At 73.7% G+C, this 53,801-nt stretch carries 48 protein-coding genes and 1 pseudogene (1 of these 49 only partly in view); 30 read left to right on the plus strand and 19 right to left on the minus strand.

Features of this window, described 5'->3' with window-relative positions; translation table 11 throughout:
- Window positions 1-302, minus strand: the 5' portion of a protein-coding gene (locus tag ABT026_RS08225; protein ID WP_351113281.1) for a TetR/AcrR family transcriptional regulator. It extends 328 nt beyond the left edge of the window; the window shows 302 of its 630 coding nt (coding positions 1-302); the start codon lies at window positions 300-302; its stop codon lies off the left edge, out of view.
- A 190-nt stretch (window positions 303-492) separates the two neighbouring features.
- Here ABT026_RS08225 and ABT026_RS08230 point away from each other — a divergent pair, with 190 nt between their 5' ends.
- Window positions 493-2,031: an MDR family MFS transporter gene (locus ABT026_RS08230; RefSeq protein ID WP_351113282.1), complete on the plus strand. Its 1,539-nt coding sequence runs from the start codon at window positions 493-495 to the stop codon at window positions 2,029-2,031.
- An 84-nt stretch (window positions 2,032-2,115) separates the two neighbouring features.
- Here ABT026_RS08230 and ABT026_RS08235 read toward each other — a convergent pair whose 3' ends face one another.
- A complete protein-coding gene (locus ABT026_RS08235) occupies window positions 2,116-2,892 on the minus strand; it encodes an SDR family NAD(P)-dependent oxidoreductase (RefSeq protein ID WP_502967921.1) in 777 nt (258 codons plus the stop codon).
- A gap of 384 nt (window positions 2,893-3,276) precedes the next feature.
- On the opposite strand from ABT026_RS08235, the gene ABT026_RS08240 reads away from it, so the two are divergent.
- Window positions 3,277-5,403, plus strand: a complete 2,127-nt coding sequence (locus tag ABT026_RS08240; RefSeq protein WP_351113284.1) for a SpoIIE family protein phosphatase — start codon at window positions 3,277-3,279, stop codon at window positions 5,401-5,403.
- 21 nt (window positions 5,404-5,424) lie between these two features.
- On the opposite strand, the gene ABT026_RS08245 is transcribed toward ABT026_RS08240, so the two are convergent.
- Entirely contained in the window at window positions 5,425-6,102 is a 678-nt protein-coding gene (locus ABT026_RS08245) for a TetR/AcrR family transcriptional regulator (RefSeq protein ID WP_351113285.1), read from the minus strand.
- Window positions 6,103-6,331: 229 nt separating this feature from the next.
- Here ABT026_RS08245 and ABT026_RS08250 point away from each other — a divergent pair, with 229 nt between their 5' ends.
- Complete coding sequence (locus ABT026_RS08250) at window positions 6,332-7,285, plus strand: zinc-binding dehydrogenase (RefSeq protein WP_351113286.1); 954 nt, start codon at window positions 6,332-6,334, stop codon at window positions 7,283-7,285.
- Between the two features lie 115 nt (window positions 7,286-7,400).
- Here ABT026_RS08250 and ABT026_RS08255 read toward each other — a convergent pair whose 3' ends face one another.
- Both ABT026_RS08255 and ABT026_RS08260 read right to left on the minus strand, forming a co-directional pair.
- Window positions 7,401-8,450 (minus strand): YncE family protein, encoded by a 1,050-nt coding sequence (locus tag ABT026_RS08255; RefSeq protein ID WP_351113287.1) that lies wholly within the window; start codon window positions 8,448-8,450, stop codon window positions 7,401-7,403.
- 78 nt (window positions 8,451-8,528) lie between these two features.
- Window positions 8,529-10,550, minus strand: coding sequence for a carbohydrate-binding protein (locus tag ABT026_RS08260; RefSeq protein ID WP_351113288.1), 2,022 nt, complete (start codon window positions 10,548-10,550; stop codon window positions 8,529-8,531).
- 286 nt (window positions 10,551-10,836) lie between these two features.
- Here ABT026_RS08260 and ABT026_RS08265 point away from each other — a divergent pair, with 286 nt between their 5' ends.
- A complete protein-coding gene (locus ABT026_RS08265; protein WP_351113289.1) occupies window positions 10,837-11,232 on the plus strand; it encodes a DUF7144 family membrane protein in 396 nt (131 codons plus the stop codon).
- A gap of 42 nt (window positions 11,233-11,274) precedes the next feature.
- On the opposite strand, the gene ABT026_RS08270 is transcribed toward ABT026_RS08265, so the two are convergent.
- Complete coding sequence (locus ABT026_RS08270) at window positions 11,275-11,547, minus strand: GlsB/YeaQ/YmgE family stress response membrane protein (RefSeq protein ID WP_351113290.1); 273 nt, start codon at window positions 11,545-11,547, stop codon at window positions 11,275-11,277.
- Between the two features lie 92 nt (window positions 11,548-11,639).
- Here ABT026_RS08270 and ABT026_RS08275 point away from each other — a divergent pair, with 92 nt between their 5' ends.
- From ABT026_RS08275 to mnhG, 7 genes are all read left to right on the plus strand, one after another.
- Entirely contained in the window at window positions 11,640-12,548 is a 909-nt protein-coding gene (locus ABT026_RS08275; protein WP_351113291.1) for a PfkB family carbohydrate kinase, read from the plus strand.
- A 235-nt stretch (window positions 12,549-12,783) separates the two neighbouring features.
- Window positions 12,784-15,747 carry a Na+/H+ antiporter subunit A gene (locus ABT026_RS08280; protein WP_351113292.1) on the plus strand — a complete coding sequence of 988 codons (2,964 nt, stop codon included), beginning with the start codon at window positions 12,784-12,786 and terminating at the stop codon, window positions 15,745-15,747.
- Window positions 15,744-16,175: a Na(+)/H(+) antiporter subunit C gene (locus tag ABT026_RS08285; protein WP_351113293.1), complete on the plus strand. Its 432-nt coding sequence runs from the start codon at window positions 15,744-15,746 to the stop codon at window positions 16,173-16,175. The genes ABT026_RS08280 and ABT026_RS08285 overlap by 4 nt, the downstream gene beginning before the upstream one ends.
- Window positions 16,172-17,692, plus strand: coding sequence for a Na+/H+ antiporter subunit D (locus ABT026_RS08290; RefSeq protein ID WP_351113294.1), 1,521 nt, complete (start codon window positions 16,172-16,174; stop codon window positions 17,690-17,692). The genes ABT026_RS08285 and ABT026_RS08290 overlap by 4 nt, the downstream gene beginning before the upstream one ends.
- Window positions 17,689-18,261 carry a Na+/H+ antiporter subunit E gene (locus tag ABT026_RS08295; RefSeq protein ID WP_351113295.1) on the plus strand — a complete coding sequence of 191 codons (573 nt, stop codon included), beginning with the start codon at window positions 17,689-17,691 and terminating at the stop codon, window positions 18,259-18,261. Before ABT026_RS08290 ends, ABT026_RS08295 begins: the two co-directional genes overlap by 4 nt.
- A complete protein-coding gene (locus ABT026_RS08300) occupies window positions 18,258-18,524 on the plus strand; it encodes an MrpF/PhaF family protein (RefSeq protein ID WP_351113296.1) in 267 nt (88 codons plus the stop codon). Before ABT026_RS08295 ends, ABT026_RS08300 begins: the two co-directional genes overlap by 4 nt.
- Window positions 18,521-18,883: a monovalent cation/H(+) antiporter subunit G gene (gene mnhG, locus ABT026_RS08305; protein WP_351113297.1), complete on the plus strand. Its 363-nt coding sequence runs from the start codon at window positions 18,521-18,523 to the stop codon at window positions 18,881-18,883. The genes ABT026_RS08300 and mnhG overlap by 4 nt, the downstream gene beginning before the upstream one ends.
- Window positions 18,884-19,020: 137 nt before the next feature.
- On the opposite strand, the gene ABT026_RS08310 is transcribed toward mnhG, so the two are convergent.
- Window positions 19,021-19,248 (minus strand): twin-arginine translocase TatA/TatE family subunit, encoded by a 228-nt coding sequence (locus tag ABT026_RS08310; RefSeq protein WP_351113298.1) that lies wholly within the window; start codon window positions 19,246-19,248, stop codon window positions 19,021-19,023.
- Between the two features lie 121 nt (window positions 19,249-19,369).
- A complete protein-coding gene (locus ABT026_RS08315; RefSeq protein ID WP_351113299.1) occupies window positions 19,370-19,786 on the minus strand; it encodes a VOC family protein in 417 nt (138 codons plus the stop codon).
- A gap of 179 nt (window positions 19,787-19,965) precedes the next feature.
- Here ABT026_RS08315 and ABT026_RS08320 point away from each other — a divergent pair, with 179 nt between their 5' ends.
- A complete protein-coding gene (locus ABT026_RS08320; RefSeq protein ID WP_351113300.1) occupies window positions 19,966-20,724 on the plus strand; it encodes an SDR family NAD(P)-dependent oxidoreductase in 759 nt (252 codons plus the stop codon).
- Between the two features lie 78 nt (window positions 20,725-20,802).
- Here ABT026_RS08320 and ABT026_RS08325 read toward each other — a convergent pair whose 3' ends face one another.
- The 3 genes from ABT026_RS08325 to ABT026_RS08335 form a co-directional block, all read right to left on the minus strand.
- A complete protein-coding gene (locus ABT026_RS08325) occupies window positions 20,803-21,780 on the minus strand; it encodes an MBL fold metallo-hydrolase (RefSeq protein ID WP_351113301.1) in 978 nt (325 codons plus the stop codon).
- 97 nt (window positions 21,781-21,877) lie between these two features.
- Window positions 21,878-22,231 carry a hypothetical protein gene (locus tag ABT026_RS08330; RefSeq protein WP_351113302.1) on the minus strand — a complete coding sequence of 118 codons (354 nt, stop codon included), beginning with the start codon at window positions 22,229-22,231 and terminating at the stop codon, window positions 21,878-21,880.
- A 91-nt stretch (window positions 22,232-22,322) separates the two neighbouring features.
- A complete protein-coding gene (locus ABT026_RS08335) occupies window positions 22,323-22,925 on the minus strand; it encodes a DUF2087 domain-containing protein (protein WP_351113303.1) in 603 nt (200 codons plus the stop codon).
- Window positions 22,926-23,168: 243 nt separating this feature from the next.
- Here ABT026_RS08335 and ABT026_RS08340 point away from each other — a divergent pair, with 243 nt between their 5' ends.
- The 4 genes from ABT026_RS08340 (at window position 23,169) to ABT026_RS08355 (ending at window position 28,847) form a co-directional block, all read left to right on the plus strand.
- The gene (locus ABT026_RS08340) at window positions 23,169-24,005 is read left to right on the plus strand and encodes an SAM-dependent methyltransferase (protein ID WP_351113304.1); all 837 of its coding nucleotides are present in this window, start codon (window positions 23,169-23,171) and stop codon (window positions 24,003-24,005) included.
- Between the two features lie 568 nt (window positions 24,006-24,573).
- Complete coding sequence (locus ABT026_RS08345; protein ID WP_351113305.1) at window positions 24,574-27,114, plus strand: sensor histidine kinase; 2,541 nt, start codon at window positions 24,574-24,576, stop codon at window positions 27,112-27,114.
- Window positions 27,115-27,181: 67 nt separating this feature from the next.
- The gene (locus ABT026_RS08350) at window positions 27,182-27,910 is read left to right on the plus strand and encodes a response regulator (RefSeq protein ID WP_351113307.1); all 729 of its coding nucleotides are present in this window, start codon (window positions 27,182-27,184) and stop codon (window positions 27,908-27,910) included.
- Between the two features lie 172 nt (window positions 27,911-28,082).
- Complete coding sequence (locus ABT026_RS08355) at window positions 28,083-28,847, plus strand: FadR/GntR family transcriptional regulator (RefSeq protein WP_351113308.1); 765 nt, start codon at window positions 28,083-28,085, stop codon at window positions 28,845-28,847.
- Between the two features lie 52 nt (window positions 28,848-28,899).
- Here the strand turns inward: ABT026_RS08355 and ABT026_RS08360 are convergent, their stop codons facing one another.
- Window positions 28,900-30,576 carry an L-lactate permease gene (locus tag ABT026_RS08360; protein ID WP_351113309.1) on the minus strand — a complete coding sequence of 559 codons (1,677 nt, stop codon included), beginning with the start codon at window positions 30,574-30,576 and terminating at the stop codon, window positions 28,900-28,902.
- A 159-nt stretch (window positions 30,577-30,735) separates the two neighbouring features.
- Here ABT026_RS08360 and ABT026_RS08365 point away from each other — a divergent pair, with 159 nt between their 5' ends.
- The 3 genes from ABT026_RS08365 to ABT026_RS08375 are packed head-to-tail and all read left to right on the plus strand — an operon-like array spanning window position 30,736 to window position 33,739.
- Entirely contained in the window at window positions 30,736-31,509 is a 774-nt protein-coding gene (locus tag ABT026_RS08365) for a (Fe-S)-binding protein (protein WP_351113311.1), read from the plus strand.
- Window positions 31,506-33,107, plus strand: a complete 1,602-nt coding sequence (locus ABT026_RS08370; RefSeq protein WP_351113312.1) for a lactate utilization protein B — start codon at window positions 31,506-31,508, stop codon at window positions 33,105-33,107. The genes ABT026_RS08365 and ABT026_RS08370 overlap by 4 nt, the downstream gene beginning before the upstream one ends.
- Window positions 33,104-33,739 (plus strand): LutC/YkgG family protein, encoded by a 636-nt coding sequence (locus tag ABT026_RS08375; RefSeq protein ID WP_351113313.1) that lies wholly within the window; start codon window positions 33,104-33,106, stop codon window positions 33,737-33,739. The genes ABT026_RS08370 and ABT026_RS08375 overlap by 4 nt, the downstream gene beginning before the upstream one ends.
- A gap of 112 nt (window positions 33,740-33,851) precedes the next feature.
- Here ABT026_RS08375 and ABT026_RS08380 read toward each other — a convergent pair whose 3' ends face one another.
- Window positions 33,852-35,309, minus strand: a complete 1,458-nt coding sequence (locus ABT026_RS08380) for an aminotransferase class I/II-fold pyridoxal phosphate-dependent enzyme (RefSeq protein ID WP_351113314.1) — start codon at window positions 35,307-35,309, stop codon at window positions 33,852-33,854.
- Between the two features lie 199 nt (window positions 35,310-35,508).
- Between ABT026_RS08380 and ABT026_RS08385 the strand changes: the two genes are divergently transcribed.
- The 7 genes and pseudogenes from ABT026_RS08385 (at window position 35,509) to ABT026_RS08415 (ending at window position 42,054) form a co-directional block, all read left to right on the plus strand.
- Entirely contained in the window at window positions 35,509-36,615 is a 1,107-nt protein-coding gene (locus ABT026_RS08385) for a glutamate--cysteine ligase 2 (RefSeq protein ID WP_351113315.1), read from the plus strand.
- An 889-nt stretch (window positions 36,616-37,504) separates the two neighbouring features.
- Window positions 37,505-38,380, plus strand: a complete 876-nt coding sequence (locus ABT026_RS08390; protein WP_351113317.1) for a hypothetical protein — start codon at window positions 37,505-37,507, stop codon at window positions 38,378-38,380.
- Window positions 38,381-38,554: 174 nt separating this feature from the next.
- Window positions 38,555-38,950 carry a cell division protein SepF gene (locus ABT026_RS08395; protein WP_351113318.1) on the plus strand — a complete coding sequence of 132 codons (396 nt, stop codon included), beginning with the start codon at window positions 38,555-38,557 and terminating at the stop codon, window positions 38,948-38,950.
- Window positions 38,951-39,070: 120 nt separating this feature from the next.
- On the plus strand, window positions 39,071-40,282 hold the full coding sequence (locus ABT026_RS08400; protein ID WP_351113319.1) for an AAA family ATPase: 1,212 nt from the start codon (window positions 39,071-39,073) through the stop codon (window positions 40,280-40,282).
- Window positions 40,279-40,611 carry a nucleotide pyrophosphohydrolase gene (locus ABT026_RS08405; protein WP_351113321.1) on the plus strand — a complete coding sequence of 111 codons (333 nt, stop codon included), beginning with the start codon at window positions 40,279-40,281 and terminating at the stop codon, window positions 40,609-40,611. Before ABT026_RS08400 ends, ABT026_RS08405 begins: the two co-directional genes overlap by 4 nt.
- A gap of 220 nt (window positions 40,612-40,831) precedes the next feature.
- Window positions 40,832-41,296, plus strand: a pseudogene (locus ABT026_RS08410) (DUF6099 family protein); the annotation flags it as partial.
- Between the two features lie 164 nt (window positions 41,297-41,460).
- Window positions 41,461-42,054 carry a TetR family transcriptional regulator gene (locus ABT026_RS08415; protein ID WP_351113323.1) on the plus strand — a complete coding sequence of 198 codons (594 nt, stop codon included), beginning with the start codon at window positions 41,461-41,463 and terminating at the stop codon, window positions 42,052-42,054.
- Window positions 42,055-42,277: 223 nt separating this feature from the next.
- On the opposite strand, the gene ABT026_RS08420 is transcribed toward ABT026_RS08415, so the two are convergent.
- Window positions 42,278-43,315, minus strand: a complete 1,038-nt coding sequence (locus ABT026_RS08420; protein ID WP_351113324.1) for an SMP-30/gluconolactonase/LRE family protein — start codon at window positions 43,313-43,315, stop codon at window positions 42,278-42,280.
- A 221-nt stretch (window positions 43,316-43,536) separates the two neighbouring features.
- On the opposite strand from ABT026_RS08420, the gene ABT026_RS08425 reads away from it, so the two are divergent.
- Window positions 43,537-45,357, plus strand: coding sequence for a flavin-containing monooxygenase (locus tag ABT026_RS08425; protein WP_351113325.1), 1,821 nt, complete (start codon window positions 43,537-43,539; stop codon window positions 45,355-45,357).
- Window positions 45,358-45,372: 15 nt separating this feature from the next.
- Here the strand turns inward: ABT026_RS08425 and ABT026_RS08430 are convergent, their stop codons facing one another.
- Entirely contained in the window at window positions 45,373-45,765 is a 393-nt protein-coding gene (locus ABT026_RS08430; protein WP_351113326.1) for a VOC family protein, read from the minus strand.
- Window positions 45,766-45,848: 83 nt separating this feature from the next.
- Here ABT026_RS08430 and ABT026_RS08435 point away from each other — a divergent pair, with 83 nt between their 5' ends.
- On the plus strand, window positions 45,849-46,817 hold the full coding sequence (locus ABT026_RS08435) for a helix-turn-helix transcriptional regulator (RefSeq protein ID WP_351113327.1): 969 nt from the start codon (window positions 45,849-45,851) through the stop codon (window positions 46,815-46,817).
- Window positions 46,818-47,002: 185 nt separating this feature from the next.
- Here the strand turns inward: ABT026_RS08435 and ABT026_RS08440 are convergent, their stop codons facing one another.
- The 3 genes from ABT026_RS08440 to ABT026_RS08450 form a co-directional block, all read right to left on the minus strand.
- A complete protein-coding gene (locus tag ABT026_RS08440) occupies window positions 47,003-48,433 on the minus strand; it encodes an amino acid permease (RefSeq protein WP_351113328.1) in 1,431 nt (476 codons plus the stop codon).
- Window positions 48,434-48,651: 218 nt separating this feature from the next.
- On the minus strand, window positions 48,652-49,662 hold the full coding sequence (argF, locus tag ABT026_RS08445) for an ornithine carbamoyltransferase (RefSeq protein ID WP_351113329.1): 1,011 nt from the start codon (window positions 49,660-49,662) through the stop codon (window positions 48,652-48,654).
- Window positions 49,663-49,747: 85 nt separating this feature from the next.
- The gene (locus tag ABT026_RS08450; RefSeq protein WP_351113330.1) at window positions 49,748-50,968 is read right to left on the minus strand and encodes an arginine deiminase; all 1,221 of its coding nucleotides are present in this window, start codon (window positions 50,966-50,968) and stop codon (window positions 49,748-49,750) included.
- 219 nt (window positions 50,969-51,187) lie between these two features.
- On the opposite strand from ABT026_RS08450, the gene ABT026_RS08455 reads away from it, so the two are divergent.
- Window positions 51,188-52,162 carry a helix-turn-helix domain-containing protein gene (locus ABT026_RS08455; RefSeq protein ID WP_351113331.1) on the plus strand — a complete coding sequence of 325 codons (975 nt, stop codon included), beginning with the start codon at window positions 51,188-51,190 and terminating at the stop codon, window positions 52,160-52,162.
- Window positions 52,163-52,259: 97 nt separating this feature from the next.
- Window positions 52,260-53,075 carry a PaaX family transcriptional regulator gene (locus ABT026_RS08460; protein ID WP_351113332.1) on the plus strand — a complete coding sequence of 272 codons (816 nt, stop codon included), beginning with the start codon at window positions 52,260-52,262 and terminating at the stop codon, window positions 53,073-53,075.
- A 101-nt stretch (window positions 53,076-53,176) separates the two neighbouring features.
- Here ABT026_RS08460 and ABT026_RS08465 read toward each other — a convergent pair whose 3' ends face one another.
- Window positions 53,177-53,644: a hypothetical protein gene (locus ABT026_RS08465; RefSeq protein WP_351113333.1), complete on the minus strand. Its 468-nt coding sequence runs from the start codon at window positions 53,642-53,644 to the stop codon at window positions 53,177-53,179.
- Window positions 53,645-53,801 lie beyond the last annotated feature (157 nt).

The following is a 53,801-nucleotide window of genomic DNA, read 5'->3' on the forward strand; positions in this document are numbered from 1 at the left end:
GTCCGCAGGGCCGTCCAGGGGGACTCCTGCGCGGGCCGTTCCGCGACCGCGCGCAACAGGGCGGCGGCCTGCTGCTCCTCCCCCCAGAGGACGGCGTCCTCCTTGGTGGCGAAGTAGTTGGAGAACGTGCGGCGCGAGACCCCGGCCTCGTCGGCGATCGCCTCGACCGTCACGTGGTCCAGTCCGTGCTCCACCGTCAGCCGCAGCGCGGCCCGGTGCACCGCCTCACGGGTCGCGGCCTTCTTGCGTTCGCGCAGGCCGGGAGGGCTGTCCGGGACGGCGCTGCGATCGGTGGTGTCCATCGTCGGCAATGGTAAGGCCATGGCAAGAAAAATGCCCAGTGGGAAAACTTGCACAGTGTGCATGTATCGTGGGGGTATCTCGCCCCTTCTCTGAGGGCATTCCTTTTCTTCTGCTCCTGCTCCGGAGGACTTCTTGAGCGCGCCCGTCGCCGATCCCACAGCCGCTGCCCCGCCTGCGGGTCCCGCCCCGATGGACCACAAGTCCATCCTGAAGGCGATGAGCGGCCTTCTGATGCTGCTGTTCGTGGTGATGATCAGCAGCACGATCGTCTCCGTGGCCCTGCCGCAGATCATCGGCGCCCTGAAGGGCACCCAGTCGCAGTACACCTGGGTGGTCACCGCCACGCTGCTGACCTCGACCGCGTCCACGCCGATCTGGGGCAAGCTCGCCGACCTGTTCAGCAAGAAGGCGCTGCTGCTGATCTCGATCTGCATCTTCTTCGTCGCCTCGCTCGGCGCCGGTTTCTCGCAGAACACCGGCACCCTGATCGCCTTCCGCGCCGTGCAGGGCCTGGGCATGGGCGCGCTGCAGATCCTGGTCCAGGTGATCATCGCCGCGATGATCAGCCCGAAGGAGCGCGGCCGGTACAACGGCTACCTCGGTGGCGTGATGGCCGTCGCGACGGTCGGCGGCCCGCTGCTCGGCGGCGCCATCGCGGACGCCTCCTGGCTCGGCTGGCGCTGGTGCTTCTTCTTCGCGCTGCCCTTCACCGCGATCGCCTTCCTCGTCCTGTCCCGCACCCTGCACCTGCCGGCGGTGAAGCGCAGCGGAGACAAGCCGAAGGTCGACTACCTGGGCGCCACCCTGATCGCCGTCGGCGTCAGCGTGCTGCTGCTGTGGGTCACCTTCGTCGACAACGAGTTCGACTGGATCTCCTGGCAGACCGGCGCCATGGTCGGCGGCGCGGTCGTCCTCCTCGGCCTGGCCGTGCTGGTCGAGTCGAAGGTCGCCGAGCCCGTCGTGCCGCTGAAGGTCGTCAAGCGGCGTGACCCGGCACTGGCGATCATCGCGAGCCTCGCGGTGGGCGTGGCCATGTTCGGCGGCGCCGTCTTCCTCGGCCAGTACTGGCAGATCGGCCGCGGCTACACCCCGACCGAGGCCGGTCTGATGACCATCCCGATGATGGCGGGCGTCCTGCTCTCCTCGACGATCGCCGGCCGCCTGGTCTCCAAGAGCGGCAAGGTCAAGCCGTTCATCGTGGCCGGCACCGTCATCCTCACGCTGGGCTTCCTGAGCCTGTCGATGATCGACGCCCAGACGCCGCTGTGGCACGTCTTCGCGGGCATGTTCCTGATCGGTACGGGCGTCGGCATGTCGATGCAGAACCTGGTCCTGGTGCTGCAGAACACCGTGCCCCTCGCGGAGCTCGGCGCGGCCAGTGGAGCGATCACCTTCTTCCGCTCGCTCGGCGGCACCATCGGCGTCTCCGTGCTGGGCGCGGTGCTCGCCAACAGCGTGGCCACGAAGATCACCGCGGGTCTGGCGAAGATGGGCGTCGACACCTCGGGCGGCGGCTCGCAGGCCGGCGGCAACCTCGACCTGGCCAGCATGCCCGCGCCGATCCGCGAGCTCGTCCGCGCCGCCTACGGCGAGGCCACCGGTGAGATCTTCCAGATCGCGGCGGCGGTCGCGGTCATCGGCATCGTCGCGACCGTCTTCCTCACCTCCACCAAGCTGCGCGACAGCGTGGACCTGCCGGCCCAGGACACGGAGTCCGCGAAGGTCTGACCTTCCGCGTCCCTGACGCCCGTGGGGCCGCCTCCTTGCAAGGAGGCGGCCCCACGGGCGTTCGCGCCCCTCGCGGGAAGGTGCTCACAGCGCGGTGTAGCCGCCGTCCACCAGGTGGTAGCTGCCGGTGATGAAGGAGGCCCGGTCGGACAGCAGGAAGGCCACCAGTTCGGCGACCTCCTCGCTCCGGCCGAGACGGCCGATCGGGTGCAGGCCCACCAGCGCGTCACGCGCGGCCGGGTCCAGGTTCTCGAGCAGCGGGGTCTCGATGAAGGCGGGTCCCACGGAGTTGATCCGGATGTTCTTCGTGGCGTACTCGGCGGCGGCGCACTTGGTCAGGCCCAGCACCCCGTGCTTGGCGGCCACGTAGCCCGCGGAGCCCTGGAAGGCCACCGAGCCGAGGATCGAGGAGACGTTCACGATCGCGCCGCCGCCGGCCTGCTCCATCGCGGGGATCTGGTAGCGCATCGAGTAGAAGACGCCGTCCAGGTTGGTGCGCACCACCCGGTCCCAGTTCTCCAGCGCCTGCTCGCCGGTGGGCGCGCTGTCGCCGCCGATGCCGGCGTTGTTGACGCCCAGGTGGCAGCCGCCGAAGGTGTCGACGGTGAAGCGGACGGCGGCCTCGACGGAGGCGGCGTCGGAGACGTCCACGGTGAACGCGGCCGCCTCGGAGCCGCCGTTCCTCAGATCGGCGGCCGCCTGCTCGGCGCCCTCGGCGTTGTAGTCGGCGATCACGACCTTGGCGCCGCCCTCCGTGAGGCGGCGGGCGATGGCGAGGCCGATGCCGGAGGCCGCTCCGGTGACGAGGGCGGCGCGTCCGGCGAACTCGGTGGCGTAGTCGGTGCTCACAGTCGGGCTCACTTTCCTGGTGTGCGGCCGGCCCGTGGGGCCGCGGCCGGTCCGGGGGCGGGGGCCGTCCCGGACGATCTTGAGGGGAAGTGAAAAACATCCGCACGGGCACCGTAGACCGGCCCGGTCCGGCGGGCATGTCGGCGGCGGCCGGGTTCCCCCGTGCGCAGCTTCCGGCGCCAGGGCGCGGATGTGCCGCCGACGCCGGGGAAGGCCGTCGCCGGGCCGGAGGGCGCGGTCGCGCTCCCGCAGCGCCGGGTCGAGCGGCCGCTGCTACCGTTGATCTCGTGCAATACGGGCAAATGGGGTGATGTTCGCCCCGTCCGTTCGCCCCGGACGCCGGTGGAGAGGCCGCGGCCTCCCTGGCCGGTTCCGGGCGACTGCCAGGGGACACGCATGACAGACATCGGCACCGGGGCCTCCGCCCCGACGGTCACCGGGACGCTGGGGACCGCCCTGGCGACGGTCATGAGGGACACGGCCGCCTCGGTGGGCACGGTCCACCTGGCGTCCCCCGACGAGAGCGCCCTGAGACTCGTCGCCGTCGCCGGGGGGACCACCAGCCTCCTGCGTCCGTGGATGACGATCCCGCTGGACGCCTCGGCGCCGGCGGCGGACGCCTGGCGCCGGAAGGCCTTCGTCTGGCTGCCCGACCAGCAGGAGATGGCGCTGCGCTATCCCTCGATCGGCCTGATCATGCCCTACGACGTCATGCTGGCCGCGCTCCCGATCGTCGGCCACACCAAAACCTGGGGCGTGCTCTCGGTGCTCCTGCCGGTGACCCACGCCGGACACCTGACCCCGGCGGAACTGCGGTCGCTGCAGGACGCCTGCGGGCGTGTCGCGCGCGTCCTGGACGAACGCGAGGCCTCCGGCGCCGGCCTGCCGCCCTTCGACACGATCCACAAGGTCACGCCGCTCCGACGGGACGAACCCGCCCCCGAGGCCGCCCGGGCGGCGTACGACGCGCTGGAGCGGATCCCGGCCGGGGTCTGCGCCCTGGACCGTGACGGCCGGGTCGTCTACCTCAACCCGGCCGCCGCGCGGCTGCTGGAGATCGACGCCCACACCGCGCTGGGACACCGGCCCGACTCCATGCTTCCGTGGCTGCGGGACCCCGTCTACGAGGCGCAGTACCGCGCCTCCGTGGTCACCCGCCGGCCCGTCGGCTTCAACGTGACCACGCCGTCGGGGCGCCGCCTGGGCTTCCTGCTCTTCGCGCACGAGACCGGGACCGCCGTCCGCGTCATGGACGCCGACATGGCCGGTGAGCCGTCCCTGCCCCGGAGCGGGACCCGGGGGCAGCCGTCCGGCATAGAACCGGGCGACCTCTACCACCTGACCCATCTCTCGGCCGCGCTGGCCGAGGCGGCGTCGGCCGAGCACGTGATCCGGCTGGTGCGCGAACAGGTCGTCCCGGCCTTCGGGCCGGACGGCTTCGTCCTCGCCAAGGTCCAGGAGGGCCGGCTCACCGTCCTCGACACGGCCGGCCTGAACGAGGCCGGGAGCCGGAACCTGGAGGGGAAGCCGCTGACCGCGGACGAGCCCGTGATGCACGCCCTCGGCGACCACCGCCCCCGCTTCTACGCGTCGGTCGAGGAGCTCTGCCGCGACCTGCCCCCCTCCCGGCAGGTCCCGGACGGGATGGCCGCCTGGGCCCTGATGCCGCTGGTGTCCGACGGGCGGGGGATGGGCTGCCTGGTCCTCGGCTACCGCGAGCCCCACCTGTTCTCCACCGCCGAACGCAGCCTGCTGGTCTCGCTCGCCGGTCTCATCGCGCCCGCCCTGGACCGGACCCTGGTCTCCGACACCGAGCACCGGCTGGCCCTGGACCTGCAGTCCTCGCTGCTGCCCAGCCGGCTGCCCGAGGTGCCCGGTCTCACCTTCGCCGCCCGCTACCTGCCCAGCACCCGCGGGTCCGGGATCGGCGGCGACTTCTACGACGTGATCCGCTGGGGCGACGAGGGCGCCGCCGCGGCCACGGTCGGCGACGTGCAGGGACACGACACGGAGGCCGCCGCGCTGATGGGGCAGGTGCGCACGGCGGTCCGTGCCGTCGCCGGCGCCCCGCCGGGCGAGGTGATGCGGCGCGCCAACACCCTGCTGGCCAACCTGGAGGCGGAACGCTTCACGAGCTGCGCCTACGCCGAGTTCGACCTGCCCGCCCATCAGGTCCGCATGGTCACCGCGGGACACGTGCCGGCGCTGCTGCGGCGGCCCGACGGGGGCACCGGGACGGTGGAGCTGCCGCAGGGGCTGCTGCTCGGCGTGGAGAGCGACCACGTCTACCGGACCAGGACGCTCGGTTTCGACCCGGGATCGGTGCTGGCCCTGTACACGGACGGTCTGGTGGAGAAGCCCGGCACGGAGATCGACGCCTCGATCCAGGAGCTGGCGCGGTCGCTGGCCGAGGCCGACACCGGCGATCTGGACGGGACGGCGGAGAGCCTGCTGCGGCACGCGCACGCGTCGGGGCCGCGTTACGACGACATCGCCCTGCTGCTGATCCGCTGCGACGCCTGAGGCGCGACCCTCGGCCGGTCCTCAGCTCCCGTCGTCCCCGGCGCCCTCCAGCGCCGGCGGGACGGTGCGGCGCAGCAGACCGTGGACGATGTCCGCGTAGGGCTCCGCGCCGTCCTGGTCGACCCACAGCTCCACCGCAAGGCGCAGGGTGCCGTTGACGACGAGGGCGAGGGCCCGCACCTGCGCGGGGTCGGCGTGCGGACCGGTGCGCTCGGCGAGCAGGGGGACCATGACGCGCTCCGCCTCGTAGTGGAGATCCAGCCAGACCGTGCGGAGCCCGGGCTCCGCACGGGTCAGCCGGAGCAGGTCGCGCAGCCGGCCCATGTCCGGATCGGAGTCGGCCGGCGGCCACAGCGGCCCGGTGATCTCGTGCAGCGGGCGCTCGGCCGGCCAGGCGCGCAAGGTGGCGACGAACCGTTCCACGGCCACCGTGAGCAGCGGCCGCACGCACTCCTCCTTGCGCCCGAAGTAGCGGCTGAGGGTGCGGGTGGAGACGCCGACCGCGCGGCCGATGTCGTCCCAGGAGGTGGCTGCCAGGCCTCGCTCCACGAACAGCTGCACCGCCTCGTGCGCGATCTCCAGGCGGGTGGCCTCCTTGCGGCGCTCGGTCAGCGGAGGACGGCCCGGCCGCCGGGGGCCGCCGGTCGCGCCGGGTGAGCCGCCGGCCGCACCGGGGGAGTCGGTGGCGCTGTCCGCCATGCCTTGCCCTTCTCGCTGTTCGCGCAGGTGGATCCGGGTGTCGGGCCTGCCGTGACGAGGTTATCGCGCCGTCGCGGAGCGTCGGGAACGGTGCCGGGCGGAGGGCAGGCGATTTGTGTCTGACTCGGACTTGTTGTCTCGATCGGACAGAAAGGCGTAGCGTACGAGGAGCGACGGCGCATCGGTCGTCGCGTACCACCGCACCACTCGCAACAGGAGGGCCGGTCCGATGAAGGCCTGGCAGTTCACCGACACCCATCAGCCCCTCGTGCTCCACGAGGTCCCCGAGCCGAAGGCCGCCCCCGGGGAGGTCGTCCTCGAGGTCAGGGCGGCGGGCCTGTGCCACTCGGACGTCGGCCTCATGGAGGACGAGGGCTGGCTCGACCTGCTGGCCAAGCGCCCGATCACCCCGGGCCACGAGGTCGCCGGTGTGATCACCGAGGTCGGCGAGGGCGTCGAGGGCTGGAAGGCCGGCGACCGCGTCGGCGTCTGCCCGACCGTCGAGGGCCACGGCGCCGTCGGCTACGCCTTCGACGGCGGCTACGCGCCGAAGTGCGCCGTTCCGGCCGCCACGCTGGTCGCGCTGCCGGACCCGGTCTCGTTCGCGCAGGGCGCGGCCGGCACCGACTCCGGCATGACGGCCTACCACGCGATCGTCGCCAAGGGCGGCATCAAGAAGGGCGACAAGGTCGGTGTCATCGGCCTGGGCGGCCTCGGTCAGATCGGCGCCCGGATCGCGGTGCTGACGGGCTGCGAGGTCTATGCCGCCGAGCCCAACGAGCAGGTGTGGGAGCTCGGCCGGGAGATCGGCGTCAAGGAGATCGTCAAGGACGTCACCGAGCTCGCCGACAGGGAGCTCGACGTCATCGTCGACTACGCCGGATTCGGCACCACCACCGCCGGAGCGATCGAGGCGATCCGCCCGGGCGGCACCGTGGTCCAGGTGGGCATGGGCCGGCTGGAGTCGACCATCTCCACCAAGACGCTGATCCTCAAGTCCGTGATCCTGCGCGGCTCCTGCGGCGGCGACATGGACGCGGTCAAGGGCGTCTACGACCTGATGGCGACAGGAGAACTCGCCCCGCAGCTGGTTCCGATCACCTTCGACGAGATCTCCGACGGACTGGACCGGCTGGCCAAGGGCGGCGTCGTCGGCCGCCTGGTCGCGGTGTCGGGGGAGTGAACCGGGCCGGCCGCGGGTGACGGTCCGGCCGGACACGGGAGCGACGGAGCCCCGCAGCCGTGGGAGGGCGGTTGCGGGGATCCGTCGCGTGGACCGGCCGGCGGACGCGGCGGGATCAGTGACCGAGGTCGATCCGGTAGCCGAGGTCGAAGCCGTCGGCGCCGGCGCCCGACTTGTCGAGCACGTAGGCGGTGCCGTCGACGACCGTCACGTGGTTCGGGTTCTTCTGCGTCGGCAGGTCCTGCACCGCGCCCGTCCGCGGGTCGACGACCGAGACGGTGGCGGCGACGCGGTTGGCGACGACCAGCTTGCCGGTGCGCTCGTCGGTGGCCACGGAGAGCGCGCCCGCGCCGGTGGGGATGGTGGCCGTGACGGTGCTGGTGTTCAGGTTGACGACCGAGACGGTGCCGTCGGTCTGGTTGGTGGTGTAGGCGGTCCGGCCGTTGCGGGACAGGGAGACCGAGATCGCGCCGGCGCCGGCCGGGTGGAACTTCACGATCTCGTCCTTGTACGGGGAGAACTGCGCGATGCGCGGGTTGTTGAGGTCGCTCGCGTACACCTTGCCGGTGTTCTCGTCGAGGGCCAGGCCCATGAAGCCGGCGCCCTCGACGGCGATGCGCTTCTTCTCCTCGAAGGTGTCGGTGTCGAAGGCGACGACCTCGCCGCTGTTGTACGAGGTGGCCCAGGCCAGGTCGCGCTTCTCGTCCACCACGACCTCACGGGCGTGGCCCACGTTCGGCAGGGAGGCGAGGTGCTTGCCGGTCCGCTGGCTGTAGACGGCCACGCCGTTGTCGCGGGTGTTGGTGACCCAGACGGTGTTGTTCTCGTCGTCCACGTCGACGCCGTAGACGGCCTCGCGGGCGCCGGTCGTCGCGTCGACCACCGGCGGGGTGAAGGTGTCCAGGACCTCGAGGGTGTCGGGGTCGAGCTTCAGCAGGGCGGTCTGGGTGACCGGCGGACGGCCGGTGGACGCGGTCGCCCACAGGACGTCGTTCCGCTCGGAGTAGGCCGTCTGGTAGAGGCCCTTCCACACCGGGGCGGTGGTCTCGACGGTGGCCGGTGCCGGCGTGAACGGCGTGGCGGAGGCCGGGGCGGTGAGGGTGAGACCGGCGGCGGCCACGGCGACGGCGGCGGCGAGGCGGAGGCGGAGGCGTGCGGAGTTCATGAAGGGTCGATCTCCTGACGGAAGGGAGGGGCGCGTGGTGGGAGTGCCGTGCGCGGGGGAGCGGTCGTGGAACGGGGGTCAGCCGGCCGTGGGGGCCTCGGAGCCCTGGGCGGGGCCGGCCTGGGGACGGGAGCGACGCAGCACCAGGTAGCCGGCGGCCGCGGCGCCCGCCGCTCCGCCGACCACGCCGCCGGCCGTGGACCAGGCGATGGTGGTGTAGGAGACCGGGGAGGCGACGGTGGTGGTGGCCGCCGTCGCGGCGCCGGCCAGGGTCTCGGGCGCGGCGGTGGAGTCGATCGCGGCCGGGGCGGTGGCGCCCGCGGCGACGACGGTGAAGTCGACCTTCAGCGTGGTCGGCGGGTTCGGCGCGAGGAAGCGGAACCAGTGCTTGCCCACCGCGGTGTCGGCGGGGACCTCGACGTCGCCCTCGAAGGAGCCGTCCGCGTCGGTCTTCCACTGGCCGAGGATGCCGTCGTCGTCCAGCTTGATGGTGACGGTCTCGTTCTTCGGGAACTTCGTCACCTTGAAGTGGATGCTGCCGCCCGGCTGCACCTCGCTGGCGGTGATCTCGGCCTTGGCGCCGGAGGAGTTGGAGGCGGAGGCGGGAGCGCCGGTCGCGGCCGGGATCTCCTGCGTGCCGCCGCCGGCGGCGCCGCCGGAGCCGGTGGTGGAGCCGCCCGTGGTGGCGGACCCGGGCTCCGCGCCGTCGGTGACGGTGAAGTCGGCGCGCAGGCTGGTGGAGGGGTTGGGGGCGAGGAAGCGCAGCCAGTGGGCGCCCTTGGTGGTGCCCGCCGGGACGGTGACGCTGCCGGAGAAGGACCCGTCGGAGCCGATGGTCCACTGGCCGATGATGTCGGAGTCGTCCAGCTTGACGGTCAGGCGCCGGCCGGCCGGGAAGCCGCTGACGCGGAAGGAGACCTTGCCGCCCGCCTTGACGCTGGAGCCGGCGGTGATCGAGGCGGAGGCGCCGCTGCTGGTGCCGCCGGTGGTGGAGCCGGAGCCTCCGGTCGACCCGCCCGTGGAGCCGCCGGTCGAACCGCCGCCGCCCCCCGTGGACCCGCCGCTGCCGCCCGTGGAGCCACCCGTCGACCCGCCGGTGGAGCCGCCGGTGGACCCGCCCGAGCCGGAGCCGCCGCCGGTGGAGGTCACCGTGAAGTCGGCCCGCAGGCTGGTGGAGGGGTTCGGCGCCAGCACGCGCAGCCAGTGCGCGCCCTTGGCGGTGCCGGCGGGGACGGTGACGGTGCCGGAGAAGGTGCCGTCGGCCGCGACCGCGTCCTCCCACTGCTTGAGGATCGCGTCGTCGTCCAGCTTGACGGTGATCTTCTGGCCGGGGACGAAGCCCGAGAGGCTGAAGGACACCTTGCCGCCGGCGGCGACCGAGGAGCCCGCGGTGACGACCATCTTCGGGGCGGCGGGCGCGGGCCGGGTGACCGTCAGGGCGGAGCTCTTGACGCTGGTGCCGGTGGCCAGGAAGCGCAGCCAGTGCTCACCGGCCTCGGTGCCCTCGGGGACCGTGACGCTGCCGGAGAAGGAGCCGTCGGAGCCGGTCGTGAACTGGCCTATCAGGGAGGCGTCGTCGAGCTTGACGCTCAGCTTCGCGTCGGCCGGGAAGCCGGTCACGCGGAACGGCACGCTGTCGCCGGCCCGCACCGAGGAGGACAGGAGCTCGGCGGCCGGCGTCCGGACCCCGAACGTGACCGGGACGGAGGTGTTCGGGGCCAGGAAGTGCAGGGTGTGCGTGCCCTCGGCGGCGGTGGCCGGGACGGTGAGCGAGCCGGAGACGGAACCGTCGTCCCCGACGGTGAACTGACCGAGCACCGTCTGCTTGTCCAGCTTGACCGTCAGGGTCGCGCCGGCCGGGAAGTCCTCCACCGTGAACGGGAGTTGCGCGCCCGCCGTCACCGACGGGGAGCCCAGGGAGACCGAGGGGGCGGCGTCGGCGGTCGCCTGCGTGGTGAGGCCGAGGTCGCCGGTCGGGCCCGCGCCGAGCGCCGGGGAGGTCAGCGCGCCGATGGTGAGCGCCGCGCCGGCGGTGGCTGCGGCGAGCTTGCCCATGCGGCCGTGCGGACGGTGCGGGCGGTCGGCTCTGAAGGGAGGCATGGCTGCGGATGCTCCTGAAGGGGCGAAGGAACTGAAAACACCACGAAAGGGGTCGCACGCCCGGGAGAGGTGCCCCAGGGCGACGAGCTTAGGTTAGCCTAACCAAAGTCGTGATGTGAGGGGTGGGTGGCCGCCAATTCCCGCGCTCCGCACACGAGGCGACCGCAGTGTGGTGCGCTATCCGCCGGAGCGCCCGCCGTTAGCCCGTCCGCCGCTCCTGGAATGCCGCGCACCCCAGGGCGACGCAGGCTCGGCAGGAGCGGACGTCACGGCGGAGGGATCGGGTATGAACAGGCAGGCGGACCCCGGGAAGCAGCTGCTGGCGGCGAGCGGGACGACGTTCGCCGGCGTGCTGCTGGGCGTCTCGGGCACGGTGACGGTGCTTCAGGGCATCGCGGCGCTCGCCGGCGACGACGTGTACGGCCGGATCGGCTCCTACGTCTTCGAGTTCACCCTCACCGACTGGGGCGTCGTGCACCTGATCGTGGGCGCGCTCCTGCTGGTGACCGGTGTCGGGCTGCTGGGCGGCAAGGAGTGGGCGCGGGTGACCGGCCTGGTGCTCGCGGTGCTCAGCATCGTCGAGCAGTTCATGTTCCTGCCCTACGCGCCGGTGTGGTCGGTGCTGCTCGTCGCCCTGGACGTGTTCATCATCTGGTCGCTGGCCACCTACCGGCCGGCCTGAGGCGCCTGCCCCGCCCGGCATCGGCCCCGCTCGCGGCCGGCGTCAGCCCCTTTCGCGGGAGTGGCCGAAGAAGACGCGGTAGAGGACCAGCAGGACCAGCGCGCCGCCGACCGCCGACACCCAGGTCGCCGGGTCGTAGAAGTCCTGGTCGACCGGGCGGTCGAAGAACCGGGCGGACAGCCACCCGCCGAGGAACGCGCCGATCACACCGATGATCGTGGTGCCGATCAGCCCGCCCGGGTCGCGGCCCGGCATCAGGACCTTGGCGATCGCCCCGGCGACCAGCCCCAGCACCACCCACGCCACGACGCTCATGTCCGGCTTCCTCCGCGTTTCCGTCCCGTACGGCCTCACGGCCGTACGGGGTACCTGCCCAGCCGCGCGGCAGGTCACGCCAGGATGGGCGGATGGAGCGAACCAAGGACGACCTCGACGTACTGGTCCTCGGCGGCGCGGGCGTGGACACCATCGTGTACGTGCCCGAACTGCCCCTGCCCGACGCGGACAGCCGGCTGGTGGAGGGGGTGCTGGCACGGGCCGGGCACACCGGCGACTTCGTCGCGCTGGGCCTGAGCCGGCTCGGCCTGAGGGTCCACCACCTCGACGTGGTGGGCGACGACCCCGAGGGCGAGCTGGTGCGCGCCTTCCACCGTGAGCACGGCATCGCGCTCACCGCGCCGCACGCCCCGGCCGGTACCCGGCGGGCCGTCAACCTGGTGGGGCCGGACGGCCGCCGGGCCTCCCTCTACGACGGCAGCCGGGGCGGCGGGCGCTACCCCGAGGAGACGGTCGCCGCCCTGGCGGGGCGTGCCCGGCACGCGCACGTCTCCATCACCCAGCCCGCGGCCGACGCCCTGCCGGTGCTGCGGGAGGCGGGCGTCACCGTCTCCACCGACCTGCACGACTGGGACGGCGAGGCCGCCCACCATCTGCCGTTCGCGCTCGCCGCCGACGTGGTGTTCTGCTCGGCCGCCGCGCTTCCCGCCGACCCGCTGCCCACCATGCGCCGGATCGCCGAGCAGGGCAGGGCACGGGTGGTGGTGGTCACCGCCGGGGCGGACGGCGCGCTCCAGCTGGTCGACGGCACGGTCCGCCGGATCGCCCCGGCCGTCCCGCCCGCTCCGGTCGTCGACTCCAACGGCGCGGGGGACGCCTTCGCGGCGGGCTACCTGTACGGCTGGCTGCGCGGCGAGGACGCCGAGCGGTGCGGACGCCTCGGCGCGGTCGCCGGCGCCCACGCCTGCACGGTGCCGGCCACCGCCGCGGACGCGGTCGACGAGGCCACGCTGCTGCGCGCCGCCGCGATCGCGGGCTGAGCCGCGGGGCCGCACCCGGGCCGGGACCCCCGGCGGCACCGCCCGTCGCCGGGTCCCGCGGTGACGGGTCCTCCGTCGGGGGATCCTGCGGTGACGGGTGCTCCGCCGACGGGTCCTCCGGTGGGGGAGAGGGCTGGGCCATACAGGGCAGTGCGGCGGGCGGGGCGAGGTCAGGGCGTTAAGGCTGGGGCGATCAGGGAACCGGAGGCAACACTGCCCAGCGTCCGGAGGTCGCGTGCTCGTCGTCGTGCTCTCGCAGCTGGCGTGCGCCGCCGCGCTGCCCGCCGCCGCGCGGCGCATCGGCCGCGGGGTGTGGGCGGTCGCCGCCCTGGTGCTGGCCGGCTCGCTCGCCTGGCTGCTCACCCGCACGGCCTCCGTGCTGGACGGCACGACGTACACCGAGACCTACGCCTGGTCCCCGGCGCTCGGCCTGGAGATCGCGCTCCGCCTGGACCCGCTCTCCCTGATGATGGCCCTGGTGGTCACCGGCGTCGGCGTCGCCGTGATGACGTACGCCGCCTACTACCACCACCTCGGCCACGGCCGGGAGGCCGGACTGCTCCTGGCGTTCGCCGCGGTGATGCTGGGTCTGGTCCTCGCCGACCACCTGCTGCTGCTCTACGTCTTCTGGGAACTGACCTCCGTCGCCTCCTTCCTGCTGATCGCCGGACGACGGGAGGGCGGCGACCGGCAGCGGGCCGCCGAACAGGCCCTGCTGACCACCGTCGCCGCCGGTCTGGCCATGCTGCTCGGCCTGGTGATGCTCGGCCAGGCGGCGGGCACCTACCGGATCTCCGCCCTGCTCGCCGACCCGCCGCCCCCCGGCGCGACGGTGACCTGCGCCCTGGTCCTGATCCTGGTCGGCGCGTTCGCCAAGTCCGCCCAGTTCCCGCTGCACGCCTGGCTGCCCGCCGCGATGGCCGCGCCCACCTCGGTCAGCGCCTACCTGCACGCCGCCACCATGGTGAAGGCCGGCGTCTATCTCGTCGCCCGGCTGGCCCCCGGCTTCGCGGAGACCACCGCCTGGCGGCCCCTGGTCCTCACGGTCGGCCTGTACACCCTGGTGGTCGGCGCCTGGCGGGCGCTGCGCGAGACCGACATGAAGCGGCTGCTGGCCTACGGCACGGTCAGCGAACTCGGCATGATGATCGCCCTCTTCGGCATGGGCACCCGCACCGGCGCGGTCGCCGGGGCGGTGCTGCTGCTCTCCCACGCGCTGTTCAAGGGCGCGCTGTTCATGGTGGTCGGCATCGTCGACCACCAGACCGGGACCCGCGACCTGCGCGAGCTGTCCGGCCTGGGCCGGGCGCTGCCCGTCCTCGCGGGGGTGGCCCTGCTCGCCGGGGCGTCGATGGCCAAGCTGCCGCCGACGATCGGCTGGATCGCCCAGGACGGCGCCCTCGAGGCCCTGCTGCACGGCGAGATCACCGGCGACGCGTGGGCGACGGCCGCCCTGTGCCTGGGCTCGGTGTTCACCGTCACCTACACCGCCCGCTTCCTTCAGGGCGGCTTCGCGGCCAAGCGCGACCGCGGCCCCAGCGGTCCGGTGGAGGCGCCCCGGCCCCTCTTCCTCGCCCCGGCCGCCGCGCTGGCCCTGCTCGGGCTGGTGGCCGGCATCGGCTACCCGGCGGTCGACGCGCTGACCGCGCCGTACGCCGACCAGTACCCCGAGACCGGCAAGCCCTTCCACGCGGAGCTCTGGCACGGCTGGACCCTCGGCGTGTGGCTGGCGCTGCTGATCGTGGTGCTCGGCCTCGCCCTGCACGCCGCCCGCCGGCCGTTCTCCCGGCTGCTGCGCCGTCTTCCCCGGCTGCCCGACGCCGAGCGCTGCTACCGGCGCATCATGGTCGCCCTGCACCACGGCGCCGTCGTGTTCACCCGGTACACCCAGGTGGGCTCGCTCCCGCTCTACCTGACCGCCATCCTGCTCACCGTCGTCCTGCTCCCGTCGATCGCGGTGCTGCACGAGATGCCGCCGCTGCACGAGATCCGCGCCTGGTACACGCCGGCCGAACTGCCTCTGGCGCTCACCGTGCTGATCGCCGCCGCCGGCGCCGCGGTGATCAAGCACCGGCTCGCCGCCGTCCTGGTCACCGGCGCCGTCGGCTACGCCGTGGCCGGACTGTTCGTGGTGCAGGGCGCGCCCGACCTGGCGCTCACCCAGTTCCTGGTCGAGTCGCTCACCCTGGTCGTGGTGGTCCTGGTGCTGCGCCGGATGCCGTCCCGCTTCACCCCCGCCTCCAGCAGCGTGCTGGGACGCTGGAGCCGGGCCGCGGTCGCCGTCCTCGTCGGGGTGTTCGTCGCCGGGTTCGCGCTGACCGCCCCTCAGGGACGGCAGAACGCCGGACCGGCCGGCGAGTACCTGCGCAAGGTCGGCGAGACCGGCGGCAACAACGTCGTCAACGCGATCATCGTGGACTTCCGCGCCCTGGACACCATGGGCGAGATCGCCGTCCTGATGGTCACCGCCCTCGGCGTCATCAGCCTCATTCGGCTGGGCACCCGGCAGGACGAGAGCAGGCAGGACGAGACCGCGCGGCACGAGACCCCGCAGGACGGGACCGCCAAGGACGGCACCGTGCAGGACGGGGCCGCGGACGCCGGCGGGACCGGCCGGCGCACCGCGCCCGGCGAGCCCAAGGAGCCCTCCGACTTCCCCGCCGCCGCCCGCTGGGACGAGCCCCGCGAACACTGGCTGCCCGGCAGCACCGACCTCCTCGGCGCCGAACGCTCCGTGCTCATGGAGGTCGTCACCCGGCTGCTGTTCCCCTCCATCCTCGTCGTCTCGCTCTTCCTGCTGCTCTCCGGCCACTACCGGCCCGGCGGCGGGTTCGCGGGCGGCCTGGTCGCCGGGCAGGCGTACATCCTGCGGTACGTGGTCGCCGGGTCGGGCGACGTCGAGCGCGCCGTCCCGCTGCGCCCCGGCCACCTGATCGGCACCGGCCTCACCCTGGCCGCCGTCACCGGCCTCGCCCCGCTCGCCTTCGGGCAGCCCCTGCTGACGACCTCCCTGTGGACCTGGCACCTCCCGGTGCTCGGCCAGGTGAAGACCAGCAGCAGCCTCGTCTTCGACATCGGCGTCTACCTGCTGATCCTTGGAGTGATCCTGACCCTGCTCTCGGCCGCCGGCACCTCCCTGCGCGCCCCCGTGCCCCAGCTCGGCACCGGAACCGGCACGGCCGGCGGGAGGCGCCCGTGAGAAGCCTCGACCTCACCATGGCGCTGGTCGTCGGCGGCCTGTTCACGGCCGGCGTCCACCTGCTGCTGCAGCGCTCGCTGATGCGCGTCGTGCTCGGCATCATCCTGCTCGGCCACGGCGCCAACCTGCTGCTCCTGGAGGCCGGCGGGCCCCTCGGCGACCCGCCCGTCGTCACCGGCGGCGGCCGTGACGTCGACGTCAGCGCCTACTCCGACCCGCTGCCGCAGGCCATGGCGCTCACCGCGATCGTCATCACCTTCGGCGTCACCACCTTCCTGCTCGCCCTCTCCCACCGCTCCTGGCGGCTCACCGGCCACGACGAGGTGCAGGACGACCCGGAGGACCGGCGGATCGGCGACGTGGGGGAGCGCGCCGACGACGACCCCACGCCGCACCTGCCGGCCGACGACCGGGGTGACGCCGGATGATCCTCGCCCTGGTCGCCGTCCCCGTGCTGGTCCCGCTGCTCGCGGCCGGCCTCTCCCTGATCGTGTCCGCCAGCACCGACCGGCAGCGCACCGTCACCCTCACCGCGCTCGCCGTCGTCCTGGCCGACGCGATCGCGCTGCTCGTGATGGTCGAACGGGACGGCACCGTGGTGGTGGCCGCCGGGGACTGGGCGCCGCCGGTGGGCATCGTGCTGGTCGCCGACCTGCTCGCCACGATGCTGCTGGCGCTGGCCGTGCTGGTCGCCCTCGCGGTGCTGCTCTTCGCCGTCGGGCAGGACAACGCCGACCGCGGACCCGGCATCACCGTGCCCTACCACCCGTCCTACCTGGTGCTGGTGGCCGGCATCGCGCTGGCCTTCCTGGCGGGCGACCTGTTCAACCTGTTCGTCGCCTTCGAGATGCTGCTCTCCGCGTCCTACGTGCTGATCACCCTCGACGCGGGCGCCGGGCGGGTGCGGGCCGGCATGACGTACGTGATCACCAGCCTCACCTCGTCGCTGCTGTTCATCACCGCCCTCGGCCTGGTCTACTCGGCCGCCGGCACGGTCAACCTCGCCGACCTGGCCGTCCAGGCGGAACGGCTGCCGCCGGGGCTGCGCACCGCGCTGAGCCTGATGCTGCTGGTGGTCTTCGGCATCAAGGCAGCCGTGGTGCCGCTGCACTTCTGGCTGCCGGACAGCTATCCCACCGCGCCCGCCCCGATCACCGCCGTCTTCGCGGCCCTGCTCACCAAGGTCGGCGTGTACGCGATGGTGCGCACCGAGAGCCTGGTCTTCCCGCGGGACGGCGCCTGGTGGGTGGCGACCGTGCTGGCGGTGGCCACCATGTTCGTCGGCATCCTCGGCGCCGTCGCCCAGGACGACATCAACCGCCTGCTGTCCTTCACCCTGGTCAGCCACGTCGGCTTCATGATCTTCGGCCTGGCGCTCTCCGACGTCGCCGGACTCACCGGCACGATCCTGTACATCCTCCACCACATCACCGTGCAGGCCACCCTCTTCCTGGTGGCCGGCCTGATCGTCAACGCTGCCGGGACGGCCGAACTCTCCCGGATGGAACGCGGGGAGGGAGCCCGCCGGGTGCACCCCCTCACCGGGGTGCTCTTCCTGCTCGGCGCGCTCAGCATGGCCGGCGTGCCGCCGCTGTCCGGCTTCATCGCGAAGTTCGCGCTGCTGCGGGCCGCCGCCGCGCACGGCGGGGTCGCGGCCTGGCTGCTGGCCGGGGCGGCGCTGGTCACCAGCGTGCTCACCCTGTACGCCATGGTCCGGGTGTGGCGCGGGGCGTTCGCCCCCGGACAGGGCGACCCGCTCCCGCTGCGGGGCCGGCCCGGCATGATGCTGACCATGTCCGCGGCCGTCGCCATGGGCCTGACCGGACTCGGCCTCGCGGTGGCCGCGGGACCGCTGGCCGACCTGGGCGAGCGGGCCGCCACCGAACTGGTGGAGCCGGGCGGATACCGCACCGCCGTGCTGACCGGGGACGGTGACGGCCGGTGAACCGCTCCCTGCTGCGCCGACTGCCCGCGCTGCTGTGGCTGTGGGTGCTGTGGATCCTGCTCTGGTCCACGCCCAGCCCAATGGTGATCGTCGGCGGCCTGCTCGTCGCCCTGTCGGTGCTCGCCGTCTCGCGCTTCCCGGCGGTCTCCCGGCAGATGACGGTGCGCCCTTTGCGGCTGGTCGCCCTGTGCGGGCGGCTGGTCGCCAACCTCGTCGTCTCCGCCACCGCGGTCGCCTGGGCGGCTGTACGGCACGGGCCCCGGGTGCGGGCCGCGATCGTGGAGATGCCGCTCGACGCGGACAGCGACCTGCTGGTGACCCTCGCCACGCTCCTCACCAACGTCTCACCCGGCAGCCTGGTGCTGGAGATCGACCGCCGCCGCGGCGTGCTCTACGTCCACGTCCTGCTGGTCGCCGCCTCCGGTGAGGCCGACGTGGCCCGCCGCAAGCTGCTCGCCAACGAGCGCCGGCTGGTGGCCGCGCTGGGGCGCGACGGCCCGGACGCCGTGCCGCCGCCTCCACCGTCCTCGCCCCCGCCCACGTCCCCGTCCCGGAAGGACGACTCGTGACCGTCGTCTACTACGTCGTGTTCGCCCTGCTCGGCCTCTCGTCCCTGCTGACGGTGGTGCGGCTGGTGAAGGGGCCGGGGGTGCTGGACCGCATCGTCACCCTGGACGTGCTTGTCACCCTGTTCGCGGCCGGCATCGCCGCGGAGGCCGCGCGGCGCGAGGACGGCACGGGGCTGCCGGTGCTGCTCGCCGTCACCCTGCTGGCCTTCGTTGGCTCGGTCACCGCGGCGCACCTGGTGGAGAAGCGGGAGGGCATGCGGTGAGCGTCTTCCTGGACGTGGCCTCGGCGGTGCTGCTGATCGGCGGGGCGCTGTTCTGCCTGCTGGCCTCGGTCGGCGTGCTCCGCTTCCCCGACGCGGTGTGCCGGCTGCACGCCGCGGCCAAGGCCCAGACGCTGGGGCTGCTGATGATCCTGCTGGGCGCGGCGCTGCAGAACGCGCCCCGGTACGCGGTGCCGCTCGCCCTGGTGGCGTTGTTCCAGCTGCTCACCATCCCGGTGACCGGGCAGATCGTGGGCCGCACCACCTACCGCACGTCCTCGCTGGCCGAGGCCTCGCTCACCGAGGACGCGCTGGCCCGCCGGCTGCCGCCGGAGGAACGCCTCCCGAGCCCGGACGACTGACCGGCCGGCCGGGGCGGGTTCCGGGGGCGCCCGGTGCGGTCAGGCCCTCTCGCCGGGTGTGCCGGGTGTGCCGGGGCCCATCGGTGTGCGGTCGGGCCGCGGCGGTCCGGTGTGCGGCGCCGGCCGGGTGGCGGGCGTCAGGCTCCGGCGGTCGGGTTGCCCGGGGCCGCGGTGTCGCGGGAGACGACCTCGCCCTGGACGATCTTCGGCTCGCCGGGGGCGGGCGTGTCCTTCAGGGCACGCGACTCCGCCTTGAGGATGCGGGCCGACCTGCCCGCCGAACGGACCACGTCCGGCAGCCTCTTCGCCGCGAGGACGGCGGCGACGACGAGCAGGAGGAGGGCGAGCTCGCTCAGTCCGAACATGGGATCCCGTTCTGTGATCGGTGGGGCGGGCAGGGGACCGCGCCGTCGGAGAATGTACCCGGCGGGGTCTCCCTGCCTACGCCCCGTCCGCGTAACGGGGCCGCGTACCGGGGCGGCCCGCTCAGCCGAGGCCGTTGGCCTTGAGCCACTCAGGGTCGGGGGCGACCGGCTGGAGCACCTCGACCAGCAGCCCGTCGGGCCCGGCCACCTGGAACCGCCGCTGCCCCCACGGCTCGGTCACCAGGTCCATCACCACCTCGAGCCCGGCGGAGGCCAGCCGCCGGTGCTCCGCGTCCACGTCCTCCACCAGGAACGCCAGCAGCGCGCCGACGACCTCCCTGCCGCGGGCCGCCTTCGGCCACGACTCGTGGTCCGCGCGGACGAAGTCCAGGCTGTACTGAGGGTGCCGCGGGTGCTGGGTGTTCACGTACCAGCCGAGGTCGATGTTCACCGTGAACCCGAAGTGCTCGGCGAACCAGGCGGCGGCGGCCGCCGGATCCTTCGCGGCGTACGCGGTGCCCACCATCGTGACCTGCATCCGTGATCCCTTTCCTCGGTGACGGGCTGTCAGGCTAGGGCCTGGAGCGCGGCCACGGGGCGACTTCACGCAAAACCATGATCGATTGGCGTCGGCACCCGGTGCCGGGCGGTCCAGGCGGCCTGCGACCACGGCGCCCGGACGGGGCCGCGCCCGGGCGGTCCCACCGGCCTGCGAGCATGGCGCGCATGACAGGCACGACAGCATCCGCACCCCTGATCACCGTCGTCACCGGAGGCAGCCGCGGCATCGGCGCGGCGGTCTGCCGCCGCCTCGCCGCCGAGGGCCACGACCTGGTGATCGGCTACCGCTCCGACGCGGACGCCGCCGAACGCGTGGCGGCCGACGTCTCCGCGCTCGGCGTCCGGGCCGTCCCGGTCGCCGTCGACACCTCGGACGCGGCCTCGGTGGACCGGCTCTTCGACACCGCGGCACAGCGGCTCGGAACGGTCACCGGCCTGGTGAACAACGCGGGCGTCAGCGGCCCGCTGGGCCGGCTCGCCGACGCCGACCCGGAGGGCATGCGCGACGCGCTGGGCGTCAACGTCCTCGGCTACCTGCTCTGCGCCCGGCGTGCCGTCCGGGAGATGACCGCCGCGTCGGGCGGCGCGATCGTCAACATCTCCTCCGCCGCGGCGACCCTCGGCAGCCCCGGCGAGTACGTCCACTACGCGGCGGCCAAGGCGGCCGTGGACACGATGACGGTGGGGCTGGCCAAGGAGGTCGCCGCCGACGGCATCCGGGTCAACTGCGTCGCCCCGGGCACCGTGTGGACCGAGTTCCACGCCGACCCGCAACGCCCCGCGTGGATGGGCGAGACCACCCCGATGGGCCGCTCCGGGCAGCCGGAGGAGATCGCCGGGGCGGTGGCCTGGCTGATGTCGGACGACGCGTCGTACACGACGGGCGCGGTGCTGCGGGTGGCCGGCGGGCGGTAGGCCCACCGCCCCGCAGGGCACGGCGGCGCCCCGCAGGGCACGCACCGCCCCGCAGGGCACGCACCGCCCCGCGGGACCTCAGCGGCCGGACAGGTCCCAGGCCAGCTGGGCCACCTGCTGCATGACCGGCAGCATCCCCGGGTGGTCGCCGTCGTCCAGGTGGCGGTACTCGCTGCCGATGGTGATGACGAGCCGCTCGGGGAGGCCGAGTTCGGGGTAGTTGCCCTCGGCTATCACCCGGCGGGCGGCCTCGGCGGCGGGGACGCCCGCGGCGTGGAAGGCGTGCGCCCGCTCGGCGACGTACTCCAGGTAGCCGATGTGCACCTTGAGCCCGGCCGCGCTCAGCACCGGGCCGTGGCCCGGCACGAAGGTCCGCGCCCCGGTGGCCAGGAACCGTTCGCAGGAGGCGATCAGGTTGCCCAGCGGGCCCGCCCAGTGCGACGGGTGGTCGCCGGGCTGCGCGGCCGTGCTGCCGAACACCACGTCACCGGTGAACACCACGCCCTGCTCCGGCAGATGGACGAACAGGTCGCCGACCGTGTGCCCGGGCGGCAGCGAGGCGAGACGGACCGTGTGCCGGCCCACCGTCAGTTCGTGCTCGCCGGTGAACGTCTCGGTCACCGCGGGCAGTTCGGTCGCCGACCAGTCGAAGACCCCGAAGTGCTGCCGGACGTACGCGCCCCAGGGCGTCGCCGGGTCCACCGCCCCGGCCAGCGCGTGCAGTTGGTCCGGCGTGGGCTCCAGGCACAGGTGCGCCCGGGCCGCGTCGGTGGCGACGACCTGGGCCTCGGGCAGCACGCAGGCGCCCCACAGGTGGTCGCCGTTGGCGTGCGTGACGACCACCCGGTCGACGTCCGCCCCTGGGGGCAGCAGTTGACGGCTGGTGGCCAGGAACTCACCTGCCAGCCGCCGGTCGTAGGGGCTGTCGATCCACAGCGCGGAGTCCTCACCCACCAGCAGCCCGCAGTTGGCCAGGCCCCATCCGCGCCGCCCGGGCAGAAGGGCGTACAGCCCCGCGCCGAGTTCCGTCAGGGGCCCTCCGTGCGTGATCGTCATGCCACGCGATTATGCAGACGCCCAGGACTTCCACCACCGCGCCGGGCGGCGGTTGGCCGGAACTCGCCTCCCGCCCCACCCGCCCCACCGGCCTCCCTCAGGCCCCGCTGCCCACCCACCGCACCGCCGCCGCGACCCCGACCAACAGTGCAGGCGTCAGCCACCACCACCGCATCACCTCACGCACCGACGGCGCCAGCCACAGCGCCCCGACCGCGCCCGCCGAGAGGATGGCCAATACGCACCCCAGTTCGATCCCTCCGTGCGCCGCCTCGTCCCACGGCCCGTCCGGCCGCGTCACGAGGGCCAGCCAGAGGAAGAACCCGGCGACGAGGGTCAGCAGCACCACCGGCACGGCGAACAGCACCTGCAGGGCGGTCCGGTCGTCGTCGGGGTGATGGGGCCGGTCGTCGGCCGGGTGGTGGACGTGCGCGTCGTGCGTCGGCTCCATCGGCGGATCGCGTTCCTTGCCTGGTCGAGATGGTCGGTGAACCGGGCGTCGTCGGCCTGTGGGACCGCCGGGCCGTCGGGCTGCCGGCCCGTCAGTCGGAGAGCGCCGCCGGGGCGTCGTCGGCGCGGCGGCGGTAGACGCCGTCGTGGCGGTCGAGGTGGCCGAGGTCGACGAGGTAGCGGCGGAGGGTCACATGGTCGACGGGGGCGTCCTCGGCGCACCAGGCGGCGAGGCGCTCGTTCACCGCGCGTTCCGGGTAGGCGACGTCGACGTCGAAGGAACGCTCGGCGATGTGGCGCAGGACCTGCCGCTTGCGGTCCCAGCGGGCGGGCAGGCGCACCAGGCGCCCGTCGCGCACGAAGGTGCCCAGCAGGGACTCGGTCGCCGCGTCGCCCGTGCCGTGGTCGACGGCCGGGGCCGCCGGGCGGCGCGCGGCCTCGCGCAGCCGGGCGTACGCGACGGCGAGCCCCGCCGCCTCCTGCGCCAGCGCCCCGCCGTCCACCAGCCGCTGCACGGCCTGCACCGCGTCCTTCCGCCGGACCCCGGCGTCCTCCGCGGCCTCGGTGGCGGTTCGCGCCCCGAGCGCCACGGCGGCGAACACCTGGGCCCGGGTCGTGTCGGCGAGCAGGCGGACGAGATCGGGCGTGTCGGAGGCGTCGGCCGCCTCGGTCGCGTCGGAGGGTGCGGAGCTCATGACGGGTCCTTCCTGGCGGTCGCGGGCGGCGACCGCGACGGCGGGGGGGGGCGACGGTCCGTCCACGATGCCCCGCCGAGGGCGCCCGCCGCCTCCGGTTTTCGGCGGGGACGTCCGGCGCCGGGCCCGCAGCGGGCGCCCCCGGATCGCCGACCCTGCGGCGGTGGCGCCCCAACGCGCCTAGAATTCCTGCCGATTGATCACGTCACCGTTCACCGTTCCGCCCACCCCGGGGAGTCCGCCATGTCCGGAGCCGACAGCACGCCCACCACGTCCAGCACGCCCGACGTCCCCAGGATCGACACCAGCAAGCCCCACCCGGCCCGGATGTACGACTGGATGCTCGGGGGCAAGGACAACTACCCGGTCGACGAGGAACTGGCCCGGTACATGCTCACCATCGAGCCGAACCTGCCGCTGATGGCGAAGATGAACCGCGGCTTCATGCACCGCTCCACCCGCTGGCTGGCGGAGCAGGGCATCCGGCAGTACCTGGACATCGGCACCGGCATACCGACCGAGCCCAACCTGCACCAGATCGCCCAGCGGACGGCGCCCGAGAGCCGGGTGGTCTACTGCGACAACGACCCGATCGTCCTCGCCCACGCCGAGGCGCTGCTGCGCGGCACCCCCGAGGGCGCGGTCGAGTTCCTGCACGCGGACGCCCGGGAGATCGACGTCGTCCTGGAGAAGGCCGCCAAGGTGCTGGACTTCAGCCGGCCGGTCGCCATCTCGCTGATCGCGCTGCTCCACTTCGTGAGCGACGAGGACGGCGCCGTCCGGCTGATCGAGCGGGTCAAGGAGGCGCTGAGCCCGGGGAGTTACCTGGTGCTGTCGCACTTCACCACCGACTTTCACTCGGAGGAGCAGGTGCGCGAGGCCACCGCCACGGCAGGCGCCCGGGGCTACAACGCCAGCCCGCGCAGCCGAGAGCAGTTCACGCGGTTCTTCGACGGCCTGGAACTGATGGAGCCCGGCGTGGTGCTCGCCGAACAGTGGCACCCCGAGCTGGGCGAGCCGGTCCCGGGGCAGGGGGACACCATCAGTTCCTCCTACGCGGCGGTCGCCCGCCGCGCCTGATCCGGGGCCCGTACGGGATTCGTCCGATGTTCCCCCGGGACCCGTCGGCCACCCCTCGGAGCGGGCAGGGGGTCCGTTCTGCCCCGCCGGGATCCGTCAGGGCCCGCCCGGACCCCGTCCAGGCCACCGGCACCCGCCTGGTGTCGTCGTGCCGAGGCGCGGGCGCCCCCCGGGCGAGCCTGCGCGTCCCCGGGGTCCGTCGGTCATCCGCCGGGGCGGGCGGGTACGGGTCCGTCCCGACCTCCGGGGCCCGCCCGGACCCGCCCGGAGTGGTCCGGCTCCTCGGCACCCGTCCGAGATCGGTCCTAGCCCCCGGGCCGCTCCTGGATCCCCGGGCCGGGTCCCTGGACCCGCCTGGCCCGCGGCGCCCGCCTGGCCCGCGGCGCTGAGGCGGCCCCGGGCGGGCCCGCGGTGATGAGGCGGGCCCGGCGGCCCGCGGCGGCGTCCCGCCCCCCCCGCACCGTCACCCGCCCCCGCGCGGCCCCGCACCCCTCCCCGCCCTCGCCGGCCCGCAGCCTCCACACTGGAGGGGACGCGCTGTCGAGCGAGAAGCAGAGGGACCAGCCGCATGACCCCCGCCCGCGGACGACTCCGCATCTACCTGGGCGCCGCCCCCGGCGTGGGCAAGACCTGCGCCATGCTCGACGAGGCGCACCGCCGGGCGGAGCGCGGCACGGACTGCGTGGTCGCCGTCGTGGAACACCGGGACCGCCCCCGCACCGCGCAGCGGCTGGAAGGGCTGGAGACGGTGCCGCGCCGCCCGGACGGCGAGGTGGACGTCGCGGCCGTGCTGCGCCGGGCCCCCGCCGTCGCGCTGGTCGACGACCTGGCGCACACCAACGCCCCGGGCGGCCCGCGCTCGAAGCGGTGGCAGGACGTGGCCGAGCTCCTCGACGCGGGCATCGAGGTGATCACCACCGTCAACATCCAGCACCTGGAGTCCCTGGGCGACCTGGTGGAGTCGATCACCGGCGTGCGCGAGAGCGACACCGTGCCCGACGAGGTGGTGCGCCGCGCCGACCAGATCGAGCTGGTCGACATGTCGCCTCCCGCACTGCGCCGCCGTCTGGCCCACGGCAACGTGTATCCGCCGGACCGGATCGACGCCCGCGTCTCGCACTACTTCCGCCTCGGCAACCTCACCGCTCTGCGCGAGCTGGCGCTGCTGTGGGTGGCCGACCGCGTCGACGAGTACCTGACCCGCTACCGCAGCGAGCACCGGGTGTCCGCCGTGTGGGGCTCCCGCGAGCGCATCGTGGTCGGGCTGACCGGCGGGCCCGAGGGCCGCACCCTGATCCGGCGGGCCGCCCGGCTCGCCGAGAAGGGGGCCGGCGGCGAGGTGCTCGCCGTGCACATCGCCAGCCGCGACGGCCTGCCGGCCGCTCCGCCCCGGGAGCTCGCCCTCCAGCGGACCCTGGTCGAGGAACTGGGCGGCACCTTCCACCACGTCGTCGGCGAGGACGTCCCCGGCGCCCTGCTGGAGTTCGCCCGCGGGGTGAACGCCACCCAGATCGTGCTCGGCGTCTCCCGGCGCAAGGCCTGGCAGTACGTCCTGGGCCCCGGCGTCAGCTCGACGGTCGCCCGCGACTCCGGGACCGACATCGACGTCCACCTGGTCACCCACGCCGAGGCCGGCAAGGGCCGCGGCCTGCCGATGGCGCGCGGCAGCCGGCTCGGCCGGTCCCGGACGGTGGCCGGCTGGGTGACCGGCGTCGTGGGCCCGGGCCTGCTCACCCTCCTGCTGCTGGCCGTCGGCTCGGCAGGCCCCCTCGGGCTGGCCAACGAGATGCTGCTCTTCCTCGCCCTGACCGTCGCCGCCGCGCTGCTGGGCGGACTGCTGCCCGCGCTGGCGTCCGCGGCGGTCGGCACGGTGCTGCTCAACTGGTTCTTCACCCCGCCGGAGGGAACCCTCAGCATCTCCGAGCCGCACAACGTGCTCGCCCTCGCGGTCTTCGTGTCGGTCGCCGTCGCCGTCGCCTCCGCCGTCGACCTGGCCGCACGCCGCACCCAGCAGGCGGTACGGCTGCGCGCCGAGGCGGAGATCCTCTCCTACCTCGCGGGCAGCCTGCTGGGCGGCGGCAGCGGGCTCCAGGCACTCCTGGAACGGGTCCGGGAGACCTTCTCCCTCCAGTCGGCCGCCCTGCTGGAACGCGAGGAGACGGACGCCCGGTGGACCTGCGCCGGCAGCGTCGGACCGGGGCCGGTGGCGGTCCGTCCGGAGGACGCCGACGTCGAGGTGCCGGTGGGGGACCGGATGGCGCTGGCGCTGTCCGGCCGGGTGCTGCCCGCCGAGGACCGCCGCGTGCTCGCCGCCTTCGGCGCGCAGGCCGCCGTCGCCCTCCAGCACCAGCGGCTGCGGCGCGAGGCGGAACAGGCCCGCGAGCTCGCCGAGGGCAACCGGATCCGCACCGCGCTGCTGGCCGCCGTCAGCCACGACCTGCGCACCCCGCTCGCCGGGATCAAGGCGTCGGTCTCCTCGCTGCGGTCGGAGGACGTGGAGTGGTCCGAGGAGGACAGGGCCGAGCTGCTCGCCGCCATCGAGGACGGCGCCGACCGGCTGCACCAGCTGGTCGGCAACCTGCTCGACATGTCCCGGCTGCACACCGGCACCGTCGCCCCGCTGATCCGCGAGATCGACCTCGACGAGGTGGTGCCCAAGGCGCTCGCCGGGGTGCCGCACGAGCAGGTGGACCGGGTGGTGCTGGACGTGCCCGAGTCGCTGCCGATGGTCGCCGTCGACCCGGGGCTGCTGGAGCGGGTGGTCGCCAACGTGGTGGAGAACGCCGTCAAGTACAGCCCCGACCCCGCTCCCGTGCGGGTGTCGGCCAGCGCGCACGGCGACCGCGTGGAACTGCGGGTGGTGGACCGCGGGCCGGGCGTCCCCGACGAGACCAAGGAGCGGATGTTCGCGCCGTTCCAGCGGCTCGGGGACGCCCCGCGCGGCGTCGGGGTCGGGCTCGGTCTCGCCGTGGCCCGGGGCTTCGCCGAGGCGATGGGCGGGGCGCTCGCCGCCGAGGACACCCCCGGCGGCGGGCTGACCATGGTCCTCACCCTTCCGGCCGCACGCACGGGGGTGGCCGGGGGAGCGGCGGCCGGGGAGCGCGCGTAGTCTCCCGGAGGACCGGTGAGCAGCGCCGGGCCGGGCGACCGGAGCGAGACGGAGAGAGGCGACCGCGATGCCGCGCAGCACGGGGGAGGCGGCCCGCAGGGCCGGGCCGACCCGGGTACTGGTGGTCGACGACGAGCCGCAGATGGCGCGGGCGCTCGTCATCAACCTCAAGGCGCGCCAGTACGCGGTGGACGTCGCCGCCGACGGCGCGCAGGCGCTGCGGCTGGCCGCGGAACGCCACCCCGACGTGGTGCTCCTCGACCTGGGGCTGCCCGACATGGACGGCGTCGAGGTGCTGCGGGGCCTGCGCGGCTGGACCCGGGTCCCGGTGATCGTGCTGTCCGCGCGGCACAGCAGCGACGAGAAGGTGTCGGCGCTGGACGCCGGGGCCGACGACTACGTCACCAAGCCGTTCGGCATGGACGAGCTGATGGCGCGGGTGAGGGCCGCGGTGCGGCGCGCCGAGCCGGTCGGGGCGGAGGACGCCCCGGAGGAGGGCGTCGTCGAGGCCGGCGACTTCACCGTCGACCTGCGGGCCAAGAAGGTCAGCCGGGACGGCCGGGACGTGCGGCTCACCCCGACCGAGTGGCACCTGCTGGAGATCCTCATCGGCAGCTCCGGGCGCCTGGTGAGCCAGAAGCAGCTGCTCCAGGAGGTGTGGGGGCCGACGTACACCCGCGAGACCAACTACCTGCGCGTCTACATGGCCCAGCTGCGCCGCAAGCTCGAGCCGGACCCCTCGCACCCGCGGCACTTCATCACCGAACCGGGCATGGGGTACCGGTTCGAGTACTGATCCCGCGCGTACCGGCTGATCGGCACCAGCTGTTCGGCACCGGCTGTCCGTACCGGCCGTTCGATACCGGCCGTTTGGTCCTACCATTGCGTCTCTGTGACATATTGGGGACCGGCGGACCGCGACACCACGGGGTCCGGCCGCGGGGACGGTCCGAGAGGGAGTCAGCTACATGTCGGTCGAGTGGCAGCCGGTGCGGCAGGCCCGTACGCACGAACTGGTGCTGCAGAGCATCGAGGAGCGGGTGTTCACCGGCGACCTCAAGGCCGGCGACCGGCTGCCGCCCGAGCGGGAACTGGCGCCGGTGATGGGCGTCAGCCGCTCCGCCCTGCGTGAGGCGCTGCGGGTGCTGGAGACGATAGGCGTGCTGGTCGCCCAGCAGGGCCGGGGCCCGGACGCCGGCGCGCGGATCGTGCGCAACCCGGACGACGCGCTGGGCCGGCTGCTGCGGCTGCACTTCGCGCTCGGCAGCTACAGCCTGGAGGACGTCCTGGAGGCCCGGGTGACGCTGGAGCGCTCCAGCTTCCAGGCCTCCGCCGGGAACGCCTCGCCCGAGGAGCTCGCCGAGGCCGAGGACGTGCTCTCCCGGATGCGTGCACCGGGCATCGGCGTCGACGAGTACAACGAACTGGACACCCGGTTCCACGTCCTGTTCGCCCGGGCGTCGGGGAACCGGCTGACCTCCACCCTCACCTCCGCGGTGCGGGAGTCGGTGCGTCCGCTGATCCTGCGGGCGCTGGAGTCGACCGAGGACTGGCCGGCGACGGCCGACGCCCTCACCGCCGAGCACGCGGACCTGCTGCGGCTGGTGCGGTCCGGCGACGGCGCGGCCGCCGCCGACCTGGTGGAGCGGCACATCCGCGGCTTCCACGGCACCCTCGTCGACGAGAAGCCCGAGCAGCGGGCCGACGAGGACCCGGAGACCGGCGACGCCTGAGCGGCGGGCCGGGCCGGGCTCCGCGTCCCGGCCCGCCGCCGCGGCAGCCGGCCTAGGGCAGCATCCAGGCAAGCGCCGGAAGCGACTGCAGATACACCAGGACGCCCAGCACGGCCAGCATGGCGAGGCTGTATCCCGCGACCTTGCGCAGCAGTACCCGCTCCGAGCCCGGCATGGCCACCGCGGTGGCCGCGATCGTCAGGTTCTGCGGGCTGACCAGCTTGCCGACCACGCCGCCCGAGGTGTTCGCCGCCACCAGCAGCGTCGGGTCGATGCCGGCCGTCTTCCCCGCGGTCTGCTGCAACGTGGCGAACAGCGCGTTGGCGGAGGTGTCGGAGCCGGTCACCGCGGTGCCCAGCCAGCCCAGGATCGGCGAGAGCAGGGCGAAGATCGTGCCGACCGCCGCCAGCCAGGTGCCGATGGCGACCGTCTGGCCGGACTGGTTCATCACGTAGCTGAGCGCCAGCACGGTGGCCACCGTGGCGATGGCGACCCGCATGTTCCGCACGGTGCTCACGGCGGCCGCCAGGCCGGTGCGCGCGGTCATCGGGAAGCGGTCCCGGTCGGCGGCGCGGCTGTAGACCAGCACCACCAGCAGGCCGGTGAGGATCAGCAGGGTTCCGGGGTTGCCGAGCACGTCCAGCTTGTAGAGGGCGCTGCCCGACGGTGATCCGTCCGGCGCGACGAGCTCGCCGTACAGGCCGGGCCATTCGATCTCGAGCGCGAAGGTCCCGAGCCAGGCGGGTACGTCGAGCGCGCCCACCCGCAGCTTGGCGAGCGCGAAGACGGCGATGACCAGCAGGTACGGCAGCACGGCCAGGGTGACGCGGCGGGCGGTGAGCGGCTCGGCCTCGACCTGCGAGCGCTGGTCCTCGGGGGTCGCGGGCTTCCAGAACCGCAGCATCAGCACGGCGGCGCCGAAGCCGGCCAGGGCGGAGACCACGTCGGTCAGCTCGTAGGCGAAGTGCGAGGAGCACCAGTACTGCGCCACGGCGAAGACGGCGCCCGTGACCAGGGAGATCGGCCACAGCTGACGGGCGCCGCGGACGCCGTCGACCAGGAAGAGCAGCAGCGTCGGCACCACCAGCGCCAGCAGCGGCGTCTGGCGGCCCACCACCGAGGCGATCTCCTCCGGGGGTATCCCGGTCAGGTTGCCCGCCGTGGTGACCGGGATGGCCATGGCGCCGAAGGCCACCGGGGCCGTGTTGGCGATCAGGACGGTCACCGCCGCCTTCAGCGGCGGCAGACCGATCGCCATCAGCATCGCGGCGGTGATCGCGACCGGCGCGCCGAAGCCGGCCAGGGCCTCCAGCAGACCGCCGAAGCAGAAGGCGATCAGCATCGCCTGGATCCGCAGGTCCCCGCGGCCCACCGCGCTGAAGGAGCGCCGCAGGTCGTCGAACCGGCCGCTCTCCACGGTCAGTTGGTAGAACCAGATGGCGGCCACGACGATCAGCATCACGGGGAGCAGGCCGAAGAGCAGGCCCTGTCCGGCCGACAGGACGCTCAGTCCCACGGGCATCCCGTACCCCAGGACGGCCACCAGCAGGGCGGCCGCCAGCGCGCCGAGCGCGGACACCAGGGCCGACCGCTTGGCCGCCATCAGCAGGACGAAGAAGGTCGCCAGCGGCAACAGACCCAGCAGGGCGGTGGCGGCCAGGCTGTCCCCGACGGCGGTCACGTCGGGTGTGTAGGCGGCCAGTACGGCGGGTGGTGGCGCGATGGGCACGGGCTGTTCCTCCTCGGTACCGCGAAACGCCACCGGCTCGGTTCCGCCGCTGGCGGGCATCAGTACGACATCGAAAATGTCCTATGTCAATAAGGTCGGACCGCTTTACTTCGATGGAGCCCCGGCCTAATGTGGTCGGACCATACGACGGGAGTTTCCATGCGGATCGGGCTCTTCGCCACCTGTCTGGGAGACACGCTCTTCCCGGACGCGGTGAGGTCGACCGCCGTGCTGCTCTCCCGGCTGGGCCACGAGGTGGTCTTCCCGCCGGGTCAGACATGCTGCGGCCAGATGCACGTCAACACCGGGTACCAGCGCGAGCCGGTCCCGCTGGTGCGGAACTTCGCCGAGCAGTTCGGCGACGCCTCCCTGGACGCCGTGGTCATGCCCTCCGGCTCCTGCGCCGGCTCGGTCCGCCACCAGCACGAGATCGTCGCCGAGCGCTACGGCGACGCGGCCCTGCGCGCCCAGGTCGCCGCCGTGAAGGCGAAGACGTACGAGCTCTCCGAGCTGCTGGTGGACGTCCTCGGCGTCACCGACGTCGGCGCGTACTTCCCGCACCGCGTCACCTACCACCCGACCTGCCACTCCCTGCGGATGCTGCGCGTCGGCGACAAGCCGCTCCAGCTGCTGCGGGCCGTCGAGGCGATCGACCTGGTCGAGCTGCCGGAGGCGGACGCCTGCTGCGGCTTCGGCGGCACCTTCGCCCTGAAGAACGCCGGGACCTCCGCCGCCATGCTGCGGGACAAGCTGGACCACGTCCGCTCCACCGGCGCCGACGTCTGCACCGCGGGGGACTCCTCCTGCCTGATGCACATCGGCGGCGGGCTGTCCCGCATCAAGGCGGGCACCCGCACCCTGCACCTGGCGCAGATCCTCGCCTCCACCCGCACCGCCCCCCACCAGCTCCCGCAGCCGGAGGCCGCCCGATGAACAGCAGCCCGGCCGGCGGCTCCACCTTCCTCGGCCTGCCCGCCGTCCCGCCCCGCTCGCCCTACGGCACCGGCAACCTGCGCGGCGACCGCACGTTCCCCCGGGCCGCCCACGACGAGCTGGGCAACGACCAGCTGCGCCGCAACCTCACCAGGGCCACCCGCACCATCCGCGGCAAGCGGCTCGCGGTCACCGGCGAACTCCCCGACTGGGAGCAGCTGCGGGAGGCCGGCGCGGCGATCAAGACCGACACCATGAACCGGCTGCCCGAGCTGCTGGAACAGCTGGAACGCAAGGTCACCGAGCGCGGCGGCACCGTCCACTGGGCCCGCGACGGCGTCGAGGCCAACGAGATCGTCACCCGCCTCGTGGAGGCGACCGGCAGCGACGAGGTCATCAAGGTCAAGTCGATGGCCACCCAGGAGATCGGTCTCAACGAGCACCTGGAGAGCCGGGGCATCGCCGCCCACGAGACCGACCTGGCCGAGCTGATCGTGCAGCTCGCCGGCGACAAGCCGTCGCACATCCTGGTCCCCGCCATCCACCGCAACCGCGAGGAGATCCGGGACATCTTCCGCGCCGGCATCCCGGGCGTCGACCCCGGGCTGGACGCGGTGCCCGCGCATCTCGCCGCCGCCGCCCGCGCCTACCTGCGCGAGAAGTTCATGACGGTGCCCGTCGCCGTCTCCGGCGCCAACTTCGGCATCGCCGAGACCGGCACCCTCTCGGTCGTCGAGTCCGAGGGCAACGGGCGCATGTGCCTGACGCTGCCGCGGACGCTGATCACCGTGATGGGCATCGAGAAGGTGCTGCCCCGCTACCAGGACCTGGAGGTCTTCCTCCAGTTGCTGCCCCGGTCCTCCACCGGCGAGCGGATGAACCCGTACACCTCGATGTGGACCGGCGTCACCCCCGGCGACGGCCCCGAGGAGTTCCACCTGGTCCTGCTGGACAACGGGCGGACCGCCGCGCTGGCCGACCGGATCGGCCGCGAGGCCCTCAACTGCATCCGCTGCTCCGCCTGCCTCAACGTCTGCCCGGTGTACGAGCGGACCGGCGGCCACTCCTACGGCTCCACCTACCCGGGCCCCATCGGCGCCGTCCTGACCCCGCAGCTGGCCGGCATGGACGTCGCGAAGAACGACCCCAACAGCTCACTGCCGTACGCCTCCAGCCTGTGCGGCGCCTGCTTCGACGCCTGCCCGGTGAAGATCGACATCCCGTCGCTGCTGGTCGAGCTGCGCCACCAGCACACCGAGCAGGCCGGGACCACCGCCGAGAAGCTGGCGATGAAGGCGGCCGCCGCCGTGATGAAGCGACCCGCGCTGTACACCGCCGCCCAGAAGGCCGCGGGCGGCCCCGGGCGGCTGATCGCCGGCCGGGACGGGGTCGTCTCCCACCTGCCGCCGCCCTTCGACGGCTGGACCGACAGCCGCGACCTCCCGGCCCCGCCGCGGCAGACCTTCCGGTCCTGGCTGGCCTCCGAGGAGGGCGCCGCCACCCTGCGCGAGGCCGCGGAGGAGGGCCGCCGCGACCGCGACGGCAACCGGGACGGCGATCGCGACGGCAACCGAGACGGCAACGAGGAGACACGGTGACCCCGACCGCACGCGAGACGGTGCTCGGCCGGATCCGCGACGCGCTCGCCCTGGCCGAACCGGGCGAGGTGACCGTCGAACGCGCCTACCGCACCGGCCGCACCCTCCCCGACCAGGAACTGCTGGCCCTGCTCACCGACCGCCTGGTCGACTACAAGGCGGGCGTCCGCACCTGTACCGCGGACCGCACCGCCGAGACGGTCGCCGAGGTCCTGCGGGAGCGCGGCGCGCGCCGCGTCGGCGTCCCCGGCGGACTCGACCCCGCCTGGCTCGCCGCCTTCGACGGCGAGGTCCGGCAGGACTCCACGGACGTCCCGGCGCCCCTGCTCGACGACCTCGACGGTGTGGTGACCGCCTCCGCCGTCACCTGCGCGGAGACCGGCACGATCTTCCTCGACGGGTCCCCGGCCCAGGGCCGGCGCGCGCTGTCCCTCGTCCCCGACCTCCACGTGTGCGTGGTCGACCTGTCCTCGGTGGTGGCCGGCGTGCCGGAGGCGGTCGCCCGCCTGGTGCCCGAGCGGCCGACGACCCTGATCAGCGGGCCGTCGGCCACCTCGGACATCGAGCTCGAGCGGGTCGAGGGCGTGCACGGGCCCCGCACCCTTGAGGTGATCGTCCGCACCGACGTCTGAGGTGCGGCGGGGCGCCGCGGGGCGGGCGTCGCACCGAGGCGCTCGGTCCGGCGCCCGCCCCGCGCGCCGCCCTTGGTCCGCCGGATGCCGCCGGTGAAGGGGGTGCTCCGGGTCAGGCGACCACGCGGAAGGTCTCCAGCTTCTGGTCGGCGGCGTCCGGCAGCAGCATCCCCGCCTTCACGCCGCTGGTGAGGTAGTCCACGACCTCCTGCGTGATCACCTCTCCGGGGCCCACCGCCGGCACGCCCGGCGGGTACGGCGTGATCGTCTCGGCGGCCACCCGCCCGACGGCCCGGGCGGCGGGCACGTGCTCGACGCTGCCGAAGAAGGCGTCGCGCGGCCGCATCGCCTGCTCCAGCTCCAGGTCGCCCGGCGCCGGCAGACTCACCCGCGGCGGCCGCTCGAGCGTGCCCGCCTCCTTGACCAGCCGCCGCAGCGAGTCCACCAGCAGCGCCTCGGCACGGTCGTCGTCGCCGTGGGTGATCTGCGGGCAGATCCGCACCGTGTCCGCGGAGCCGATGTCCACGTGGCAGGTGGTGCGCAGCCACTCGGCCGCCTGCATGCCGGTGATGCCGAGCTCCCGGACGTCGATGCTCAGCTTCAGCGGGTCGTGCTCGAAGGCCAGCCCCTGGCGGACGATCTCCTCACCCATCACCGACAGCCCGTCGGTCGCGGTCACCGCCTCGCGGATCCGCCGCGCGCGGGCCAGCGCCGTGCCCAGCAGCTCCTCGCCCTGCTCCACCATCTGCCGCCGCCAGCCGTCCAGCGTCGCGTAGACCAGCGAGGAGGAACTGGTGGTGCCCAGCAGGTCCTCGCGCTGCTTGAGCACCTCGGCGGAGATCCGGTCGCCCTTCAGGTGGAACACCGAGCTCTGCTCGATCGCCCCGCCCATCTTGTGCACGCTGGTGATCACCATGTCGGCCTCGGCGTCCATGCCCCAGGCCGGAAGCTCCGGGTGGAAGGGCAGGTGGGCGCCCCAGGCCTCGTCGACGATCAGCGGGACGCCGTACTCGTGGCAGACCCGCGCCACACCGCGGATGTCGGCGCAGGAACCCCAGCTGGTGGGCGTGATCAGCAGCATGCCCTTGGCGTCCGGGTGCTCCTGGAGGGTGCGCCGCACGTCGTCCGGCTCCGGCGGGTGGGCCAGGTGCCGCTCCGCGTCGAACTTCGGGTGCACCCAGACGGGCACCACCCCGTTGATGATCACCGCGGCGATCACCGACTTGTGCGAGTTCCGCGAGATCAGCAGCTTCTCGCCGGGCCCGGCCACCGCCAGCATGCCCGTCTTCACCGACAGGGAGCTGCCGCAGGTGGAGAAGAACGCCTGGTCCGCGCCGACCGCGTCGGCCATCAGCTCCTGCGCGTCGCTGAGCACGCCCTGCGACAGGCGCCGGTCGTCGAGCCCGTTCATGTCGAGCACGTCCGAGGCGAAGACGCCCTCGCCGAGGATCTCCTTGACCCGGGGATCCGCCCCGCGCCCCTGGCGGTGCCCGGGCGGACCGAACACCACGTCCCCTCGTCGGCGGAAATCCTCCAGCGCCTCCAGCACGGGCACGCGCGAATGGTCCACGGGTCCTCCTCCTTCACGTCCGGTGACCGGATAGGGCCACCGTGTACGGGTCGCCCTGCTCCCGGGGGCCAAACGCCGGGCCCGCGCGGCGACGGCGCGCGCGGGGCGGGCGGGGGTGCGAACCGGCCGGGAATGGGTGAGGACTGATCGCGGGAACCCCCGGGAACACGAGGGAAACCCCCTCGAGAGAAAGGCCCCCGTGCGCACCGTCGGCGTCGAAGAAGAATTGCTCCTGGTCGATCCGGAGACGGGCGACCCGCGCGCCCTGTCCGCGGCCGTGCTGGCCCGTGCCGAGCGCGACCCCGCGGACTCCGACGTGTTCGAGAAGGAGCTCCACGGCCAGATGCTCGAGTTCGCCACGCATCCGCAGTCCTCGCTGGCGGAGCTGCAGAAGGAGATCGTCCGCTGGCGGGCCGATGCCGCCCGGCACGCCGCCGGGACGGGCGCGGCCGTCACCGCGCTGGCGACCTCCCCGCTGCCGGTGAGCCCCAAGGTCAGCACCAGCGAGCGCTACCGGTGGATGGTCGAGCGGTACGGGCTGCCCACCCAGGAGCAGATGGTGTGCGGCTGCCACGTGCACGTCTCGGTGGAGTCCGACGAGGAGGGCGTCGCGGTCCTGGACCGCATACGCAACTGGCTTCCCGTGCTCACCGCGCTGAGCGCCAACTCGCCGTTCTGGCAGGGCAAGGAGACCGGCTACCGCAGCTACCGCCGCCAGGTGTGGGAGCGCTGGCCCTCGGCCGGCCCGACCGAGCCGTTCGGCACCCCCGAGGAGTACCACCGGCGCACCGACGCGATGGTCGCCACCGGGGCCATCCTGGACCGGCACATGGCGTACTACGACGCCCGGCTCTCCGACGCGTACCCCACCGTCGAGATTCGCGTCTCCGACGTGTGCATGGACGCGGACACGCCCGTGCTGATGGCGGCGCTGGCCCGCGGCCTGGTGGAGACCGCCGCTAGGCAGTGGCGCTCCGGGGCCGAACCCGCCTCGCCGGCCAGCGTGAGCCTGATGAAGCTGGCCGCCTGGCAGGCCTCCCGCTCCGGCCTGGACGGCGACCTCCTGCACCCGCTCACCTTCCGCCCCGCCCCCGCCCGCGAGGTGGCCGACGCGCTGCTCGAGCACCTGGACGAGGCACTGGGCGACACCGGCGACCGCGACCTCGCCCACCGCACGGTCGACCGCCTCTTCAAGGAGGGCAACGGCGCCCGCGTCCAGTGGGAGGTGTGGGAGAAGACGGGGAGCCTGCGCGACGTCGTCCTGGAGTCCGTCCGCCGCACCGCCGCCGAGCCCGGCGCCCGCTGACCCTTACGCGCCGCCGTTCGATCCCGAAGCCCCCGGTCCGCCCCGGCCGGGGGCTTCGCAGTGGAGGCGCGGAACCGTCGGCGGTCCACGGGTTCGTCGGAACCGCGCGGGGGCGCCGCGAAGAGGACCGTGCGGGCCGGGAACGCTCCGCGTCGGCCCGGTAGGACACCGCGTGAGCGGGTCGCCGGTGCTGTTGCTGTTGCTGTTGCTGTTGCTGTTGCTCTTGCCGTTGCCGTTGCCGTTGCCGTTGCCGTTGCCGGGGAAGCCGGGTGACCAGTACGTTCATGCCGTCCCTGTCGGGCGGAAGAGGCAGCGGGACGACCGACGCGGACATCGGGGGGACCATGCGCACGCCCCACGAGTCGGCGCTGGACGGAGTCGCCCGCAACCCCGCGCTGCCGACACCGTTGCTGTTGCGCCTGCTCGCCCTCGACGACAGTGGTGACGGCCCGTCGCGCCACGCCCGCCGGAGGGCCGGGCTCCCCGAAGAGGCCGTCGCGGTGATCCTGGCCCACCCCGATCCGGGGGCTCGCGTCGACTTCGCGACCAGCCCCAGGGCCGAGCCCGGCCGGCGGGCCCGGCTCGTGGCCGACCCGTCCCGCGAGGTGCGAGCCGCTCTCGCGTCCGGACCCGAGGAGCGTGACCCGCGTACGACGGTCGCGCCGCTGCCGGACCGGGTGTGCGCCCGCCTGCTCGACGACCCCGACCCGTCCGTACGGACGGCTCTGCTGAAGTCCCCCCATCTCACGCCGTCGTTCACAGCCTCCCTGGCCACGCACCGCGATCCGGCGGCGCGCCGAAACGCGGTCCGCGCGCCTGGGAGACACTGCCGCCGGACGAGCGGTCGGCACTGCTCACCGACCCCGCCCCCGAGGTGCGGCGGGCTGCCGTGCTGCAGGAGTGCCGACGGGACGCGGACGTCACCGCCCGGCTCCTGCGCGATCCGACGTCCGCCGCCGAGGCGCTGCGCCACGGGCACCTCCACCGCGCCGACGCCGAACGGTGCGTCGCCGAACGCGTGCACCCGGCCGCCCTCGCCGAGAACCCGTCGCTGCCCGCCGACCTCGTGGAGCGGCTCGCCGCCGACCCCGACGCGTCCGTGCGGCTCGCGGTGTCCCTCGGAGCGGAGCTGGACGAGAGGCGACGCATGGCGATCGACTTCACCGTCGGGCCCCTGGACAGGGGGGAGGTGGAGTGGGTGCGGGACGGGCTCGCCGACCCCGAGGTGCTGCGACGGGCCGCGACCTCCGCCCATCCGCTGCTCCGGCGCGCCGCGGCCCGCAGCCCTCACCTGCCGCCCGACCTCGTGCACCTGCTCGCCCGCACCGAGGACCCTCTGGTGGAGGCCCACCTGTGCGTCCACCACCCCGACGCCCCGGAGGAGGTCCTGATGCGCGTGTACGCGCGGCTCGGCGGCACCTTCTCGGCCTGGATGGCGGATACCCACCCCCGTTTTCCCCGCGAGGGCCTCGCCGCGCGCTTCGCGGACCATCCGGACGGCGCCCACCGGCGACTGGCCGTCCGGGACCCGGCCGCCACGCCGGAGCTGATCGAACGGCTCAGCCACGACCCCGACGTCCGGACACGCCGGGCCGCGGTCGGCGACCCGCGCCTTCCGGTCCACCGGCTCCTCAAGGCGCTGCATGTTCCCGAACTGGCTTCCAGCGCGGGAGCCAACCCGGCCCTCCCCGCCGACGAGGCGGCCGCTGTGCTGGACCGTGCCGGTGTGCCTGCCCGGCCGACGAGCTCCGCCGTTCCACCCTGAGACACGGTTGAGCGGCGAGGCCGGAGGACGTCCGGTCCGGGCCGTCGCCGGTGGTCGGGGCGCGATCGAAAGAACCGTCACCTCCGTCCGCGCGTCGGTTCGGCCGAACGGGTGAGCGCGCGCCACAATGGGTCCGGAACGACCATCCGGACATGACGCGGGGGACCGACGGTGATGAGCAGGCGCAGGCACGACGTCACCGACGAACAGTGGGAAGGCCTGGCCGAGGTCGTCCCGCTGCGCGGCAGGGACGCGTGGCCCTCCCAGGTGGACCACCGAGCCCTTCCGGTGGAGGCCGCCGAACCACGCCGCCGCTTCGTCGTGCTCCGGGTGAACGTGTTCGCCGACGCGCGCGAGGTCGCCGAGACCCTGATGGCGGGCGCCCCCGTCCTGCTCGACCTCTCCGGGGCCGAGAGCGACGTCGCCAAACGCGTCCTCGACTTCTCCACCGGCGTGGTGTTCGGCCTCGGCGCCTCGATGCACCGCGTCGACCGGAACGTCTTCCTGTGCACCCCGAACGGCGTCGAGGTCCAAGGCCTGATGGAAGGCCTCGGCGGCCCCCGGCCGTAGCCGCCCTTCCCTCTCCCAGCAGGGGTGATGCCACCGGCGGCGCTGACCGCGTCCCCCGATCGTAGGAAGCCGGACCGGGCGGAACGGTTCGCCGCCGCGGCTCCCGCCTACGGTCCGGGCATGACCGTGTCCAGGCCGTCAGACGTCCCGCCCCCCTCCCCGGTCCCGCACGACGCGGAGGCGGCGCGGGTCCCCGCGCAGCGCGCCGTCGTCGGCCGGGCCCGGGTCACCGAACTGCGGCTGTCCGCGTTCGCCTCGCACCGGCGGCTGCGCGTCCCGCTGGACGCCCCGTTCACCCTGGTGGCCGGACCGAGCGGCAGCGGCAAGTCCGGTGTGCTGCGCGCCTACGAGGCCCTGGCCCGGCTGGCCGCCGGGGCGGAACTCAAGGAGGCGTTCCCCGACGCCCTCTCCTGTGTGCCGGACCGCGCCCGCCCCGACGAGCAGGGACGCCGCGGCTTCCGCATCGGCTGCACCGCCGACGGGCCCGAAGGGCCGGTCCGGCTCGACGTCGCCGTGCAGGTCGAGCCCGAACTGCGCATCGTGGGGGAGCGGTTGAGCAGCGAAGGGCTGGTCCTGCTGGAGACCGCCCTGCGCGACCCGGGCCGCCGCGCCGTGCAGGCGGCCTGGCACACCGCCGGCGCCGCCCCGGTCACCCGCGCCCCGCTCCCCGACGACCGGCTCGGCACGGCGCTGCTGCCGCTGCGGGTCGCGGGGAAGACCGAGGGGCAGCGCCGGGTGCTCACGGCCGCTGAGCAGATGGTGGTCGCGCTGAGGTCGGTGTTCGTCTGCGACCCGCGCCCTGCGCGGATGCGTTCGGCCGTGCCGCTGGGCACCGGGCGGCTGCTGCGCGGCTGCGACAACCTCGCCGACGTCCTGTTCCGCACCCGGTCCGAGTGCGGGCGGCGGCACGGGCTGCTGGTCGACGCGGTCCGCGCCGGCTGCGCGGGCCCGGTGGCCGACCTGTTCGCCGAGCGGACCACCGACGGCCGGGTACGCGCCCTGCTCGACCGCGGCGACGGCGCCCGCACCGACCTCGCCCGCCTCGGCGACGGTGAACTGCGGTACATCGCACTGGCGTTGGTACTGCTCACCGGGCCGGGCGTGCTGGAGGTGGACACCGTCGACGTGCCGGAGGCCTTCCAGACGCTCACCGTCCTCGCCGACGGCTTCGGGCAGGGACTCGACGCCCGACAGCGCCGCGAACTGCTGGCCCTCGCGGCGCGGATGTGCGAGCGCGGCCACATCCGGCTGGTGGGCGCGGTCAACGACCTGTCGTGGGTGGAGGGCGAGGACGGCGGCGAGTCGGCGCGGGTGGTAGACCTGGCGCCATGACTGGAGATCGTGAACTCGCCGCGCTGCAGCGGCGGCTGACCGAGTTCGCCGCCGCACGCCGCTGGGAGCCGTTCCACACCCCCAAGAACCTGGCGGCCGCGCTCAGCGTGGAGGCGTCCGAACTGCTGGAGATCTTCCAGTGGCTGACGCCCGAGCAGTCGGAGCGGGTGATGGAGGACCCGGAGACGGCGCACCGGGTGGAGGACGAGGTCGCGGACGTGCTCGCCTACCTGCTGCAACTGTGCGCGGCCCTGGGTGTGGACCCGTTGTCGGCGCTGGATGCGAAGATCGGACGGAACGAGAAGAGGTTCCCCGTACCGGGGGCGTGAAGCCGCGTGCGGCGGGCGCGGCTCGGCGGCGGGGGACCGGGGTCGCCGGTGCCGTCGCGGCGGCGCCTTCACTCTCCGGAGTTGTGGAGCGGGCCGTTCCCGCAGAGTTTTCCACAGATTTCCGGCATGGTCTGGCGTAACCGTGCCCGACCCTTCACTCTGGGTAGTGGAATCGATACGGCGTGCGCGGGGGCACGCGGAGCGAAACGGGGCGGCGTGGATGGATGCGGTGCGACTCATCGAGGCGGGCAGACGCGCGCTGGCGGTCAGCGAGGAACCCAAGGCCGTGGTGGCCGAGGTCTGGCAGGCGCATGCCCTGGCCCAGGCGGTCGGCAGCCGCCTGGCCGTCCACGGACCGCCGGAGCTGCGCGGTGAGGCGATAGGCCTGGCCGAGCTGGCCGGGCGGGGCTGCGGGGTGCTCGGTCAGGCCCCGTTCGGTGCCGAACACCTGCGGGCGGCCCGGCTCAGTTCGCTCGGGGACCCCTCCGAGGTGCTGGAACAGCTCGGCGAGCTGCTGTCCGAGGCGGGCATAGCCATGATCGGCCTCGCCCCCGCGGCAGCCGACGACGACACGTACTGGCAGTGCATGGAGGCGATCGACGCCGCCGACGAGTCCCGCGACCGCGTCCTGCAGATGATCCGACGCCTGTCCCCGGACGGCGCGTTCCCGGGAAGCGGCGCGGGGGGAGGCGGACCTGGACCCGGGAGCAGTGGGCGCGGAGGAGACGGACCTGGGGGAAACGGACCCGGGGGACGCGGGTCCGCACGCGGCGCGGGGCGAGGGGAGCCTGCCGGCCAGGGAAACGGTGAGGCCCAAGGAGGTGCGGCGCGCCCGGTTACCCTTCCGGGGTGACGCGACCACCCACGCCGGAGGAGCGAAGACCCGCCAACCAGGGGCCGCTGGCCGCCGCCCGCAACCGCGCCGCCCTGATCGCCGCCGCCCGCGAGGTCTACGCGGCCCAGGGTCTGGACGCCCCGCTCTCCGCGATCGCCCGCCGGGCCGGCGTCGGCCAGGGCAGCCTGTACCGCCACTTCCCCGACCGGGCCGCGGTGGCCGCCGCCGTCCTGGAGGAGAACGTCCGGCAGATCGAGCGGGCGGCCGCCGCCGAGGACGCCACGTTCGCCGGCGTGCTCGGCGTGCTGACCTGGCACCTGACCGAGTCCGCCGCCTTCATCGACCTGCTGCGCGCCGACGGCGCCTCCACCTGCCGCACCGAGGGCCGCGCCTGCGCCCTCGCGCTGGCGGGGAGGGTGGAGCGCGCCGTGGCGCAGAGCCTGCCGTCCGGCCCCCGGCCCGCGGCGGCGGAGGAGATCATGCTGGCCGTGGCCATGGTCTCCGGCGCCGTCACCGGCCTCACCCGCGAGGAGCGGGAGCGCCGGGCGCTGGCGGCCTGGCGGCTGCTCGGCCTCGATGTGGGACCGGTGCGCCCCTTCGAGGGCTGAGCCCGCCGGGAGCGCGCACCGCGTCGCCCTCAGCTCCGGCGCCGCGCCCCGCGCACCTGCCGGGAGCCGCCCTGCGCACCGGCCGGAAGTCGCCCCGCGCATCGGCCGGAAGCCGTCCCGCGCGGCGGACCGGCTCCCGCGCGGCGGGCTGGCTCCCGCGAACGGGACGGCTCTCGCGTGGCGGGCCGGCTCCCGCGAACGGGACGGCTCTCGCCGACGGGTGTCAGCCGCCGTTGGACTGCCGGATGCCCTCGGCGAGCGCCTCGAAGGTGTAGACGTACCCGCCGGCGGGCCCGCTCACCGTCATGTAGGCCTTCCTGCCGCCGGGCGCGATCGCCACATTGGTGGCCGACTCCAGCCCCCGCGCGTCGGCGGCGGGAACCTCGACGGTCGCCAGGCGCTCGCCGTTGCGGTCGTACACCGCCATCGCGGGGCGGCCGTGCAGGGCCTGGTAGAGGTTGCCGTCCGCGTCCACGGCGATCGAGTCGGTCTGCGCGACACCGCCGTCGACCCGGACGGCGGTGTGCCGGGAGGCCACCGCTCCCTTGCCGTCCAGGAGGAAGTACGAGATCCGGTTCTCCGTCAGCTCGCTGACCCACAGCCCGCGGTAGTTCTCGTCGAAGGAGATGCCGTTGGTCGCCGCCATCCCGTCGGCCAGGACGGTGGCCTCCTTCGTCATGTGGTCGATCCGCACCACGCGGCCCTGTGCCTTGCCCTGCCGGTAACCGCGGGAGTCGCTGACGTACAGGTTGCCCTCCGGGTCGAAGGCGAGGTCGTCCGGGTTCATCGGCGCCCCGTCGACCTCGCCGGAGAAGAAGGTCCGCGGGTCGCCGCCGTCGGGGGCGAGGCTCACGATCCGGCCGGTGGCGAAGTCGGTGAGGTAGAGCCGCCCGTCGTGCGGGCCGAACTGCGCCGAGGTGTAGGCGCCGGTGCCGTCGGTGTGGAGTCCTTCGGAGGTCTTCCTTCGGACGTCGACGCGTATCACCTTCGGTTCGCCCGCGGGCGCGGTGACGTCCACGACGACCAGGCGGCCGGTCTCGTCGAAGGTGGGCCCCTCCAGCAGTGTCATGCCGGTTTGCGCGTGCACCTCGGTGAGCCGCATGAGTTTCTTGGCGGGCAGCGTGCGACCTGAGGCGGCGGCCACCGTCCGGTCGCCGGGGGAGACGTACGACGAGGCGGGGGTCGTGCCGCACCCGGCGAGGGCGGCGAGCAGGCCGGCGGCGGCGAACCCGGCAAGGCACCGGATCGGGAGACGTTGCATGAGGGCCTTCCTGTCCGGCACGGTCCCCGGCCCGGGTCCGGTCCGTTCCGTTCCGGTCCGGTCCGCTTCGGTCACCGTGCCCTCGCTGGGGGAACCGGACAGCGTTGTCCGGTAGGGGGTACGGTAGCGGACGTCCGGCCTCCGGGGCCGGGGAAACGCTTCCCCGTGCATCTCAAGTCGGCTTCTTCGTAACGGACTTCACAGAATCGAGGGTGTCCCGTATGACGACTCGTCAGGACCCGTCCCCGCAGGAGCTCGCCCGGCTGAGGGAGCGTTACCGGCAGGAGCGCGAGCGGCGGATCAGGCCCGACGGTGCGAGCCAGTACCGGGGCGCCGACGCGGCGTTCGACCACTGGGCGGCCGACCCCTGGGCGGGCGGGCCGGCCGAGCGGGAGCCGGTGCGCGACACGGTGGACGTCGCCGTCGTGGGCGGCGGCTTCGGCGGCATCCTCGCCGGGGCCCGCCTGCGCGGGCAGGGCGTGGAGCGCGTGCGGATCGTCGAGAAGGGCGGCGACTTCGGAGGCACCTGGTACTGGAACCGCTACCCGGGCGTCCACTGCGACATCGAGTCCCACGTGTACCTGCCGATGCTCGACGAGACCGGGTACGTGCCGGAGTGGAAGTACGCGCCGGGCGAGGAGATCCGGCGGCACGCCGTACGCATCGCGGAACGCTTCGGCCTCCACGACGACGCCCTGTTCTCCACCGAGGTCACCTCCCTCACCTGGGACGAGGACGCCGAGGTGTGGATCGTGGCCACCGACCGGGGCGACGCGTTCCGGGCGACCTACGTGGTCACCGCCACCGGCACGCTCTCCGAGCCGAAGCTGCCCGCCCTGCCGGGCATCGAGACCTTCGAGGGCCACACCTTCCACACCTCGCGCTGGGACTACGCCTACACCGGCGGCGGTCCCGACGGCGGGATGACAGGTCTGGCGGGCAAGCGGGTCGGCGTGGTGGGCACCGGAGCCACCGGCGTGCAGGTCGTCCCCATGCTGGCCGAGGACGCCGGCCACGTGTACGTCTTCCAGCGCACCCCCTCGACGGTGGATGTGCGCGGCAACCGCCGCACCGCCGCCGAGGACGTCGGCGCCGACCGGGACGGGTGGGCGCGCGAGCGGCGGGAGAACTTCCTGCGGGTGGTCTCCGGCGAGCCCGTCGAGCAGGACCTCGTGGCGGACCGCTGGACGGAGTCGGCTGCCCTCCTGGAAAAGCTGCTGCCGAGCTTCCGCCGCCAGGGCGACCGGGAGGCGTTCGAAACCGCCTACGAGGTGGCCGACGCGGCCAAGATGAACGAGATACGCGCCCGCGTCGAGCAGGCCGTCGCCGACCCGGACACCGCGGAGAAGCTCAAGCCCTGGTACCGGTACGCGTGCAAGCGCCCCACCTTCTCCGACCTGTACTACCCGGCGTTCAACCGCGACAACGTCACCCTGGTGGACACCGCGGACACCCACGGCATCGAGCGGGTCACCGCGAGCGGCGTGGTGGTCGGCGGGCAGGAGTACGCCCTGGACTGCCTGGTCTTCGCCACCGGCTTCTCCGTCGGAGTCTCCGGGATCCTCTCCGGCAGGCTCGCCGTCCAGGGCCGCGCCGGCGCCCAGTTGCTGCACCTCTGGGCGGCCCGGGGGCCGCGCACGCTGCACGGCTTCACCAGTCACGGTTTCCCCAACCTGCTCCAGATGGGTTCGCTGCAGAACGCCGCCGGCGTCAACTTCACCCACGTCCTCGACGAGCAGGCCGTGCACGCCGCCGCGCTGGTGGCGGCGGCCGAGGCGCAGGGCGCCCTGATCGAGCCGCCCCGGGAGGCCGAGGACGACTGGCTCGCCCTGCTGGCGAAGGAGGGGCCGGACCACGAGTGGTTCCACGCGGAGTGCACCCCCGGCTACTACAACCGTGAGGGGAAGGGCCGCCCGAACGGCCCGTCCGCCTACCCGCACGGGGCGGTGGCCTTCCACGAGTTGCTCCGCCGCTGGCGCGAGGAGTCCCTGGGGCAGGTGCTCCGCCCCCGCACCTCCCCGAAGGCCCCCGGGACCCCCTGACCCCTCAGGCGCAGGTCAGGCGAACGTGGTGATGCAGAAGGGATGGCCGGCCGGGTCGAGGAGGACCCGCCAGCGGTCCGGCTGCGGCTGGGAGCCGGGCTCGACGGCGCCCAGGGCGAGGAGGCGGGCCTGGGCGGCGTCGAGGTCGTCGACGCCGAGTTCCAGGTGCGCCTGCTTCTCCTGGTCGGGGGCCGGCCAGGTGGGACGCCGGTAGTCGGCCAGGCGGTTGAAACCGAGTCCGGGCGATCCCTTCTCGCCCAGCAGGACGAAGTCCTCGCTCTCGTAGCCGACGGGGAGCCCGAGGGCCTGCCTGTAGAAGCTGGCGAGTTCGGCGGGGTCGGGGCAGTCGAAGGTGACGGCGGCGAAGCGGACGGCGGGTACGGAAGTCTCTCCGGTGCTGGTGTTCATGGCGGGGACGGTACGACGGGACCAGGACAGGTTCGGTCCTGGATGCGTCCTGCTGCGCGGCGTGATGCGGAAGACTTCGCGATGTGATCAGCACTTCGGCCCGCCTGCTGCGTCTGGTGTCCCTGCTGTCCGCCAGACCGTCGTGGACCTGTGACGAACTGGCCGAGCGGATGGCGGTCACCGGACGCACCGTGCGCCGGGACGTCGCCAGGCTCCGGGAGCTCGGCTACGGGATCGAGTCCGACCCCGGTCCCTGGGGCGGGTACCGCCTGCGGCCCGGCAACCGGGTACCGCCCCTGGTGCTCGACGACGAAGAGGCGCTGGCGGTGGCCGTCGGGCTGCGGGAGGCGGCGTACAGCGGCGTCCTCGGCGGGGACCAGGCGGCGCTGTCGGCGCTGCTGAAGCTGCGACAGGTCCTCCCGCCGCGGGTCGCGGAGCGGCTCGGCGAGATGGACGCGGCCTTCGTCCACACGCCGCGACCCGACGAGCCGCAGATCGCCCCCGGCACACTGCGCGAACTGGCCAACGCCTGCCGCGGCGCCGAGCGGGCCGACCTGGCGTACCGGGACAGGAACGGCAGGGCCACCCTGCGGAAGGTCGACCCGTACCGCCTCGTGCACACCGGGCGCCGCTGGTACTTCGTCGCCCGCGACGTGGCGCGGGACGAGTGGCGGACCTTCCGGGCCGACCGGGTGGTGCGGATACGGCCGATCAGCGGGCGGGCGGTGGAACTCGCCGACCCGCCGGACCCCGCGCTGCTCGTCTCCCGGTCGATCGCGGCCGGCGCCTACCCCTGCACGGTGACCGTCCGCCTCCCGCTGCCCATGGACCGCGCGCTGCGGCTGGTCCCGCCGACGGTCGGCGCCCACCGCCCCGACGGCCCCGACGCCACCGTCGTCGACATCGGCGGTCCCGACGCGGACGGGCTCGCCGCCTACCTGCTCGGTCTGGCCTGCCCCCTGCGGGTCCTCGCCCCCGACGAGGTGCGCCAGGCGCTGCTGCGCCGCGTCCACGCGCTGGCCACCGACAACGGGACCGTCGGCGAGCCGTAGCCGTAGCCGCAACCGAGCCCGGTGACGCCGAAGCCGGGCCCGGCGGAGCCCCAGCCGCAGCGGCGCCGGCGCCGGGAACCCCCGCGACGGCACAGGACCCGCCCCGGCGAAGCCCCCGCGACAGCGAAGGGCCGCCGCTCCGGCTGGGAGCGGCGGCCCTTCGTGGGGGGACGGCGGTCGAGGGGTCAGCGGCCGGCGAGGACGGGGGGCTCCTCGGTGGGGCGGGAGCCCAGGACGGAGTGCTTGCGCCCGTACCCGAGGTACAGCGCGAGCCCCGCCGCCAGGAAGACGGCGAACTGCACCCACGTCTCCCAGCCCGTCTCGAACATCAGGTACAGGCAGAACAGCACGCCCAGCACCGGCAGGACCGGACCCAGCGGCACCCGGAACGGCCGCTCCAGCTCCGGCTCGCGGCGGCGCAGCGTGATCACCGCGATGTTCACCGCGGCCATCGCGGCCAGCGTGCCGATGGTGGACAGGTCGATCAGGCCGCCCAGCGGCACGAACGCGGCGACCAGACTGAAGACCACGCCGATGATCACCGTGCCGGTCACCGGCGTCGAGGTCCTGGGGGAGACCTTCTCGAAGACCCGCGGCATCAGGCCGTCGCGCGACATCGACATCAGGATGCGGCTCTGCCCGTAGGTGACCGCCAGCGTCACCGAGGCGATCGCGACGACCGCGCCGAAGGCGATGACCGCGCCACCGATGTCGGAGCCGGTGACGGTGTTCACCACGTGGGACAGCGCGGCCGGCCGGCTGCCCGCCTCCTCGGAGCCGATGGCGCCGATCGCCGCCAGGGCGACCGCGCAGTACAGGACGGTGACCAGGCCGATGCAGACCAGGATCGCGATCGGCACGTCGCGGCGCGGGTTGCGCGACTCCTCGCCGGCCGTGGTGATGGCGTCGAAGCCGATGTAGGAGAAGAACGCCGCCGAGGTGGCCGCGCCGATGCCCGCGACGCCCTCGGGGGCGAAGGGGCTGAGGTGCCCGTCCTGGAAGGCGGTGAAGCCGACCACGCAGAACACGACCAGGATGACGAGCTTGACGACCGCCATCACCGCCGTGGCCCGGGCGCTCTCCCGGACGCCCCGCACCAGCAGCATCGTGGCCAGGCCGATCAGCACCACGGCGGGGAGGTTGACCAGACCGCCCTCGGTGGGGCCGTGCGAGAGGGCGGCGGGGAGCTGGAAGCCCAGCAGGCTGTCGAGCAGCTCGTTGACGTACTCGCTCCAGCCGACCGCGACCGCGGAGATGGAGATGCCGTACTCCAGGAGCAGGCACCAGCCGACCAGGAAGGCCCAGGTCTCGCCGAGACCGGCGTAGGCGAAGGAGTACGAGGAACCGGCCACCGGGATGGCGCCGCCGAGCTCGGCGAAGGAGAAGGCGGTGAAGACGCAGGTGATCGCGGCGAGGACGTAGGAGACGACGACCGCGGGACCGGCCTCGGCGATCGAGTCGGACAGCCCGACGAAGATGCCGGTGCCGACCACGGCGCCTATGCCGAAGCAGATGAGGTGGAAGAGGCTCATCGTCCGCTTCAGACCGTGACCCTCGAGGTCATGGCCGGATTCGGCGATCAGGAGGCGTGACGACTTGACGCGTGGAGCGGGCATACGGGTGGTGCTCGTTTCTCGGTGGTGCGGTACGCGACGGGGTGGGTCGCTGGTCGGACGGCACGGAAGGGATGGTTCCACGCCGCCCGGCGACACGCCCCGCGGCACGACGGCTGCGGGGCGTATCAGCAGGTCAGTCAGGTGGTGCGGGGCATGCCGGGCATGCGGGGGACGAGATTACGTCGTCCCGGACGCCGTGTCACCGGCCGGGCGCCGTGTCACCGGCCGAGGGCGGCGACCATCACGGCCTTGATGGTGTGCAGGCGGTTCTCGGCCTCGTCGAAGACCACGGAGTGCTCCGACTCGAAGACCTCGTCGGTGACCTCCAGCGAGTCCAGGCCGTACTCGGCGTGGATCTGCCGGCCGACCTCGGTGCCCAGGTCGTGGAAGGCGGGCAGGCAGTGCAGGAACCGGACGTCCGGGTTGCCGGTGGCGCGCAGCACGTCCATGGTCACCGCGTACGGCGACAGGGCCGCGATCCGCTCGCCCCACACGTCCTTGGGCTCGCCCATGGAGACCCAGACGTCGGTGGCCACGAAGTCCGCGCCGCGGACGCCCTCGGCGACCTCCTCGGTCAGCGTGACGCGGGCGCCGCTGATCTCGGCCAGCTTGTGGGCGCGGGCGACGATCTCCTCGTCGGGCCAGTAGGAGCGCGGCGCGACGATCCGCACGTCCATGCCGAGCAGGGCGCCGGTGACCAGATAGGAGTTGCCCATGTTGAAGCGGGCGTCGCCCAGGTAGGCGAAGGCGATCTCCTCCAGCGGCTTGGCGCAGTGCTCGGTCATGGTGAGCACGTCGGCGAGCATCTGGGTGGGGTGCCAGTCGTCGGTGAGGCCGTTGAAGACCGGCACGCCGGCGTGCGCGGCGAGCTCCTCCACCTTGGCCTGGCTGTCGCCGCGGTACTCGATGCCGTCGTACATCCGGCCCAGCACCCGGGCGGTGTCCTTCACCGACTCCTTGTGCCCGATCTGCGAGGCGGACGGGTCCAGGAAGGTGGTGGAGGCGCCCTGGTCGGCGGCCGCGACCTCGAACGCGCAGCGGGTGCGCGTCGAGGTCTTCTCGAAGATCAGCGCGATGTTGCGGCCGCGCAGGTACGGGGTCTCGCTCCCAGCCTTCTTGGCCGCCTTCAGCTCGGCGGCCAGCTCGACCAGACCGCGGAACTCCTCACGGGTGAAGTCCAGCTCCTTGAGGAAGCTGCGACCGGCGAGGGCGGAGGGAAGGGAAGGCATCACGAGCTCCTGGACTGCTGCGGGGACTCTGGAATTCTATACGACACCAAGAATGATTATTCACGGCGTCGAGGAAAGCGAGACCCTACACCGGATCGCGTTCCACCGGACAGCTCATGCAGCGCGGGCCGCCCCGCCCGCGGCCCAGCTCGTTGCCCCGGATCTCGATCACCTCCACGCCCTGCTTGCGCAGGTGCGTGTTGGTCGTGGTGTTCCGCTCGTAGGCGACCACCACGCCCGGCTCCACCGCCAGCACGTTGCACCCGTCGTCCCACTGCTCCCGCTCGGCGGCGTGGACGTCCTGGGTGGCGGTGAGCACCCGGATCTCGGGCAGGTCCAGCGCCGCGGCGATCGCGCGGTGCATGTGCTCCGGCGGATGGTCGGCGACCTCGAGCCGGCCCGCGCCGCCCGGCGTGATCGTGTAGGAGCGCAGCATGCCCAGGCCCGCGTACTGGGTGAAGGTGTCCCGGTCCACCATGGTCATCACCGTGTCCAGGTGCATCGTCGCCCGCCGCTTGGGCATGTCCAGCGCCACCACGGTGCGGGCCGAACCGGTCGCGAAGAGCTTGCGCGCGATCATCTCCACGGCCTGCGGGGTGGTCCGCTCGCTCATGCCGATCAGGACCGCCCCGTTGCCGATCACCAGCACGTCGCCGCCCTCGATGGTCGAGGGATAGTCCGCGTGGCCCTGCGACCAGATGTGGAAGTCCTCACGGCGGAACAGCGGGTGGTGCCGGTAGAGCGCCTCGAAGTGCACGGTCTCCCGGCGCCGCGCCTGCCAGCGCATCGCGTTGATCGAGACGCCGTCGTAGATCCAGGCGGAGGTGTCGCGGGTGAAGAGGTGGTTGGGCAGCGGGTTCAGCAGGAAGTCGTCCAGTTCCATCACGTGGAACCGGATGGAGACCGGCTCCGGATGCTCGTCCAGGTACTCCCGCTTGGTCATGCCCCCGACCAGCGCCTCGGCCAGCCGCTCGGACGGCAGCGCCTCGAAGACCGATCTCAGGTGGTCGGTGGCCAGCGGGCCGAACTCCCGGTCGTCGAAGACCTGGTCGAGTACCAGGGTGCGGGCCTCGGGGACGGACAGGGTCTCGGTCAGCAGGTCGCCGAAGAGGTGCACGGCCACGCCGCGCTCGCGCAGCACGGAGGCGAAGGCGTCGTGCTCGGCCTGGGCGCGGCGCACCCAGAGGACGTCGTCGAACAGCAGGTCGTCCTTGTTGCTGGGGGTGAGCCTCTTCAGCTCCAGGCCGGGGCGGTGCAGAACGACCCGGCGCAGGCGGCCGGTCTCTGAGTCGACGTGAAATCCCATGCCACTGATCCTGACCCCGACCAGGCCCTTTCATCCCTGCCGGAGGGTCCCTTCCCCCGGCTTGCGGGTACCCGCGTGCCTGCCGAGGGTGTGTTTCACGCCATGGACGGCGCTTTACGCCAGGCGGGATCCGTGCGAGGTTGCGGCATTACGACATGGCATGAACCCGCCGTGCCCGGGCGGGAGGCGATCCAGTGGGGGGCCACGATGATCCAGGATGTGCTGGGACTGACGGAGAACGAGTCGGACGCCTACCGTGAGCTGCTGCGTCGCCCCTCCTGCTCGGCCGCGGAGCTGGCCGGCGTGCTGCGCGTGCCGGAGGGCGAGGCCGCGCGGCTGATGGGCCGCCTGGAGGCGCTGGGCCTGGCCGCCCGCAACGGGCAGGCGCCCGGCCGGCTGAGCGCCTCCCCGCCCCGGCTCGCCCTCGGCTCGATGCTGGTGCGCCAGCAGAACGCGCTCCGGCTGGCCGAGCTCGAGCTCGGCTCCCTGGAGGAGCTGTACCGGGCCACCATGGCCGAGCGGTCCTCCTCCGACGTCCTGGACGTGGTCCGCGGCACGGAGGCCACCCGGCAGCGGCTGGAGCAGCTCCAGACCGGCGCGCGCAGCGAGATCCTCGGCCTGGTGCAGGCCCCCGCGCGTTTCGTCTCCACCGCCGAGAACACCGCCACCGAGGCCGCCGCGGCCGCCCGCGGTGTCGCCTACCGGGTGGTCCTCGAGCGCCGCATGCTGGAGGAGGACGACGGCATCGTCGAGGAGCTGGAACGTGCCGTGGACGCCGGCGAGGAGGTGCGGGTCACCGACTCGGTCCCGGTCAAGCTCATGATCGCCGACCGGGAGCTCGCCATGGTGCCGATGGGCGGCCGCGGGCACGCCGCGGACGGCGCCCTCCTGATACGGCCCAGCGGGCTGCTGGACGCCCTGACGGGTCTGTTCGAACTGGTCTGGCACCGCAGCTCGCGCCTCACCGTGCCCCGGGCCGGGACGGCCGTGCAGTCCTCGCCGAGCGCCCTGGACGAGACGGACGCCCGCATCATGAGCCTGCTGGTGGCCGGGCTCACCGACCAGGCGGTCGCCGTCCGCCTCGGCCTGTCCCTGCGCACCGTGCAGCGCCGGGTGGGCCAGCTGATGAAGCTCACCGGCGCCCAGACCCGGCTCCAGCTGGGCCTCCAGGCCGCGCGCCTCGGCTGGGCCTGAGCGGCGCGGCGGCGGACGGCCGCTTGCGCCGCGACGGGGACGGCGGCCCAGGTCAGGGCCGCCCCCCGTGACACTCCGTCATCTCCGGCCCTTTAAAATGATCAACGTGTCCGACCAACGCGCTCCCCGTTCCCTCATCGTCACGCTCTACGGCGCGTACGGCCGTCACCTGCCCGGACCGTTGCCCGTCGCGGAGCTGATCCGGCTGCTCGCGGCGATCGGCGTCGACGCCCCCTCGGTGCGGTCCGCGGTCTCCCGGCTCAAGCGGCGCGGCATGCTCGTCCCCGCCCGCACCGCCACGGGCGCCGCCGGGTACGAACTGTCGCCCGGCGCCCGGCAGTTGCTGGAGGACACCGGGCGCAGGGTGCACGCAGCCCCGTCCGACGAGGAGGACTGGCTGCTGGCCGTCTTCTCCGTTCCCGAGACCGAGCGGCAGCAGCGCCACGTGCTGCGCACCCGGCTGGCCCGCCTGGGCTTCGGGGCCGCCGCCCCCGGTGTGTGGATAGCCCCCGCCCGCGTCCACGAGGAGACCCGGCACTCCCTCAGTCGCCTGGGCCTCGAGCGCTACGTGGACCTCTTCCGCGGCGACCACCTCGGCTACACGCCCACCGAGCAGGCGGTGGCCCGCTGGTGGGACCTGGACGCCATCGCCGCCCGCTACCAGGACTTCCTGGCCCGCCACACCGGCATGCTGCGGGCCTGGGAACAGCGGGAGGACACCCCTGCGGAGGAGGCCTACCGGGACTACCTCCTCGCCCTCGACGCCTGGCGCGAACTCCCCTACGCCGACCCGGGCCTCCCGCCCCGCCTGCTCCCGCCCGACTGGCCCGGCCCCCGAGCCACCGCCCTCTTCCACGCCCTCCGCGACCGCCTGCGCGAGGGCGCGTCCCGGTTCGTCATGCCGACGGACTGAACCCCGGCCGCCCCCGGGCCAGGTGTCGACATGGCGACATCGTGAGGTGCGGGCCCCACCCGGCGACGGGGCGCGGCGGTCGAACCGGCGACCCGAGCGGGCTACACACCCTCCTGGTACACGAGGACTCCGGTCGGCGTGCGGGCACACGCCACGGCCCAGGCCGGCCGCCCGGTCACCTCCCGCGCCCACGCGTCGAGATCCTGGCCGCCGTCGTGGAAGAACCACGACGTGAAGCTTCCCAGCGCCTCCAGCGCGGGCTCCGGGTCGAAGCGGACCTCGCAGTGCACCTGGACGAATGCGGCGTGGTCGCCCTCGGCGTCGAAGATCTCGAACTGACGCACAAGGTCCACCGTGAACGCCGGGGGACCCTCGAAGCTGTACGTCCCGTACTGGAACAGCAGCCCGTCGCCGTCCGGGGCGTCGGAGACGTCGAACAGCTGCCGGCCGAAGCGCAGGAAGGCCTCCCAGGCGGCCTCCAGGTCCAGGCACGCGCCTGCCCGCCGCCCCGCCCGCACTTCCGCCTCCAGCAGCCCCATGGCCTCGTCGATCGACGGCCTCGGCATCATGCCCACCCCCCTGAACGACCGGCGGCCCGAGGGTACCCGCACCGCGCGTACGAGACGGCCGGGCCGGGAGGGGGGGGGCCCCCCCCGCCCCGCCCCCCCCCGCCGGCGGGCGCACGCGGGGCTACAGCCGCGGGGCCACCGGCGCGGGGGCCCGGTC

The organism is Streptomyces sp. NPDC002734 (assembly GCF_040295685.1).
Classification (GTDB): Bacteria; Actinomycetota; Actinomycetes; order Streptomycetales; family Streptomycetaceae; genus Streptomyces.

Bases quoted from the DNA above. Each gene is read 5' to 3' on its own strand.
- ABT026_RS08230 (WP_351113282.1), top strand. From the start codon at position 493: ATGGACCACAAGTCCATCCTGAAGGCGATGAGCGGCCTTCTGATGCTG.
- ABT026_RS08240 (WP_351113284.1), top strand. From the start codon at position 3,277: ATGACAGACATCGGCACCGGGGCCTCCGCCCCGACGGTCACCGGGACG.
- ABT026_RS08245 (WP_351113285.1), bottom strand. From the start codon at position 6,102: ATGGCGGACAGCGCCACCGACTCCCCCGGTGCGGCCGGCGGCTCACCC.
- ABT026_RS08250 (WP_351113286.1), top strand. From the start codon at position 6,332: ATGAAGGCCTGGCAGTTCACCGACACCCATCAGCCCCTCGTGCTCCAC.
- ABT026_RS08255 (WP_351113287.1), bottom strand. From the start codon at position 8,450: ATGAACTCCGCACGCCTCCGCCTCCGCCTCGCCGCCGCCGTCGCCGTG.
- ABT026_RS08260 (WP_351113288.1), bottom strand. From the start codon at position 10,550: ATGCCTCCCTTCAGAGCCGACCGCCCGCACCGTCCGCACGGCCGCATG.
- ABT026_RS08265 (WP_351113289.1), top strand. From the start codon at position 10,837: ATGAACAGGCAGGCGGACCCCGGGAAGCAGCTGCTGGCGGCGAGCGGG.
- ABT026_RS08270 (WP_351113290.1), bottom strand. From the start codon at position 11,547: ATGAGCGTCGTGGCGTGGGTGGTGCTGGGGCTGGTCGCCGGGGCGATC.
- ABT026_RS08275 (WP_351113291.1), top strand. From the start codon at position 11,640: ATGGAGCGAACCAAGGACGACCTCGACGTACTGGTCCTCGGCGGCGCG.
- ABT026_RS08290 (WP_351113294.1), top strand. From the start codon at position 16,172: ATGATCCTCGCCCTGGTCGCCGTCCCCGTGCTGGTCCCGCTGCTCGCG.
- ABT026_RS08310 (WP_351113298.1), bottom strand. From the start codon at position 19,248: ATGTTCGGACTGAGCGAGCTCGCCCTCCTCCTGCTCGTCGTCGCCGCC.
- ABT026_RS08315 (WP_351113299.1), bottom strand. From the start codon at position 19,786: ATGCAGGTCACGATGGTGGGCACCGCGTACGCCGCGAAGGATCCGGCG.
- ABT026_RS08320 (WP_351113300.1), top strand. From the start codon at position 19,966: ATGGCGCGCATGACAGGCACGACAGCATCCGCACCCCTGATCACCGTC.
- ABT026_RS08325 (WP_351113301.1), bottom strand. From the start codon at position 21,780: ATGACGATCACGCACGGAGGGCCCCTGACGGAACTCGGCGCGGGGCTG.
- ABT026_RS08330 (WP_351113302.1), bottom strand. From the start codon at position 22,231: ATGGAGCCGACGCACGACGCGCACGTCCACCACCCGGCCGACGACCGG.
- ABT026_RS08335 (WP_351113303.1), bottom strand. From the start codon at position 22,925: ATGAGCTCCGCACCCTCCGACGCGACCGAGGCGGCCGACGCCTCCGAC.
- ABT026_RS08340 (WP_351113304.1), top strand. From the start codon at position 23,169: ATGTCCGGAGCCGACAGCACGCCCACCACGTCCAGCACGCCCGACGTC.
- ABT026_RS08345 (WP_351113305.1), top strand. From the start codon at position 24,574: ATGACCCCCGCCCGCGGACGACTCCGCATCTACCTGGGCGCCGCCCCC.
- ABT026_RS08350 (WP_351113307.1), top strand. From the start codon at position 27,182: ATGCCGCGCAGCACGGGGGAGGCGGCCCGCAGGGCCGGGCCGACCCGG.
- ABT026_RS08355 (WP_351113308.1), top strand. From the start codon at position 28,083: ATGTCGGTCGAGTGGCAGCCGGTGCGGCAGGCCCGTACGCACGAACTG.
- ABT026_RS08365 (WP_351113311.1), top strand. From the start codon at position 30,736: ATGCGGATCGGGCTCTTCGCCACCTGTCTGGGAGACACGCTCTTCCCG.
- ABT026_RS08370 (WP_351113312.1), top strand. From the start codon at position 31,506: ATGAACAGCAGCCCGGCCGGCGGCTCCACCTTCCTCGGCCTGCCCGCC.
- ABT026_RS08395 (WP_351113318.1), top strand. From the start codon at position 38,555: ATGAGCAGGCGCAGGCACGACGTCACCGACGAACAGTGGGAAGGCCTG.
- ABT026_RS08400 (WP_351113319.1), top strand. From the start codon at position 39,071: ATGACCGTGTCCAGGCCGTCAGACGTCCCGCCCCCCTCCCCGGTCCCG.
- ABT026_RS08405 (WP_351113321.1), top strand. From the start codon at position 40,279: ATGACTGGAGATCGTGAACTCGCCGCGCTGCAGCGGCGGCTGACCGAG.
- ABT026_RS08420 (WP_351113324.1), bottom strand. From the start codon at position 43,315: ATGCAACGTCTCCCGATCCGGTGCCTTGCCGGGTTCGCCGCCGCCGGC.
- ABT026_RS08425 (WP_351113325.1), top strand. From the start codon at position 43,537: ATGACGACTCGTCAGGACCCGTCCCCGCAGGAGCTCGCCCGGCTGAGG.
- ABT026_RS08430 (WP_351113326.1), bottom strand. From the start codon at position 45,765: ATGAACACCAGCACCGGAGAGACTTCCGTACCCGCCGTCCGCTTCGCC.
- ABT026_RS08440 (WP_351113328.1), bottom strand. From the start codon at position 48,433: ATGCCCGCTCCACGCGTCAAGTCGTCACGCCTCCTGATCGCCGAATCC.
- argF (WP_351113329.1), bottom strand. From the start codon at position 49,662: ATGCCTTCCCTTCCCTCCGCCCTCGCCGGTCGCAGCTTCCTCAAGGAG.
- ABT026_RS08450 (WP_351113330.1), bottom strand. From the start codon at position 50,968: ATGGGATTTCACGTCGACTCAGAGACCGGCCGCCTGCGCCGGGTCGTT.
- ABT026_RS08460 (WP_351113332.1), top strand. From the start codon at position 52,260: ATGATCAACGTGTCCGACCAACGCGCTCCCCGTTCCCTCATCGTCACG.
- ABT026_RS08465 (WP_351113333.1), bottom strand. From the start codon at position 53,644: ATGATGCCGAGGCCGTCGATCGACGAGGCCATGGGGCTGCTGGAGGCG.